Source organism: Massilia sp. DJPM01 (genome assembly GCF_030348125.1).
GTDB classification, from domain to species: Bacteria; Pseudomonadota; Gammaproteobacteria; order Burkholderiales; family Burkholderiaceae_D; genus Telluria_A; species Telluria_A frigida.
Map to the genome: position 1 here is coordinate 1 of NZ_JAQOZV010000037.1, position 55,778 is coordinate 55,778.

Annotated in this window: 57 protein-coding genes and 1 pseudogene (1 of these 58 running past the window's edge); 26 read left to right on the top strand and 32 right to left on the bottom strand. The window is 63.1% G+C overall.

Translation table 11 applies throughout. The features are described 5' to 3' along the window. The 8 genes and pseudogenes from PO883_RS21655 to PO883_RS21690 form a co-directional block, all read right to left on the bottom strand. Positions 1-190 (bottom strand): annotated as a pseudogene (locus tag PO883_RS21655) (hypothetical protein); the annotation flags it as partial. Positions 191-276: 86 nt separating this feature from the next. Beyond that, the gene (locus PO883_RS21660; RefSeq protein WP_289311584.1) at positions 277-603 is read right to left on the bottom strand and encodes a hypothetical protein; all 327 of its coding nucleotides are present in this window, start codon (positions 601-603) and stop codon (positions 277-279) included. A gap of 564 nt (positions 604-1,167) precedes the next feature. Further along, positions 1,168-1,590, bottom strand: coding sequence for an organic hydroperoxide resistance protein (locus PO883_RS21665; RefSeq protein ID WP_289311585.1), 423 nt, complete (start codon positions 1,588-1,590; stop codon positions 1,168-1,170). 131 nt (positions 1,591-1,721) lie between these two features. After that, a complete protein-coding gene (locus PO883_RS21670; protein ID WP_289311586.1) occupies positions 1,722-2,198 on the bottom strand; it encodes a MarR family winged helix-turn-helix transcriptional regulator in 477 nt (158 codons plus the stop codon). Next, positions 2,195-2,959 (bottom strand): SDR family NAD(P)-dependent oxidoreductase, encoded by a 765-nt coding sequence (locus PO883_RS21675; protein WP_289311587.1) that lies wholly within the window; start codon positions 2,957-2,959, stop codon positions 2,195-2,197. The genes PO883_RS21670 and PO883_RS21675 overlap by 4 nt, the downstream gene beginning before the upstream one ends. A gap of 77 nt (positions 2,960-3,036) precedes the next feature. Next, complete coding sequence (locus tag PO883_RS21680) at positions 3,037-3,564, bottom strand: TPM domain-containing protein (RefSeq protein ID WP_289311588.1); 528 nt, start codon at positions 3,562-3,564, stop codon at positions 3,037-3,039. After that, positions 3,564-4,340 carry a YgcG family protein gene (locus PO883_RS21685; RefSeq protein WP_289311589.1) on the bottom strand — a complete coding sequence of 259 codons (777 nt, stop codon included), beginning with the start codon at positions 4,338-4,340 and terminating at the stop codon, positions 3,564-3,566. The genes PO883_RS21680 and PO883_RS21685 overlap by 1 nt, the downstream gene beginning before the upstream one ends. 4 nt (positions 4,341-4,344) lie before the next feature. Next, positions 4,345-4,956, bottom strand: coding sequence for a LemA family protein (locus PO883_RS21690; protein ID WP_167092217.1), 612 nt, complete (start codon positions 4,954-4,956; stop codon positions 4,345-4,347). A 149-nt stretch (positions 4,957-5,105) separates the two neighbouring features. Here PO883_RS21690 and pyrF point away from each other — a divergent pair, with 149 nt between their 5' ends. Beyond that, positions 5,106-5,924, top strand: coding sequence for an orotidine-5'-phosphate decarboxylase (gene pyrF, locus PO883_RS21695; protein WP_289311590.1), 819 nt, complete (start codon positions 5,106-5,108; stop codon positions 5,922-5,924). Positions 5,925-5,997: 73 nt separating this feature from the next. Here pyrF and sbcB read toward each other — a convergent pair whose 3' ends face one another. Together sbcB and PO883_RS21705 are read right to left on the bottom strand one after the other, a co-directional pair. Next, positions 5,998-7,446 carry an exodeoxyribonuclease I gene (gene sbcB, locus PO883_RS21700; RefSeq protein WP_289311591.1) on the bottom strand — a complete coding sequence of 483 codons (1,449 nt, stop codon included), beginning with the start codon at positions 7,444-7,446 and terminating at the stop codon, positions 5,998-6,000. A 114-nt stretch (positions 7,447-7,560) separates the two neighbouring features. Beyond that, complete coding sequence (locus PO883_RS21705; protein WP_289311592.1) at positions 7,561-8,526, bottom strand: diguanylate cyclase; 966 nt, start codon at positions 8,524-8,526, stop codon at positions 7,561-7,563. Positions 8,527-8,622: 96 nt separating this feature from the next. Between PO883_RS21705 and PO883_RS21710 the strand changes: the two genes are divergently transcribed. Further along, positions 8,623-9,441 (top strand): helical backbone metal receptor, encoded by an 819-nt coding sequence (locus PO883_RS21710; RefSeq protein WP_289311593.1) that lies wholly within the window; start codon positions 8,623-8,625, stop codon positions 9,439-9,441. A gap of 98 nt (positions 9,442-9,539) precedes the next feature. Here the strand turns inward: PO883_RS21710 and PO883_RS21715 are convergent, their stop codons facing one another. The 3 genes from PO883_RS21715 to PO883_RS21725 all read right to left on the bottom strand — a co-directional run bounded on the left by PO883_RS21715 (position 9,540) and on the right by PO883_RS21725 (position 11,829). After that, positions 9,540-9,905 carry an HPF/RaiA family ribosome-associated protein gene (locus tag PO883_RS21715; RefSeq protein WP_289311594.1) on the bottom strand — a complete coding sequence of 122 codons (366 nt, stop codon included), beginning with the start codon at positions 9,903-9,905 and terminating at the stop codon, positions 9,540-9,542. A gap of 161 nt (positions 9,906-10,066) precedes the next feature. Beyond that, positions 10,067-10,561, bottom strand: a complete 495-nt coding sequence (locus PO883_RS21720; protein ID WP_289311595.1) for a GNAT family N-acetyltransferase — start codon at positions 10,559-10,561, stop codon at positions 10,067-10,069. Continuing rightward, a complete protein-coding gene (locus PO883_RS21725) occupies positions 10,558-11,829 on the bottom strand; it encodes an MFS transporter (protein ID WP_289311596.1) in 1,272 nt (423 codons plus the stop codon). The genes PO883_RS21720 and PO883_RS21725 overlap by 4 nt, the downstream gene beginning before the upstream one ends. A gap of 121 nt (positions 11,830-11,950) precedes the next feature. Between PO883_RS21725 and PO883_RS21730 the strand changes: the two genes are divergently transcribed. Further along, positions 11,951-12,562 (top strand): lysophospholipid acyltransferase family protein, encoded by a 612-nt coding sequence (locus tag PO883_RS21730; RefSeq protein ID WP_167092241.1) that lies wholly within the window; start codon positions 11,951-11,953, stop codon positions 12,560-12,562. A gap of 248 nt (positions 12,563-12,810) precedes the next feature. Here PO883_RS21730 and PO883_RS21735 read toward each other — a convergent pair whose 3' ends face one another. Then, positions 12,811-13,833 (bottom strand): CDP-6-deoxy-delta-3,4-glucoseen reductase, encoded by a 1,023-nt coding sequence (locus PO883_RS21735; protein ID WP_289311597.1) that lies wholly within the window; start codon positions 13,831-13,833, stop codon positions 12,811-12,813. A 203-nt stretch (positions 13,834-14,036) separates the two neighbouring features. Between PO883_RS21735 and PO883_RS21740 the strand changes: the two genes are divergently transcribed. The 3 genes from PO883_RS21740 (at position 14,037) to PO883_RS21750 (ending at position 16,000) form a co-directional block, all read left to right on the top strand. After that, on the top strand, positions 14,037-14,924 hold the full coding sequence (locus PO883_RS21740) for an SDR family oxidoreductase (RefSeq protein ID WP_289311598.1): 888 nt from the start codon (positions 14,037-14,039) through the stop codon (positions 14,922-14,924). Positions 14,925-14,946: 22 nt separating this feature from the next. Then, positions 14,947-15,150 (top strand): hypothetical protein, encoded by a 204-nt coding sequence (locus tag PO883_RS21745; protein ID WP_167092250.1) that lies wholly within the window; start codon positions 14,947-14,949, stop codon positions 15,148-15,150. Between the two features lie 583 nt (positions 15,151-15,733). Further along, positions 15,734-16,000 carry a hypothetical protein gene (locus PO883_RS21750; protein ID WP_289311599.1) on the top strand — a complete coding sequence of 89 codons (267 nt, stop codon included), beginning with the start codon at positions 15,734-15,736 and terminating at the stop codon, positions 15,998-16,000. 200 nt (positions 16,001-16,200) lie between these two features. On the opposite strand, the gene PO883_RS21755 is transcribed toward PO883_RS21750, so the two are convergent. From PO883_RS21755 to PO883_RS21765, 3 genes are all read right to left on the bottom strand, one after another. After that, positions 16,201-17,196 (bottom strand): hypothetical protein, encoded by a 996-nt coding sequence (locus tag PO883_RS21755; RefSeq protein WP_289311600.1) that lies wholly within the window; start codon positions 17,194-17,196, stop codon positions 16,201-16,203. 287 nt (positions 17,197-17,483) lie between these two features. After that, positions 17,484-19,298 carry a CHASE domain-containing protein gene (locus PO883_RS21760; RefSeq protein ID WP_289311601.1) on the bottom strand — a complete coding sequence of 605 codons (1,815 nt, stop codon included), beginning with the start codon at positions 19,296-19,298 and terminating at the stop codon, positions 17,484-17,486. Between the two features lie 231 nt (positions 19,299-19,529). Next, on the bottom strand, positions 19,530-21,287 hold the full coding sequence (locus PO883_RS21765) for a glutamine--tRNA ligase/YqeY domain fusion protein (RefSeq protein WP_289311602.1): 1,758 nt from the start codon (positions 21,285-21,287) through the stop codon (positions 19,530-19,532). A 206-nt stretch (positions 21,288-21,493) separates the two neighbouring features. Between PO883_RS21765 and PO883_RS21770 the strand changes: the two genes are divergently transcribed. The 4 genes from PO883_RS21770 (at position 21,494) to PO883_RS21785 (ending at position 24,037) form a co-directional block, all read left to right on the top strand. Continuing rightward, entirely contained in the window at positions 21,494-21,784 is a 291-nt protein-coding gene (locus tag PO883_RS21770) for a DnaJ domain-containing protein (RefSeq protein WP_289311603.1), read from the top strand. 77 nt (positions 21,785-21,861) lie between these two features. Continuing rightward, on the top strand, positions 21,862-22,365 hold the full coding sequence (locus PO883_RS21775; RefSeq protein WP_289311604.1) for a hypothetical protein: 504 nt from the start codon (positions 21,862-21,864) through the stop codon (positions 22,363-22,365). A 2-nt stretch (positions 22,366-22,367) separates the two neighbouring features. Further along, positions 22,368-23,147 carry a hypothetical protein gene (locus tag PO883_RS21780; protein ID WP_289311605.1) on the top strand — a complete coding sequence of 260 codons (780 nt, stop codon included), beginning with the start codon at positions 22,368-22,370 and terminating at the stop codon, positions 23,145-23,147. Continuing rightward, positions 23,147-24,037 (top strand): hypothetical protein, encoded by an 891-nt coding sequence (locus PO883_RS21785; RefSeq protein WP_289311647.1) that lies wholly within the window; start codon positions 23,147-23,149, stop codon positions 24,035-24,037. Before PO883_RS21780 ends, PO883_RS21785 begins: the two co-directional genes overlap by 1 nt. 57 nt (positions 24,038-24,094) lie before the next feature. Here the strand turns inward: PO883_RS21785 and PO883_RS21790 are convergent, their stop codons facing one another. After that, positions 24,095-24,985: a LysR family transcriptional regulator gene (locus tag PO883_RS21790; RefSeq protein WP_289311606.1), complete on the bottom strand. Its 891-nt coding sequence runs from the start codon at positions 24,983-24,985 to the stop codon at positions 24,095-24,097. 105 nt (positions 24,986-25,090) lie between these two features. Here PO883_RS21790 and PO883_RS21795 point away from each other — a divergent pair, with 105 nt between their 5' ends. Further along, entirely contained in the window at positions 25,091-26,305 is a 1,215-nt protein-coding gene (locus tag PO883_RS21795) for an MFS transporter (RefSeq protein ID WP_289311607.1), read from the top strand. 202 nt (positions 26,306-26,507) lie between these two features. Here PO883_RS21795 and PO883_RS21800 read toward each other — a convergent pair whose 3' ends face one another. Further along, entirely contained in the window at positions 26,508-27,134 is a 627-nt protein-coding gene (locus PO883_RS21800; RefSeq protein WP_289311648.1) for a pyridoxamine 5'-phosphate oxidase family protein, read from the bottom strand. Between the two features lie 441 nt (positions 27,135-27,575). Beyond that, positions 27,576-28,820, bottom strand: a complete 1,245-nt coding sequence (locus PO883_RS21805) for a CaiB/BaiF CoA-transferase family protein (protein WP_289311608.1) — start codon at positions 28,818-28,820, stop codon at positions 27,576-27,578. A gap of 237 nt (positions 28,821-29,057) precedes the next feature. On the opposite strand from PO883_RS21805, the gene garD reads away from it, so the two are divergent. Genes garD through PO883_RS21820 form a run of 3 tightly spaced genes read left to right on the top strand, consistent with a single transcriptional unit; the run spans position 29,058 to position 32,348 of the window. After that, positions 29,058-30,608 (top strand): galactarate dehydratase, encoded by a 1,551-nt coding sequence (gene garD / locus PO883_RS21810; protein WP_289311609.1) that lies wholly within the window; start codon positions 29,058-29,060, stop codon positions 30,606-30,608. Positions 30,609-30,610: 2 nt separating this feature from the next. Next, on the top strand, positions 30,611-31,417 hold the full coding sequence (locus PO883_RS21815; protein ID WP_289311610.1) for an NAD(P)-dependent oxidoreductase: 807 nt from the start codon (positions 30,611-30,613) through the stop codon (positions 31,415-31,417). A gap of 16 nt (positions 31,418-31,433) precedes the next feature. Beyond that, entirely contained in the window at positions 31,434-32,348 is a 915-nt protein-coding gene (locus PO883_RS21820) for an aldose 1-epimerase (RefSeq protein ID WP_289311611.1), read from the top strand. A 93-nt stretch (positions 32,349-32,441) separates the two neighbouring features. Here PO883_RS21820 and speD read toward each other — a convergent pair whose 3' ends face one another. The 5 genes from speD to PO883_RS21845 are packed head-to-tail and all read right to left on the bottom strand — an operon-like array spanning position 32,442 to position 35,927. Further along, the gene (gene speD / locus PO883_RS21825) at positions 32,442-32,813 is read right to left on the bottom strand and encodes an adenosylmethionine decarboxylase (protein WP_289311612.1); all 372 of its coding nucleotides are present in this window, start codon (positions 32,811-32,813) and stop codon (positions 32,442-32,444) included. Positions 32,814-32,815: 2 nt separating this feature from the next. Then, positions 32,816-32,989, bottom strand: a complete 174-nt coding sequence (locus tag PO883_RS21830) for a hypothetical protein (RefSeq protein WP_289311613.1) — start codon at positions 32,987-32,989, stop codon at positions 32,816-32,818. Beyond that, positions 32,986-34,446, bottom strand: coding sequence for a DUF4178 domain-containing protein (locus tag PO883_RS21835; RefSeq protein WP_289311614.1), 1,461 nt, complete (start codon positions 34,444-34,446; stop codon positions 32,986-32,988). Before PO883_RS21835 ends, PO883_RS21830 begins: the two co-directional genes overlap by 4 nt. Before the next feature lie 10 nt (positions 34,447-34,456). Continuing rightward, positions 34,457-35,503: an SPFH domain-containing protein gene (locus PO883_RS21840; protein ID WP_289311615.1), complete on the bottom strand. Its 1,047-nt coding sequence runs from the start codon at positions 35,501-35,503 to the stop codon at positions 34,457-34,459. Positions 35,504-35,540: 37 nt separating this feature from the next. Further along, positions 35,541-35,927: a DUF350 domain-containing protein gene (locus PO883_RS21845; RefSeq protein ID WP_289311616.1), complete on the bottom strand. Its 387-nt coding sequence runs from the start codon at positions 35,925-35,927 to the stop codon at positions 35,541-35,543. Between the two features lie 65 nt (positions 35,928-35,992). On the opposite strand from PO883_RS21845, the gene PO883_RS21850 reads away from it, so the two are divergent. After that, the gene (locus tag PO883_RS21850; protein ID WP_167094019.1) at positions 35,993-37,504 is read left to right on the top strand and encodes a polyamine aminopropyltransferase; all 1,512 of its coding nucleotides are present in this window, start codon (positions 35,993-35,995) and stop codon (positions 37,502-37,504) included. Further along, on the top strand, positions 37,504-39,111 hold the full coding sequence (locus PO883_RS21855) for an NAD(P)-binding protein (protein ID WP_289311617.1): 1,608 nt from the start codon (positions 37,504-37,506) through the stop codon (positions 39,109-39,111). The genes PO883_RS21850 and PO883_RS21855 overlap by 1 nt, the downstream gene beginning before the upstream one ends. A 1-nt stretch (position 39,112) precedes the next feature. Here the strand turns inward: PO883_RS21855 and PO883_RS21860 are convergent, their stop codons facing one another. Further along, complete coding sequence (locus tag PO883_RS21860) at positions 39,113-39,853, bottom strand: ABC transporter substrate-binding protein (RefSeq protein WP_289311618.1); 741 nt, start codon at positions 39,851-39,853, stop codon at positions 39,113-39,115. A gap of 22 nt (positions 39,854-39,875) precedes the next feature. After that, positions 39,876-41,633: a cation:proton antiporter gene (locus PO883_RS21865; RefSeq protein ID WP_289311619.1), complete on the bottom strand. Its 1,758-nt coding sequence runs from the start codon at positions 41,631-41,633 to the stop codon at positions 39,876-39,878. Positions 41,634-42,181: 548 nt separating this feature from the next. Between PO883_RS21865 and PO883_RS21870 the strand changes: the two genes are divergently transcribed. Continuing rightward, the gene (locus tag PO883_RS21870) at positions 42,182-42,664 is read left to right on the top strand and encodes a T6SS effector amidase Tae4 family protein (RefSeq protein ID WP_289311620.1); all 483 of its coding nucleotides are present in this window, start codon (positions 42,182-42,184) and stop codon (positions 42,662-42,664) included. Positions 42,665-42,697: 33 nt separating this feature from the next. Here PO883_RS21870 and PO883_RS21875 read toward each other — a convergent pair whose 3' ends face one another. Continuing rightward, positions 42,698-44,983 carry a family 1 glycosylhydrolase gene (locus tag PO883_RS21875; RefSeq protein WP_289311621.1) on the bottom strand — a complete coding sequence of 762 codons (2,286 nt, stop codon included), beginning with the start codon at positions 44,981-44,983 and terminating at the stop codon, positions 42,698-42,700. 227 nt (positions 44,984-45,210) lie between these two features. On the opposite strand from PO883_RS21875, the gene PO883_RS21880 reads away from it, so the two are divergent. Continuing rightward, positions 45,211-45,858 carry a DUF642 domain-containing protein gene (locus tag PO883_RS21880; protein ID WP_289311622.1) on the top strand — a complete coding sequence of 216 codons (648 nt, stop codon included), beginning with the start codon at positions 45,211-45,213 and terminating at the stop codon, positions 45,856-45,858. Between the two features lie 263 nt (positions 45,859-46,121). Continuing rightward, complete coding sequence (locus tag PO883_RS21885; protein ID WP_289311623.1) at positions 46,122-46,316, top strand: hypothetical protein; 195 nt, start codon at positions 46,122-46,124, stop codon at positions 46,314-46,316. A 95-nt stretch (positions 46,317-46,411) separates the two neighbouring features. Here the strand turns inward: PO883_RS21885 and PO883_RS21890 are convergent, their stop codons facing one another. Then, entirely contained in the window at positions 46,412-46,828 is a 417-nt protein-coding gene (locus tag PO883_RS21890) for a DUF3597 domain-containing protein (RefSeq protein ID WP_289311624.1), read from the bottom strand. Positions 46,829-46,876: 48 nt separating this feature from the next. Beyond that, positions 46,877-47,395, bottom strand: coding sequence for a hypothetical protein (locus PO883_RS21895; protein WP_289311625.1), 519 nt, complete (start codon positions 47,393-47,395; stop codon positions 46,877-46,879). Positions 47,396-47,608: 213 nt separating this feature from the next. On the opposite strand from PO883_RS21895, the gene PO883_RS21900 reads away from it, so the two are divergent. Then, entirely contained in the window at positions 47,609-47,959 is a 351-nt protein-coding gene (locus tag PO883_RS21900; protein ID WP_289311626.1) for a DUF1294 domain-containing protein, read from the top strand. A 208-nt stretch (positions 47,960-48,167) separates the two neighbouring features. Here the strand turns inward: PO883_RS21900 and PO883_RS21905 are convergent, their stop codons facing one another. Then, positions 48,168-49,004 (bottom strand): CPBP family intramembrane glutamic endopeptidase, encoded by an 837-nt coding sequence (locus PO883_RS21905; protein WP_289311627.1) that lies wholly within the window; start codon positions 49,002-49,004, stop codon positions 48,168-48,170. A 126-nt stretch (positions 49,005-49,130) separates the two neighbouring features. Continuing rightward, positions 49,131-49,388: a hypothetical protein gene (locus tag PO883_RS21910; protein ID WP_167094042.1), complete on the bottom strand. Its 258-nt coding sequence runs from the start codon at positions 49,386-49,388 to the stop codon at positions 49,131-49,133. A gap of 168 nt (positions 49,389-49,556) precedes the next feature. On the opposite strand from PO883_RS21910, the gene ugpQ reads away from it, so the two are divergent. The 6 genes from ugpQ to PO883_RS21940 all read left to right on the top strand — a co-directional run. Further along, entirely contained in the window at positions 49,557-50,309 is a 753-nt protein-coding gene (gene ugpQ / locus PO883_RS21915) for a glycerophosphodiester phosphodiesterase (protein WP_289311628.1), read from the top strand. Positions 50,310-50,403: 94 nt separating this feature from the next. Next, positions 50,404-53,013: an alanine--tRNA ligase gene (alaS, locus tag PO883_RS21920; RefSeq protein WP_289311629.1), complete on the top strand. Its 2,610-nt coding sequence runs from the start codon at positions 50,404-50,406 to the stop codon at positions 53,011-53,013. A 309-nt stretch (positions 53,014-53,322) separates the two neighbouring features. After that, positions 53,323-53,550, top strand: a complete 228-nt coding sequence (locus tag PO883_RS21925; protein ID WP_054268154.1) for a sulfurtransferase TusA family protein — start codon at positions 53,323-53,325, stop codon at positions 53,548-53,550. Positions 53,551-53,755: 205 nt separating this feature from the next. Then, positions 53,756-54,505 (top strand): electron transfer flavoprotein subunit beta/FixA family protein, encoded by a 750-nt coding sequence (locus PO883_RS21930; protein ID WP_289311630.1) that lies wholly within the window; start codon positions 53,756-53,758, stop codon positions 54,503-54,505. Positions 54,506-54,545: 40 nt separating this feature from the next. Then, a complete protein-coding gene (locus tag PO883_RS21935) occupies positions 54,546-55,478 on the top strand; it encodes an electron transfer flavoprotein subunit alpha/FixB family protein (protein WP_289311631.1) in 933 nt (310 codons plus the stop codon). A 108-nt stretch (positions 55,479-55,586) separates the two neighbouring features. Next, positions 55,587-55,778, top strand: the 5' portion of a protein-coding gene (locus tag PO883_RS21940; protein ID WP_289311632.1) for an acyl-CoA dehydrogenase. 1,599 nt of this gene lie beyond the right edge of the window; 192 of the gene's 1,791 nt are visible here — the first part of the coding sequence; it begins with the start codon at positions 55,587-55,589; its stop codon lies beyond the right edge, outside the window.

Genomic DNA, 55,778 nt, shown 5'->3' on the forward strand with positions numbered 1-55,778 from the left:
ATAAAAGAAAGGTGATGGCACCATAGGCGATCGTGTGCAGGACAATGCCTGACGCCACGGTGCCGATCTCGGCACGCGCGCCCGGTACGGAACCCATGATGAGAATGGCGGCGTACATCGCCAATGCGGTGCCGTAGCGCAATTTGCGCAGGCGTTCGTCAAGGACAAGGAGGGAAATCAGGGCGGGCATGGCAGGGTGCGTGGGGAAAAACCATCACCTTACCATGCCGGCCGTCGGACTTGCACGGCCAGCACGTTTCCTGCGTGGACGCCAGATCAGATCGTCAGCGCCGGCGCGCCATTGCTATAGCGCGCATCGAAACAGCCCTGGCACTCGGCGCAGAACAGATGGGCAACGCGCACGGCGCGCTGGCGCAAGACCAGCTTGAGGTGCGCATGGCCGCAATTAGGACAGGTTTCCCGGAGCGTGCCAAAGGTAGTCAGTTCGACCGGGACATCGTCGTCGTCGAGATGGTCGACGACGGCGCTGGAATGAAGTTCGCTCAGGACGAGCTTTTCGTCGGTGCTGTGGCGCTGGCGGCGGCTGGCGTGTGCCTGTTGAGAAAGTTCTTCTGATAATGCATCAAGGACATATTCACTCATTCTTATCGCTCCGCTTGGCTGGCCAATGGTTATGAAAAAGGCTCGAGGACCTTCATCATAGTTGAATGGGCGGCAGCTTCAAGCTTTTGTGTCATCTTTTTGTCAACCCTAGTCAAATGAGCAGGGAAAAGTGTTGCGCAAAAAAAAAGCCCGCTTGTGGGAGCGGGCTAAACCCAAGATCGGGCCAAGAGATCGTCAATTCGGAGTGGTGTGCCGCCCTCTGGGTCGGCACACCTGGCTGCCAGTCACGCATATCGGGTGCGTGTACAGCAGATGAAGCAAGTATAGGCAGGCAATGTGACCCAGCTATGACAATACGCAACAATTGCGCTGGCGCGATAAATAGCGGGAAAAACCAGGCAGGGCCGCACGGCGCAGACCCAAGGATGCATGGAGCCGCGTTTGGTGCAGGCAAAAAAAAGCCCGCTGATGAAAGCGGGCTTAAACTATTTTCTTGGAGGAAGATAGTGGAGACAGGTGCAATTATGCGGGGCCGTCACTTATATGTCTAATTGACATTTTGGATACCGGACATGCGCCTGACTTATATCTCTGCCGCGGCATTTACACTTCCACGCTCAGCGCGACCTCGATGTTGCCACGCGTGGCGTTCGAGTACGGGCAGACTTCATGCGCCTTGTTCACCGCTGCCTGGGCCGTTGCCTGGTCCATGCCCGGGGTTTTCACGACCAGCTTGACGGTCAGGCCGAAACCGCCCTTGTCGTTCGGACCCACGCCGACCGATGCGTCGATGCTGGTATCGGCCGGCACCGGGGTCTTGAGCGCGCCGCTGACCAGTTTCAGGGCCGACAGGAAACATGCCGCATAGCCCGCCGCGAACAGTTGCTCGGGATTGGTGCCGGCGCCGCCCGCGCCGCCCAGCGATTTCGGGGTCGACAGTTGGACGTCCAGGACGCTGTCATCGGAAACGGCGCGGCCATCGCGACCACCGGTTGCTGTTGCGTGTGCTGTGTAAAGAACTTGCATGGTGACTCCTTGCTTGGGTTGGGGCGGCAACGCTGTGCCGATGCATGAACTATATCGCGCAATTAAATTGTTCGCAACCTATTTATCGCTATTTTTTTCGACAAACAGCGGGGCCTGCCCCGCCGCCAAACTCAGTCGTGCTCGTCCATGGCCTTGAACAGGTCGTCGCGCACGCTCGACAGTTCGCTGCGCAGGCGTCCCAGCGCGGCCAGTTCCTGTCCGCTGGCGCACAGTACCTGCTCGGGAATCACCTCGGCCTGGGCGCGCAGCGCCCGGCCTTGCTCCGTGAGCACGATGCGCACCTGGCGCTCATCGTGCGGATCGCGGTTGCGCGAGAGCAGGCCGTTGCCTTCCAGCCGCTTGAGCAGCGGCGTGAGCGTGCCGGAATCGAGAAACAGGCGCGCGCCGATATCCTTGACGAGGATCGCGTCCTGTTCCCACAGCACCAGCATCACCAGGTATTGCGGGTAGGTCAGGCCAAGCCGGTCGAGCATCGGCTTGTAGGTCTTGGTCATCGCATGCGAGGCTGAATACAGCGCGAAGCAAAACTGGTTTTCCAGCGCCAGCATGTTGACCGACCCCGGCAGCGTCTGTTTGGTTTGGCTCATTCCTTCACCGGCACCGTGTAGTTGAGGGCGAGGCGGCCACCGTCGACATACATGGTCTGGCCGGTCATGTAGGAGGCGTCGTCGCTGGCCAGGAACACCACCACGGAGGCGATTTCGTCCGGTTCGCCGCAGCGTCCCAGCGGCGTGCGCGACAGGATCGTCTTGCGCGCGTCCGGGCTGCCCAGCACGGCTTTCTTGGCCAGCTCGGTCAGGATGGTGCCCGGGCCGATGCCGTTTACGCGGATGCCGTAGCCGGCCAGGTTCAGCGCCATCACCTTGGTCAGCTGGTTGATGCCGCCCTTGGACACCACGTACGGCACCTGGTTGGCGATCGCCACTTCGGCATTGACGCTCGACATATTGATGATGCAGCCTTGCTGCTGGCTCACCATGTGGCGCGCCGCGGCCTGGCCGCACAGGAACATCGACTTCAGGTTGATGCGCATCACGCGGTCGAAATCGTCCTCGGTCAAGTCGAGGAAATCGGCGGCGTGCGTCACACCGGCATTGTTGACCAGCACATCGATGCGGCCGAAGGCGGCCACGGTAGCGGCGATCATGGCATCGACATCGGCTTTCTGGCTGACGTCCGCTGCGAAGAAACGCGCATTCTCGCCGAGCGCGTCGGCCGCGGCGACGCCATCAGCCTTGATATCGACCAGCATCACGCGCGCGCCTTCCTTCACCAGGCGCTGGGCGCAGGCCAGGCCAATGCCTTGCGTGGCGCCGGTGACGATCGCTACTTTTTGCTCAAGTCTCATGTATTGCTTTCAGTATGGTGCGGGAATAGCGAATTTTAACCACACAGCGCGCCCGGCGTTGATATTTTTGCGCTGCATCAAAGCATGATGGGGCCGTCCGGCAACTCATTGGCGCGCGCACCCTGCGCCGGAAAGTGCTGTCCGAGCAAGGTGTTGACTTGTTCCAAGGCAGCGAGCGTGGCGCCGTGGAATTGTCCGCGCGCAAATCCCTGCGTCATGGCCGCGCACAAGCGGTTCCAGACGATATTGTCGATCTTGCGTCCGACATTCCGGTCGGTCACGATCTCGACCTTGCGTTCGGCCAGGTTCACATAGATCAGCACGCCGCAATTGTCTTCCGTATCCCAGATGCCGTATTCCGCGAACAGGGCAATGGCACGTTCGCGCATCCCCATGCCGGCCCACAAGGCATCGAACGGCATGCCGTGTTCGACGATCAGGCGCAGCTCGCTGCGGTGGGTTTGCTCGCCGGCCGTGATGGCCTTGCCGATCGCGTCCAGCGTTTCCGGCGGAAACGCGCGCCGGCCTTTGGCTGCCGTGCTGCGCCAGTGGCGCCAGATGCGCGCGATGCGTGCGCCCATCGATGGTGTGGCGGACTGACTCATTACCAATCTCCCGAGGCGCCGCCGCCGTCAAAACTGCCGCCGCCGCCGGAAAACCCGCCGCCGGAAGAACCACCGCCACCGCCACCGCCGCCGCCACCGAGCATGCTGCCGATGATGAAGCCGGTGGCGCCGCTGCTCCAGCCGCCCCGGCCAAGACGCCCGCGGCGCGGACGGAACAGGGAGAACACGAGAAATGCGCCAAACAGGAGGAGCGGGACCAGGATATTGTTCTCTTCCAATTCACCGGCTTGTTGCTGCTGTGGCGGCGCAGGAAACTTTTCCGCGTTCAGCAAGGTCGCGATCGCGCCCACGCCGGCCACCAGGCCATCATAAAACTGTTTTTGCTGGAAATGCGGCGCGATCACGTCTTGCAGGATGCGTTTCGATTGGGCATCGGTCAGCACGCCTTGCACCCCGCGTCCGGCTTCGATGCGCAGGCGCCGCAGGGCTGGCGGATTGTCGGGCGCCACCAGCAGCAGCACGCCGTCATCGACGCCCTTGCGCCCCAGTTTCCAGGCATCGCTGACGCGGATGCTGTATTGCTCGATCTGTTCCGGCGCCGTGCTCTTGACCAGCAAGACCGCGATCTGGCTGCCGGTCTTGCTTTCATAGTCGGTGAGCACGGTTTCCAGCTTGGCGCGTTGTTCCTCGCTCAGCATGCCGGCCTGGTCGGTGACATGGCGGCTCAGGGCCGGCACCGGCACCAACTGCGCGTGCGCCGTGCCGCCCAGGCCGAGCGCCAGGACCAGCATCCATACATATCGCAGCCAGCGCATGTGCTTACTTGCCAAAATTGACGGTCGGGGCGGTCGAAATCGCCTTTTCGTTCTCGACGGTGAACGAGGGCTTGGTCTGGTAGCCGAACATCATCGCGGTCAGGTTGGTCGGGAATTTGCGCACCTGTACGTTGTATTCCTGCACAGTGACGATGTAGCGCTGGCGCGCGACCGTGATGCGGTTCTCGGTGCCTTCGAGCTGCGACTGCAGGTCGCGGAAGCTGGCATCGGCCTTCAGGTCCGGATATTTCTCGGCCACCACCATCAGGCGCGACAAGGCGCCGGACAGCTCGCCCTGCACTTGCTGGAATTTCTTGAACGCTTCCGGATTGTTCAGGACCTCGGGCGTGATCTGGAAACTGGTGGCGGCGGCGCGTGCGCGCGTGACCGATTCCAGCGTTTCCTTTTCGTGGGTGGCGTAGCCCTTGACCGTGTTGACCAGATTCGGAATCAGATCGGCGCGGCGCTGGTACTGGTTGACCACTTCGCCCCAGGCTGCCTTGCTGGCCTCATCCTTGGTCTGGAAATCGTTGTAGCCGCAGCCGGACAGGAGCGTGCCTGTGAGTGCCAGGGTCAGCAGCACCCGGGCGCAGCGTGCGAATGCAGTGTTTGTCATGGTATTTCCGTCCGTAGCAAGTTGTCGAATGGTCAAAAATATACCCTAAATGCCAAGCCGATGACTTTTCAAACGTGCGTGGTAGGCGGCGGGGAGGGGCGGGGGACGCGCTACAATGACGGGTTTGTAACCGACTACGAGGCTGTCCTGTGAACTTTATCAACAAGCTGTCCGCCGCCTGGACCACCAACAACTCCCTGCTGTGCGTGGGCCTCGACCCCGACCTGGCCCGTTTTCCGGCGCAGCTGGCTGGCGAGCCCGATGCGATTTTCCTGTTCTGCAAGGAGATCATCGATGCCACGGCCGACCTGGCGTGTTCGTTCAAGCCGCAGATCGCCTACTTTGCCGCGCTCGGTGCCGAAGGCCAGCTCGAACGCATTTGCGCGTACGCACGCCAGCATTATCCGCATATTCCGCTGATTCTCGACGCCAAGCGCGGCGACATCGGCGCCACCGCGCGCCAGTACGCGCGCGAAGCGTTCGACCGCTACGGGGCCGACGCGGTGACGGTCAATCCGTACATGGGCTTCGACTCGGTTGAACCGTACATGGAGTGGACCGACCGCGGCGCCATCGTGCTGTGCCGCACCTCGAACCCGGGTGGATCGGATGTGCAGTTCCTGATGGCCGACGGCAAGCCCTTGTACCAGCACGTGGCGCGCTTGGTGGCTGACAAGTGGAACAAGAACGGACAGTGCGCGCTGGTGGTGGGCGCGACGTTTCCGGAGGAATTGGCGCAGGTGCGCGCGATCGTGGGCGAGATGCCGCTGCTGGTGCCGGGCGTCGGCGCGCAGGGCGGGGATGTGGAAGCGACCGTGAAGTCGGGACGCACGGCCAGCGGCGCCGGCATGATGATCAATTCCTCGCGCGCGATTCTGTATGCGCTGCCGCAGGGGAGCGAGGATTTTGCGGCAGCGGCGCGCAGGGTGGCGCTGGAGACGCGCGACGCGATTAATTTGTATCGCTAGATCGTCGTTCCTGCCACTAGCCGCTCGTCTCTGGCAATGCCAGAGACGACGCAGGGTTGCCGGCACGGCGGGCTTAATGCCTGCTCGGCGCAATCGCCTCGGCATAATCGTACAAGGTCCCCAAAATCTCCTCCGCGCGCTCGTCGGCATCTTCCGACAGCGCATCGATCTCGGCAAACAACTGTTCGATCGTCCTCGCCCCGCCTTGCCCGTCGAACAGCTTGGCGGCGCGCTGCTCTTCCCACTGCTGCGCTTCGGCTTCGCTGAGCAACTCCGGGAAATTGCGCGCGCGGTAGCGGAACACCAGTTCCACCAGCCTCTGGTCCTCGAACGATGGCCGGGCCTTGGCCAGCTTCTCGGGCGTCTCGGCCCGCAGCGATTCCAGTTTGCGGCGGTCGCCATTGCCGATGAATCCGTTATACAGATCCTCATCCACATCGACCGCTTCCTGCGCGCCCGGGCGCTGATACACCTGCGCCCACAAGGCGCCCATATCCGGCCCGGCCGCCGCCACGGCGGCGAACGCGCGTCCCTGCTCGATATCGATGCCCCACTTTTGCGCCATCGCCGCGCTCAGGGTCTTGAGGTTCCCCACCAGCATAGGCGACTTGTTCAGGTGAATGCTCTTGATCGGCAAGCGTGTCACGCCTTCCGGCAAATCGGCCGAGCGCGTGAACATGCGCAGGCGGATCGTTTCCGCATCGAGTCCGAACAGCTCGGACGGATCATGGCTGCAATCCCAGACCAGCACTTCATTCTTGTTGGTTGGATGGGTCGCCAGCGGCCACACCAGCCCGATGCAGCCGCGCTCGGTCGGGAACATGCCCGACACGTGCAGGAAGGGCTGGCGCTGTGCCGCCGCCAGGTGCATGCCCATTTCCGAGGCGACCTTGTCTTTCTTGTGCAGGGCCAGGCAAAAATCGAACAGCTTGGGCTGCTTGTCGCGGATCAGGCGCGCCAGCGCGATGGTCGCGCGCACGTCCGACAGCGCATCGTGCGCCGTTTCGTGCAGCAAGCCGTTGGCCTTGGCCAGGTGCTCCAGCTTGAAACTCGGCTTGCCATCGTCGCGCAGCGGCCATTCGATGCCTTCCGGGCGCAGCGCGTACGTCATGCGCACCACGTCGAGCAAGTCCCAGCGTCCGCAATTGTGCTGCCACTCGCGCGCGTACGGGTCGATCAGGTTGCGCCAGAACAGGAAACGCGTGATTTCATCGTCGAAGCGGATCGTGTTGTAGCCGACCCCGATCGTGCCGGCCTGGCTGAAGGCCGCCTCGATGGTGGCCGCGAACTGGTGCTCGGGTACGCCCAGTTCAAGGCATTGCTGCGGCGTGATGCCGGTGATCAGGCAGGACTGCGGGTCCGGCAGAAAATCCGGCGCCGGCTGGCAGTACAGCATGATCGGCGCGCCGATTTCATTGAGGTTGGCGTCGGTGCGGATCGCGGCGAACTGCGCCGGACGGTCGCGGCGCGGCTGGGCGCCGAAGGTTTCGTAGTCGTGCCAGAGAAAAGTGTGGGTGGTCATGGAGCGTCGATCAATAAGTGGCAGCCCCGTGGCCGTGTGCACGCCGGGGCGGACCCATATGGTACACAGATTGGCGCCGTGCTGGTGCCTGGATTGAGCGCGCGGCGCGGCAGGTCAGCGCGCGACGCGGTTGCGTCCGCCTTCCTTGGCGCGATACATGGCCGCGTCGGCTGCCGCGATCAGGGCGCTGTCATCCATGCCCGCTTCCAGCAAGGCGACCCCGAACGAGGCCGTGATGTGCGGCAGCGGAATGCGCATGTCGCGGAAGATCGGCGCCTCGCGCATGCGCGCGCACAAGCGCTCGGCCACCATCAGCGCCAGCGGTTCCGGGGTTTCGGGCAGGATCACCATCAATTCCTCGCCACCGTAGCGCAGCGCGAAATCGGACGGGCGCAGCGCCGTCGAAATCACGTCGGCGGCCGCGCGCAGGGCATCGTCGCCGGCCAGGTGGCCATGGGTATCGTTGAAGCGCTTGAAATGATCGAGGTCGAGCATCACCAGCGCCAGCGGGGTGCCGGCGCGGTGCGCGGTGGCGATCAGCTTGGGCAGCATGTCGTTCATCCAGGCGCGGTTGTACATGCCGGTCAAGCCATCGTTCATCGACAACTGGCGATAGAATTCGCCCAGTTTCTGGCGCCGCCGCAGCAGCGCATTGGCGGCCCGGATGCGGAACGACAGCAGGCGCAGCAGGTTGCGCGCCAGCCCGTTCGACTGGTCGATCAGCTTCCACATCAGTTCGCCTTCGATGAGCAGCAGTTCCGATTCCTCCAGCGCGCTGATCGAGGCCAGGTTGGCCGCTTCGTCCAGTACCGACTGCTCGCCCACGCTCTCCCCCGGCAAGATCTTGCTGACCGTGCCGTCGGCCATGCCGTTGCGGGTGTCGGCCTCGACCGCAAGCGCACCGCGCAGCAGGATATACAGGCGCGCACGGTTGCTATCCTCGACCCTGGCCCCGGGCGCGAGCCGCACCACGGCGCACCCGGCCAGCGCGCGCGCGATCTGCTCGTCGTCGATGTCGCGGAACAAATGCAAGTCGCGGATGGTGTAACTTGATGCAGCGAAGGTGCCGATCTGTTCCAAAATAGTCTCTCCGGTCAGGTGTGCGCCGCTATAACCATTGGCGTTCGCATCATATCAGTGTTCCAATAGCGTCATCCGAATCGAACCCGCCACCACATGCACTTCACCGACGCCCTTGGCACCCCACACCGGCCCGACCCGGCGGCACGCATCGTGTCGCTGGTGCCCTCGATTACCGAATTGCTGTGCGAGCTCGGCCTGGCCGGGCAACTGGTCGGGCGCACCGGCTTTTGCATCCACCCGGCCGACCAGGTCGCCGCCATTGCCAAGATCGGCGGCACCAAGGATGTCAACCTGGAAAAAATCCGCAAGCTCGCGCCCACCCATCTGGTAGTCAACATCGACGAGAATGAAAAGCCGACCGTCGAGGCGCTGGCGCAATTCGTGCCCAGCATCGTCGTCACGCACCCGCTGGCGCCGCGCGACAACCTGGCGCTGGCGCGCCTGATGGGCGGGATTTTTTGCGCCGATGACAAGGCCGCCGCCTGGTGCGCCGCCTTCGAGGAAGCATACGCGGCGCTGCGGGCGCTGCCCAAGGGCCGGCCGGCGACGCTGCTGTATTGCATCTGGAAAGACCCGTGGATGAGCGTCTCGGCGGACACCTACATCGCCCGCATGATGGCCGAGATCGGCTGGAGCGTGCCGCAACTGGACCACCCGGCGGGTAGCGCCGCGCGCTATGCGACGCGCTACCCGCTGGTCACCTGGTCCGATGAACTGGTGGCGCGCATCGACGGCGTGCTGCTGTCGACCGAACCCTACCGCTTCACGGACGTCCACGCGGACGCGCTGGGAAAACAGATCGGCAAGCCGGTGCATGTGATCGATGGTGAAATGATGTCGTGGTACGGCAGCCGCTCGCTGGCCGGATTGCGCTACTTGCGCGCATTGGCACAGTCGGCGTCGATGTTTTGATCCTGCGCCAGCAAGACAGGCTGGCTGTCTTGCTGGTGTTGCCGCAGGCCAGCCTGCCGTGGGGGCAGGGCGCTGGCCCTGGCCGTGTTACCTGGCGATTACTCGCTGACTTCGTCCGGCTCGGGCACCAGTTTCGGCGTGGCGTGCAGCTGCTTGTCGTGCAGGCGGCCCAGGGCGCTGTCGATCGCGCGCTTGAGTTTGTCCGCTGCGCCGGTGATGGCCTGGTGCAGATGCACCGAGTGGTCGCTCACGGCGATCGGCTGGTAGCCGGTCACGCGCGCTTCGAGCAGGCAGCGGTTGCCGCCGTCGGAGGATTTCTGGCTGTTCTCGTCGCTGAGGTGGACTTCAACACGGGTAATGTGTTCGCTAAAACGCGAAACGGCAGCGGTGACGACGGATTGCACATGATCGTCGAGGCCTTGATGACGTTCGATCGTTTTATCGGTATTGATGTTGATTTGCATAAGCTCACTCCCGGCTGTTCATAAAGGTACTGGCACAACCCTTGTTGACCTGCATGTGCTGCCTGGGCGCATTGCTGCGCCGCGCCAGGGTTGGCACATCGTTAAGCACACGGCCTATATTACACCTTTGTCGGATATTGCTCAGCGCAAATGAAATCGGGTCATGGCGCCTGCCAGCGCAGGGCGTCGGCGTGGGTGTCGGCGCGCTCGATCCGGAAGCCCAGCCCCAGGTACAGGCGGCGCGCGCGCGGGTTGGCGTGGTGGACAGACAAGGTCAGCGGCAGATCACGGTCGGCCGCAAAGCGCTGCAGCGCGCCCAGCAGCGTGCGGCCGGTGCCGCGCCCGCGTGCCTGCGGCAGCAGGACGATATCGACCAGGCGCAGCGCCGCGCAGCCATGCTCGACGACGATGCGCGCCACCGGCTCGCCAGCCTGGTGCAAGACCAGATACTCGGCATCCGGAAAGCGCGCGCGGTAATCGGCCGCCTGCAAGCGCTGCTGCATCGCGATCAGGGACGCCGCCAGGGCTGGGTCGGCGCGCCCTGTGCCGAGCAAATCCTGGCGCGTGGACGCGTACAGGCGCGCCAGGAAGGGCGCGTCGGCTTGCACCGGCGCACGCGCAGCGAAGGCCCGCAGATGGGCGGCCAGCGCGCTCACGCGCCGGCCTTGGCGTCGCGCGGCGCCGCCGCTTCCTTCGCGTGGTGGGGGAAACGGTCCATGCGCGACAGGACCGGGAATTTGAAGATCCAGATCGCCGTGACCGCCAGGGTGGCGGCCCCGCCGAACAGGATCGCGCGCGTCAGCCCGAACCAGCCGGCGGTCAGGCCCGACTCGAATTCGCCGAGTTCGTTGGAGGCGCCGATGAACACCGCATTGACCGCGCTCACGCGGCCGCGGATTTCATCGGGCGTTTCGAACTGCACCAGCAGATGGCGCACGTACACGCTCACCATGTCGCCGGCGCCGAGCAGGAACAGGGCGCCCAGGGCGACCGGGAAACTCGCGCTCCAGCCCAGCACCAGGGTCGCCACGCCGAACACGGCCACGCCGCCGAACATCCACGCGCCGACCCGGCGGCGGATCGGATAAAACGCCAGCGCCACCGAACACAGCGCGGCGCCGACGCCCGGCGCGGTGCGCAGCAAGCCCAGTCCCACCGCATCGACCTGCAGCACATCGTGCGCATAGGCCGGCAGCAGCGCCGTGGCGCCGCCGAACAGCACCGCGAACAGATCGAGCGACATGGCCCCCAGCATGATCGGGCGCGACCACACGAAGCGCAAGCCTTCCAGCACCGTGTGCCAGGTGGCGGGCTCCTTGTTGACGACCTGGGGCGCGCTGTGGGTCATCGACATCAGGATCACCGACAACACCAGCAGCGTCGCGGCCGCCAGATACACCGTGGCCGGCCCCGTGATGTACAGCAAGCCGCCGAGCACCGGACCGGCGATCACGGCCACGTGAAACGCCGACGAACTCAGGGCCACCGCCTGGCTGAAATGTTCATCCGGCACCATATTGCGCAGCACCGCCTGGGTGGCCGGCATCATGAATGCGCGCGCGCTGCCGAACAGCACCAGGATGGCAAACACCGGCCACACCAGCGCCACCCCGCTCGCCGTAAACGCCAGCAACATCAAGCCGCACAGCAACTGCGTGAGCAGGCACAGGATAATGATGCGGCGCCGGTCATAGCGGTCGGCCGTATGGCCGGCCAGCAGGATCAGCACCAGGAAAGGCGCGAACTGGGCCAGGCCGATCAGGCCCAGGTCGAACAGGCTGCCCGTCATTTGATACACCTGCCAGCCGATCGCCACGCTCTGCATCTGCACCGCCAGGGTCCCCAGCACGCGCGCGGCGAGGTAAAACGAGAAATTTCGGTGGCGCAAAACACTGAAACCGTTGGACGGCGACATCACAGACATAGGAACTTTCGGGACTGGCTACGCGGGTAGGGTAAAATGATTCTTTCTGGAATCAGCATGGCATTGTGCCCGATGTTTCCCGACCCTGCTGGCTGTGCCGCTTCCTTGCCGTTATCGTTTTATGCAGAACACCATATTTGAAACACCTGTCGTCAACACCTTGATGAGAGGATTCTCGCTCCTGACGCTGCGGCTGATGGGGTGGCGTACCGATGGGCTGACGCCGGAGCAGATTGCCGGCTATTCCCGGTACGTGCTCATCGCCGCGCCCCACACCAGCAACTGGGATTTCCCGATCACGCTGATGGTGTGTTTCGCCTTGCGTTTGCGGGTGTACTGGATGGCCAAGTCGAGCCTGTTTACCTGGCCGATCGGGTGGTTATCGCGCTGGCTGGGCGGCATTCCGATCGACCGCACGGCCTCCAACAACACGGTGCAGAACACGATCGATGCGTTTGCCAAGCGCGAGCGGCTGGCGGTGATTGTCGCGCCGGAAGGCACGCGCGGCAGGGTCACGCACTGGAAGACCGGTTTTTACCACATTGCGCACGGCGCCAACGTCCCGATCGCGCTTGCCTTCCTCGACTTCAAGCGCAAGACGGGCGGCATTGGCTGCATGTTCCACACCACGGGCGACATCACGGTCGACATGGTCGAGATCCAGCGTTTCTACAGCGGCGTGACGGGCAAAAACAGCGACCAATTCGACGCCTCCGCAGTCAAGCGTAAATAATCCTGCAACCGGGCTCAGAGCTCTAAATTGAAATCTTTCTAATTAGAGGTCAGACCCCGGTTAAGCCAGCGGCGCGTGCCTTCCTGGTCCCACAGCACCGCCATCACCAACTAGTGCGGATAGCTCAGGCGCAGCCCGGCCAGCAGCGGCTTGTAGCGCTGGGTCATCGTCAGCGAGGTCGAATACAGCTTGAAGCACAGTTGCTGGTCGAGGACGAGGGGGCGACCACGGCGGTTCCCGGCTATGCACTATGCCAGGTCGGCTTCGCTGGTGAAGGCGTCGGCGTAGAACTCCTCGGCCGGCAGCCCGCATTGCGCGACATACTCGCGCCGCGCAGCCTCGACCACCACCGGCGCGCCGCAGGCATACACCTGGTAGCCGGACAGGTCCGGCAGGTCGTGCATCACCGCCGCGTGCACGTAGCCGGTGCGCCCGCTCCAGTGGTCTTCCGGGAAGGCGTGCGAGACCACCGGCACGTAGCGCAAGTGGGGTAGGGTGGCGGCCCATTCTTCGCACAGGGCGTTCATGTACAGGTCGCCCGGGCGGCGTCCGCCCCAGTACAGGCTGACCGGACGGGTGGAGTCGAGGTGGATCAGGTGCTCGACCAGCGCCTTGACCGGCGCAAACCCGGTGCCCGAGGCCAGCAGCACGATCGGCTTGTCCGAGTCTTCGCGCAGGTAAAACGTGCCGAACGGGCCTTCGAAGCGCAGGATGTCGCGCTCCTTCATGGTGTTGAACACTTGCTCGGTGAACAGCCCGCCGGCCATGTAGCGGATGTGCAAGGTCAGCGGACCGGCCAGGCTGGGGGCGCTGGCCATGCTGTAGCTGCGCCGCTTGCCGTCGCGCAGCATGAATTCGATGTATTGCCCGGCGCGGTAAGCCAGTGCTTCATTGGCCGGCAGCTGCAGGGTGATGATGGCCACGTCCGGCGCGACTTTCTCGATGCTGGCCACGCGCGAGGGCATCTTGCGCACCGGATAATCGGAGCTGCCGCCCACTTCGCGCGCTTCGATCACCAGGTCGGCGGACGTGGTGGCGCAGCAGAACAGCGAGAAGCCGGCGGCTTTTTCTTCGTCGCTCAGGGCGCGCTGCTGGTGCGCCTTGTGCGCCACCGTGCCGGAAACGACCTTGCCTTTGCAGGAACCGCAGGCGCCATTCTTGCAGCCGTAGGGCAGGCCGATGCCGGCGCGGATCGCCGCCGCCAGCACGGTTTCGTCCGCTTCGCAGGCAAACTGGTGGCCGCTGGGCTGGACAGTAATCTGAAACGTCATAGTGTTATCGTCATCAAGAAGAACTACATGGTCGGGGTTGATCGCGCCGCTACGGTCGCGAGCAACGGGTGCGGGTATTTTACATGTTCCGCTGCGCTGGCCGGGTGCGCCAGGGCCGCCACCACGGCCAGCGGCGGACCCTGCCGACGCTGCGCTTATCTTGTATATTGTGTGGCTACGCCATCGACGACAAACAATTTCACATGACCACCACTTCCCCCTTCAAGCGGCCGCGCCTGCTCATTCTCGGCTGCGGCGATGTCGGCATGCGCCTCTTGCCGCTGGTGCGCGCGCGCTTTCGCGTGTTCGCCGTCACCAGCAACGCCGGGCGCTGCGCCGAACTGCGCGCGGCCGGCGCCATTCCCATCATCGCCGACCTCGACCAGCCCGCCAGCCTGCAACGCCTGGCCGGCCTGGCGGACTGGGTGGTGCACATGGCGCCGCCGCAGACCGACGGCACGCTCGACCGCCGCACCCGCCATCTGTGCGCGGTGCTGCCGGCCGGGGCGCGCATGGTGTACATCAGCACCACCGGCGTGTACGGCGATTGCGCCGGCGAGCTGATCGATGAAACGCGCACCGTGGCGCCGCGCAATGCCCGCGCGCTGCGCCGGGTCGACGCGGAACGGGTGCTGCGCGCCTGGGCCAGCCGCAGCGGGGCGCGCCTGGCGATCCTGCGCGTGCCCGGCATCTATGCGCGCGAGCGCTTGCCGCTGCGCCGCCTGGAACAGGGCACGCCGGCGCTGCTGGCGTCCGAGGATGTGTTCACCAATCACATCCACGCCGACGACCTGGCGCGCATCGTCGCGCTGGCCTTGTACAGGACATTGCCCGGCCGCATCTATCACGCGGTCGACGATACACATATGAAAATGGCCGATTATTTCGATACCGTGGCCGATGCCTTCGGCATGGCGCGCCCGCCTCGCGTTGCGCGATCGCAACTAGTTGCTTCGGTATCGCCCATGTTGCTGTCGTTCATGTCCGAGTCGCGGCGCATGAGCAATGCGCGCATCAAGTGCGAACTGGGGGTGCGCCTGCGGTATCCGCACCTTGCGCCTGCGGTGGCGGCGATGGCGCTGGTAAAATGACGGTCCCCACTAAGGAAGCACGATGACCTACGAAGAATACCTGGATGAAGTAACCACCCTGATCACGGAAAAATTCAATCTGAGCGATGCCGCCGCGATCAAGCTGGTCGTGAAAGCGCAGGACGCCGATTTTTTCGTCGAACATGACGAGAAGGAAGCCATGCGCACAGTCGACCGCGCGCATCAGGATGCCAAAACCCTGTATCTGGCAAGCCAGAAGAAATAGGGCGGAAAGCGGCTTGTCAATGGGTGCATACTTGCGCTCGTTTGACGGCCATCAAGTTCTGGTGTCGGCGTGGCCGTATCGTGTGCAGTGTCGTCCCTCAATTGCTGACTTGTGCCAACTGCCATGCCGCATCGAATCATTCAGCCAACCAAAGAACAAGTGCGCGCCTACATGGCGAGGCGCGAAAGCGCCCGCCGTCCGCCGCCCCCTCCCGACGAGATCCGCCGCCAGCTGGGCTGGCGCCTGGTGCCCACCGATAGTGAACGCTTGCTCGTTCAATTCTATCTGATTCCCACCAATTACAGCTGTTTGGCCACCCAATTGGCCCTGGACTGGCTGTTTGCGCCTGTTCGGCGCGCTGCCCGCCGGCGCAATTCTCACCAAATATTGCCTTAAATGCAAATTTAATTGAGTTAAAGTTCTACTGGTTGAGCGAATGTCAACACTTAGGTGTATGATGCACGCCTATGCAAGGGCAGCCGCATATTCGGGCTGTTTTTGCCAGTACCGCTTACTTAATCGACTGTAAAAACAGCGCACCGGCGAATATGCCACGGGTGCGAATTTGGAAAGATTCAATCACATGACCAATCGCAGATTTCCGGAAGATCCGACCTACGATCCGAATAAAGTGCTCGATGCCATCATTGAGCGCTTGCAGCTTAAAAACGACGCGGCCCTGTCGCGCGCACTGGAAGTGGCGCCGCCCGTGATCAGTAAAATCCGCCACCGCACCTTGCCAATTGGCGCGACGATCCTGTTGCGCATGCATGAAATCAGCGATTTCAGCATCCGGGAATTGCGCGCGATGATGGGCGTGCCCGCAGTAAGCATCACTATCAGCGCCTGAGACCGGGCAAAAGAAAAGGGGCACTGTGTGTGCCCCTCGACATTGCCACCGGATCGCCTCGGGAATTTGCGGGGCGTCCGCCGAGGTCATCGACCTGCCGCGCGGAACCGCCTCGCTATTCCTCTTTCTTGCCGCCCGCATTGACGTTGGTTCCAACGGCCCTGCGCGTGTTCCTGCCCGCCGTGCCTTCCAGCCCATGCTTACGCTGGCTGCGGATTGCCATGCGCGATAGACTGGATCAGTGCCGCGGTTGCCGCGCTCACGCGCATGGCGTCGGCTGGCGCGGGCGGTTCGACCGTGCTGGACGCCGCCGCGCCGACGCTCGATGCTCTCGTCTTGACGCACCAGGCCGACTTTTGCGCGGCTGAACTGCCCTTGACGCACCAGGCCGACTGTAGCGCGGCGGAAGTGCCCTTGACGCACCAGGCCGACTGTAGCGCAGCCGGTGCCGCCTTGTGTGCAGCGGCAGGCGCCTTGGCGCACCACGCCGCCTTGTGTGCAGCGGCAGGCGCCTTGGCGCACCACGCCGATTCGAGTGCGGCGGCAGGCGCCCTGGCGCACCATGCCGATTCGAGTGCGGCGGCAGGCGCCTTGGCGCACCACGCCGATTCGAGTGCGGCGGCAGGCGCCCTGGCGCACCACGCCGATTCGAGTGCGGCGGCAGGCGCCCTGGCGCACCATGCCGATTCGAGTGCGGCGGCAGGCGCCCTGGCACACCACGCCGATTCGAGTGCGGCGGCAGGCGCCCTGGCACACCACGCCGATTCGAGTGCGGTAGCAGGCGCCTTGGCGCACCAGGCTGCGGCGCGCTGGCCATACGGCTCGTCGAACACCTGTTCATACAGATCGCGCATGCGGTCGGCGCCCGCTTGCAGCACTTGCGCATCGTCGTGCGCGCCGCTCATGCCGACATACGGGTAGTGGTGCAGGAAGTAGCCAAACGCTTGCTCGCAGTCTTTCGCGTACTTCATCGTGTCCAGGATATGGTAGTGCCAGAAAATATCGACTTCCACCAGTGGCGAGGTTTCTTCTTCAGGGAACGCTTTCATCAGATACAGGAAACGGCGATATTCCACTTCAACGGCCTCGGCTTTTTCCAGGGACCAGCCTTCGCCGGATTCCACGTGCATGAGCTTCATTTTGATCGGTTCCAGATCGAGTTCCGAGATTGCTTTGATTGCGTCGTTGGTCATCATGATTAAGCCTCTTTTTTTGAGTTGTGATTGATTTATGTACTACATCCCTGTTTGATCCTGCGGGTGCTACGGCTGTTGTAAAGCAATCGCCTCCTTCCTTTCCGCTGGTAAATCAATTGCCCGATTACATTGATTTCCGTTACTGTTTGAGGATGTTGCGCCGCTCCAAACGCCGCTTCTTGACTTAGCTCAATCATTAATTGAGGTAATTCCTAGCGGATAGCGGATGCTCCGACTGTGCCGCAGGTCATTCAAGAGGATTCTGTTTAGGACAATGCCTGGCGTCATCAGACAAACGCGGCATGCGACTCGTTTTTGCCGGATGCGGTGTCGGCCGGGCCGCCACGCGAAGGTTCGTTGTACAGGGGCACGCTGACGCACACCGTGGTGCCGTCGCCGCCGTGGCTGGAGATGGAAAACGAGCCGCCGAGGATGCTGATCCGTTCTTCGATGCCAACCAGGCCGAAGGAGCCGACCTTGCCCTGTTCGCCGGCCTGCAGGCCGATGCCGTTATCGGTCACCGTCATCGACAGGCGATTCCCGGTGAGCTTGAGCTCGACGCGGACCCTGGTCGCTTGCGCATGACGCACGATATTGCTCAGCGACTCTTGCAAGATGCGGAAAAAGGCCGTGGCGGCGTGGTCGTTGAGCGCGACTTCCTTCGGTTCATCGATCAGTTCGCAGGCGATGCCGGTGCGGCGCTTGAATTCGGCGATCTGCCACTCGACCGCCGCCGACAAGCCCAGGTCGAGCACGTTCGGACGCAAGTCGTTGATGATCTGGCGCACGCTCTTGATGGTGGCGTCGATCTGCTGCAAGGTCGAGCGCGCGCGTGCGTGCAGGCGCGGATGGCGCTCGCGCGTGCGCGAACTGAGCATGTCCGCTTCGATGCGCAGCGCCAGCAGGTTTTGCCCGAGGTCGTCGTGGATTTCGCGCGCGATGCGCTTGCGTTCTCCTTCCTTGATCTGGTCGGCGTGGGCCGCCAGGCGGCGCAGGTTCTGGTGCGACAGTTGCAGCTTGGCCTGGCTATCGCGCAGTTCGCGCGTCATGCCCTTGGCCATCTTGATGGCGCGCCGGCGCGACGAGGTCAGCGCATGGAACAGCGCGTACAGCAGCATCGAGCTGACCGAGCCGGCCATCAACGCCAGCCAGGGCGCGAATTCCTCGAAGGCGGTGTACATGTCGGTGGTGTCGACGCTGAAGGTCGCATCCCACGGACGGCCGTTGAAGTCGATCGGCAGGGTGGCGCTGAAGCGGCTTGGCGCCAGCAGGAACGGTGCCAGCGTATTCTCGTCGGCCGGATGGCTGTCGAACAGCACGCGTCCGCGCCGCCGGTCGACCCCGATTGCGTTATCGACCAGGGTCATGCGCACATTCTTGATGGGAATTTCATCGATCACGCCCTGCACCAGCTTTTGCACGCTGAAGGCGATCCCGACCGTGCCGATGTAGGCTGCGCGGCGCTGCTCGGTAGTGATGGTGGGAGCGTGCGGCTTGTACACCGGCAGCCGCATCGCCAGTCCGGTGTGCTTCGGTCCCGAGATAAACGAGACTGGCATGCCCGAGGGGATCAGCTTGCCGGTATCGCGCATGTTGGCCAGCGTGTCGTGCACCAGGGGATTGGCGAGCAAGTCGTAGCCGAGCGTGGCGGCCCAGGGTTCTTCCGGCTCGGTAAAGGTGACCACGGTGTAGGTCGGACGGTGCCCGGGTGGCTTGATCGTAAACGCTTGCGGCGCCAAACCGTCGGCCACGCGCTCGTCGCGCATGCGCTGCAGGAAGGCGTCACGATCGGCATCATGCACCAGCTGGGCGTAATTGATGTTTTCGATGGCGGGGAAGTTGCGCGTCACGTCCAATCCCTTCACATAGCCATGGAATTGATGGCGCGTGAGTGGCTCGCTGATCTGGAACAGGCTGACCGTGCCGCGCAAGACGTGGGTGTACGACTTGATGCGGGCGCTGATGGTATTGCGGGCGTTTTGCGCCAGGCCGGCGAAACGGGTGCGCGAATCGGCTTCGATAGAATTGGCGGTCGCAAAGTAAAGCACCATGCCGACCGCCAGCGAGAAGGGCAGGCCAACCCAGAGGGCAGGACGCGCCATAGAGAATGTTTTTATAGTTGTCTTTAAAGTAAGCATTGCGCGTTGCATTCCTTTCGGTAGCCGCAAATGGCGATGCATTGTTTGATGTACATTAACCGGAAGTTAGTTGTCAGAATACCTATTCGAGCTGATAGGTATGGAGATCGGAAAAGTCTGAATATCGCTTAAATCCCGCCACAGCAGTCACAGGGGCGGGATTCGGGGAACAAAAATGTCGTGTTTTGGCAACGTTTATTTAACCCAGCTATCTTTCAGCGTGGTAACTCTGTTAAATACCGGCTTGCCTGGCGTGGAATCGACGCGGTCGGCGACGAAGTAGCCGTGGCGCTCGAACTGGAAGCGCTGGTCCGGTTCGGCCGCGCTCATGCCCGGTTCCAGGTAGGCGGTGACCACTTCCAGTGCGTTCGGGTTGAGGAAGGGTTTCCAGTCGCGTCCGCCAGTATCCGGCTGCGCCTCGGTGAACAGGCGGTCGTACAGGCGCACTTCGGCTTCCAGGGCGGTCGCGGCGCTGACCCAGTGAATGTTACCTTTGACCTTGTAGGTGTTCGAACCTTCGGTGCCCGATTTGCTGTCTTCAAAATACTTCACATGCACGGCGGTAATGTTCCCGTCGGCATCTTTGTCATAGCCGGTGCACTCGGTCACGTAGCCGTGGCGCAAGCGGACCCGGCTGCCAGGCGCGTCGCCGATCGGCGGGAAGTACCGGAAGTATCCCTTGCTCGGCACTTCCATGAAGTCATCCTGCTCGATCCACAATTCGCGCGTGATCGGGAAGGTACGCAGGCCGCGCTCCGGGAAGTGCGGGTGCACGGGCGAGCTGCATTCGACCGATTCGCCTTCCGGGAAATTGTCGATGATCAATTTCAGCGGACGCAGCACGGCGGTGGCGCGCGGCGCCTTCGGGTCGAGGTCGTCGCGCAGGCAGCCTTCCAGCGTGCTCATGTCGATCCAGCCATCGGCCTTGGACACGCCGATGCGCTCGCAGAACAGCTGGATCGCTTGCGGCGTGTAGCCGCGCCGGCGCAGGCCGACGATGGTCGGCATGCGCGGATCGTCCCAGCCGCTGACGATGCCTTCGTCGACCATCTCGCGCAGCTTGCGCTTGCTGGTGACGACGTAGGTCAGGTTCAGGCGCGCGAATTCGTACTGGCGCGGCACCGGCAGCGTGAAGAAGCCGCCTTCGGCCAGGGTGGCCAGCAGCCAGTCGTAGAACGGGCGGTGGTCCTGGAATTCGAGCGTGCACACCGAATGGGTGATGTTTTCCAGCGCGTCCGAAATCGGGTGCGTGAAGTCGTACATCGGATAGATGCACCAGGCGTCGCCCGTGCGGTGATGGTGCGCATGGCGGATCCGGTAGATGGCCGGGTCGCGGTTGGTCATATTGGGCGAGGCCATCGAATCGGCGGCCATCTTGATGCGCAGGATGTGTTCGCCGTCCTTGTACTTGCCCGCTTTCATGTCGCGGAACATGGCCAGCGATTCTTCCGGCGTGCGGCTGCGGAAGGGCGAATTGACGCCCGGCGTGCCGAAGTTGCCGCGGTTTTTCTTGATGTCGTCGGCGCTCTGGCTGTCCACGTAGGCGTAGCCGGCCGTGATCAGGTATTCGGCCATCAGGTACAGGCGCTCGAAATAGTCGCTCGCGTAGTACAGGTGGCTCTCGCCCTGCTGTTCCCAGCTGAAACCGAGCCACTTGACGCTGTCGATGATGGTGTCGACGTATTCCTGTTCTTCCTTGGCCGGATTGGTATCGTCGAAGCGCAGGTTGCAGCGGCCCTGGTAGTCGCGCGCCAGGCCGAAGTTCACGCAGATCGATTTGGCGTGGCCGATGTGCAGGTAGCCGTTCGGCTCCGGTGGAAAGCGGGTAATTACTGGCGGCAAGCCCTCGCGCACGTGGGTGCCGGCGGCCAGGTCGTTCTCGACGATGGCGCGCAGGAAGTTTGGCGACGGGGCATTCGCAGCCGGCGCCGCAGGGTTTTTTTCGTTGCTCATGGAGAAATGCTTTGCGAATGATAAGGTTGTGTCATTTTAGCGCAATTAGGTGTGTATATAATTAGATAGGTGTGTATCTAATTCGGAATAGGCTTGTGTCAGCGCTTCGAGCGTGGCATGGATTGGTGCCGGCACCCGCGTTCCGCCCGGCCGACGCCGTTCTATAGGATAATCTCGCTTTATAGTTTCGGCAGCAGGAGTTTCCCGTGGACAATTTATACACCATCCTCGGCGTGGCGCCGAATGCGACCGACGACGAGATCAAGAAGGTTTACCGCTCGCTGGCGATGCGTTTCCATCCGGACCGCAACGACGCCCCCGGTGCGGAAGTGCGTTTCAAGAGCATCACCAAGGCTTACGACATCCTGTCCGACCCGGCCAAGCGCGAGGAATACAACCAGAGCGTCAACCACCGCATCATCATCGATGCGGAAGAAGAGGCATTTGCCTTGTGGCGTTCGCTGTTCAGCCTGAACGGCGTGAGCTTGCCGGCGTAAGCGCCGCCCCGTATCCGCGCCAACATTCACGCGCAGTGTATCAGCGCAGTCATACGCACTACCAACAGGACCAGAAAATGAGAAAAGTACATCCCGAATTTGCCTACCAGTCGCGCGAACTCGGCGGCCAGATCGACGGCATTTTGGGCGACCCGCCGAACCGCAAGAACTACGACATGATGCTCAATGCGCTGGTGGGCGAATACGCCGGCGGCGGCGGCATCGAAGACGTCAACATGATGAGTTTCGCGCTGGTCGATCACATCACCTTCAGCGATCCCAAGGGTTTGCTGGTGGAAGCGGGCGACTACGAAGGCGGCAGCCCGGAAAAAGTGTTCGCCATGGCCGCCTGCGAAGGCGACGCCGAAGCCATGTACAGCGCCATGACCGGCAAGCACCCGGAACTGGCGCGCCAGGCCATCATCACCGCTTTCCTGTTCAAGCACCCGCGCCTGTGGGACGAAGACGACGAATCGCTCGAACAGCTCTCGCGCGACGATGACGGCGACGACCGCTACGACGACGAAGACGACGGCGTCACCGACGACTTCGCCCAGATGTTCGACAAGGAAGGAGATTGAGCATGAGCGAAAACAGCAATCTGCCCGCGTTATCGAAACAGATCAGCGAACTGGTACTGGCCGGTTCGCTCTCGCATGCCGAACATGCGTTTTCCGAGGCGGTCGAGCAGTATGGCGACCTGGCCGTGGTCGAGGTGCTGGCGACGCTGGCGCCGCAGGTCACGGCCTTGCACCTGTCCGGTTTCGACGGCGGCAAGACCTCGCTGGCCACCTTGCTGGTGCCGCCCAAGGCCTGGGCCGACAGCCTGGCGTTCTTTGCCGCGACCTGGTCGGACGACATGATCGAAGACGACCCTGAACGCGTCGCCGAAACCCTGTTCGCGCACGTGCACGGCATCGTGTTTTCGGCCGACGAACCGGAACGCCGCCAGGAGCTGCTGGCTGAAGCCTCGGCCACCGACCACGGCGCGACCGTGTTCGCGATCCTGTTCTCGATGGCGCCGAAGGAAATGCTGGAACTGGCCGGCGAAGTGCTGGCCAAGGGCCCGTACATCACCAGCCAGACCTCGTCCGACAGCGACGTCGCGCCGCTGGCGATCGAACTGGCCAAGGCCAGCGAAGATGGCTGGGACCGTGCCCTGTTCGAGCTGTTCCCCGACTTCCGCCACAGCGGCGACATCGCCGACGCCGAGTACAACGACGACCCGGACGAAGAGCAGAAATTCCTGCAGCGTTCGACCAAGGAATTGCTGTACCGCTTGCGCAAGCAGGTGCCATCGTCGCGCAGCAATGTGCCCAAGCGCGGCGTGCGCAAGAGCATCGGCACGGGAATCTTCTCGTGATGGAGGCGGCGCAAAACACGCTGCCGGCCATCGTCGTCGAACGCCTGCCGCGGCTGGTGCGGGCGATCCGCTGCCTGTCCGCGCGCGCGATCGGCGACGAAACGGTGATCCTGGCCGACGAACTGGCCGGCATCACCGCCATGGTGGCCGAAAAGTTCACCAACGACCGCACCGCCGACGGCATCCAGAAAGCCTTGCTGCTGACGGTGGGCTGCGTGTCGCTGGGGCTGGAACATGAGCTGATGCACGAAGGTGACGAAGCGGCGCTCGATTTCCTGATCGAGCATGGGGCCGAGCATGCGTTCCAGGCGGGCTTTCGCATGGTGCGCGACCTGGCCGCCTTGCCCGAGGATTCGCTGGTGGGCGAGTACGACCAGGACCCGGTGTACGCGCAGCGGCGCCTGAAGGATTTGTTCGTCGACATCTGCAGCGCCGATCCGCATCAGAACTGGGCCGGCTACGAGAAGTTCGAGGTGCAGTACAAGCAGCGCAAGGCGGTGCAGGCGATCGTGCGCGCGGCCGGCTGGCTGCGGCGCCATCATTACGCGGGTCCGATCAACGACGCCGACCTGAACGCGGAAGGGGTGATTGCGGTAGCGATCATTTTCGCGATCGAGGGAGCAGGGCGGATCGTGGCGCGCACCGGGCAGGCCGATTTCGAGCGTCTGGTGAAATCGGTACGCAAGAACAAGCCCGATTATGAAGAGGGCTGGGCGGCGCTGATGAAGCAGGTGCCGGCGCAGCACCAGCCGGTGATCGCGGAGCGGATCGCGTCGTACCGCACCAACTGCACCGTCATCCAGAAAATCCGCACGCGCACGGCGATGAAGACCTTGTTCGCCGAGTTCGAGAACTATGCGGGGTCGGAATTGGATGCGGATTACGGCTAAGGCCACCGTCCTCAAAACCGTCGTTCCTGGCACTGTCAGGAACGACGCTTAGGCGGATCAACCAGCCGCCTCTGCCGCCAACGCCAAAAACGCCTGCACCAGCGGCGCATGCTCGCCCTTCCTCTGCGCCAGCAGCAAGGTCGTCGTCGCCGCCGGATCGAGCAGCGGCCGATAACACACCCCATCCATCCTGATTCGCTCGAACGACCCTGGCAGCACCGACACCCCGCACCCTGCCGCCACCAGTCCGATAATCGTCGACGCCTCCCCCGCCGTCTGCTCCACCCTCGGCACGAACCCCGCATCCCGGCACAGCCTGAAAATCTGCGGATAAATCCCCGTCCCCGCGCTATGCGGATACATCACGAATGGCAGTTCCGCCATCTCGCTGAGCGCGATCGCCTTCTTGCGCGCCAGGGCCAGGCCGGTCGGCAGCACCGCCACCAGCGGGTCCTCGCGCAGCGCGGTCAGGCCGATGTTCTCGGGCAGCCCGGCCTCGGGCGGGCGCACGAATCCCAGATCGAGCTCGCGCCGGGCCAGCGCGTCGAGCTGCGGCACGGTGGCCATCTCGTGCAGGGTCAGCGTCACCGCCGGATACTGCTGGCGGTAGCGGTTGATCACGTTCGCAAACAAGGGCGTGAGCGGCGTCGAGAACGTGAACCCGATGCGCAGTTCGCCCGCCTCGCCGCGCTCGGCCCGGCGCGCGGTGGCCGTGGCTTGCTCGGACAAGGCGACGATGCGGCGCGCATCGGCCAGGAACAAGCGGCCGGCTTCGGTCAGCCTGACCCAGCGCTTGGTGCGCTCGAACAGCTGCGCGCCGATGTCCGCTTCCAGCATCTGGATGGCGTGGCTGAGTGGCGGCTGGCCGATGTGCAGGCGCTCGGCCGCGCGCGTGAAGTGCAGCTCCTCGGCCACGGCGATGAAGTAGCGAAGCTGGCGAAATTCCATGGCTGTAATCGATTTGATGTATTAGAAACGACTTAAATATATATTGGACGGTATAAAAGCGCAAACCTAAGATGACTCCAGTTTATTCACTTCGGGTCGCCCATCATGTCTTCCAGTGCCGTCACCGCCGCTTCGCCCGCCTTCAAACGGATCAACCGCGCCATGCTGTGCGGCGGCTTTTCCGCCTTCGCGCTGTTGTATTCGGTGCAGCCGCTGATGCCCCTGCTGGCGCACCAGTTTGCGCTCACGCCCGCCCAGAGCAGCTGGTCGCTGTCGATTGCCACGCTGGCGCTGGCGGTGTCGCTGGTGATCAGTGGCGCGCTGTCGGACCGCATCGGTCGCAAGAAGCTGATGACATTTGCGCTGGTGGGCGCCGCCGGTTTCACGGTGCTGACCGCCATCGCCCAGAACTACGCCCAGTTGCTGGTGCTGCGCGCCTTGCTCGGGTTTTCGCTGGGCGGCATGCCTGCCGTCGCCATGGCTTACCTGAGCGAGGAGATCGAAGGACCGTCGCTCGGCTTGTCCATGGGGCTCTACATCAGCGGCACCGCGCTGGGCGGCATGGCGGGGAGGGTGATCGCCTCGGTGGCGAGCGACCATTACTCGTGGCGCCTGGCGCTGGGGCTGATGGGCGCGGCCGGTTTGTACGCGGCTTGGGAGTTTGCGCGCAGCCTGCCGGAGTCAAGCAATTTCAGGGGCGGCAAGCCTGGCCTGCGCGGTTTGCTGGAAGGCGCCCGCACCCACCTGCGCGACGATGGCATGCCGTGGCTGTTCGGGCTCGGCTTTCTGGTGATGGGCGTGTTCGTGAGCCTGTATAACTACATCGGCTACCGCATGCTGGCCGCGCCGTTTAACCTCAGCCAGAGCGCGGTGGGGGCGCTGTCGGTGCTGTATCTGATCGGGATGTTCAGTTCCGTGTGGGCCGGCCGCCTGGCGGACCGGATCGGACGGCGCAATGTGCTGTGGATGGTGATGATGATCATGCTGGCCGGCCTGGTTCTCACGCTGTCCAGCCATCTGCTGCTGATTTTGGCGGGTATGAGCTTGTTCACGTTCGGTTTTTTTGGCACCCATTCGGTGACCAGCAGCTGGGTGGGGCGGCGGGCGAGGGCGCCGCAAGCGCTGGCGTCGGCCATGTACCTGTTCTTTTACTATATCGGGTCGAGCGTGATCGGGTCGGTGTCGGGGCTGGTGTGGAGCGCTGCGGGGTGGAATGGGGTGGTTGGGCTGCTGGCGCTGGCGCTCGGTCTGGCGCTGGCGATTGCACTGCGTTTGCGCGGGCTGGCGCCGATTGAGGCGGTCAACCTGAAGGTCGCGTAAGCGCGTCGTTCCCCGCGCCGGATCGACGGTTGAGGTAATTTTTGTGCTACCTCACACGCAATCCGACACGGGGCATATGGTGATCGACAGCTCGCTCCAACGCTGCCTGTCAAGCCCGCGGGTCGATCCAGACGATCATGCTGCCATCGGCACGCCGGATCGCGGCCATTTGGTGGCGATGAAATCTCGTAGACCAAAATCGTCAGTACATAGTGGATTTTAGGCGCTCGGGCAAGTCGGCATCGTACTTTAGACCATCAATTGCCCCATCACTGACCTCCGCAAGAATCTTCCCTAGACTCGGCAGATCATCCCGGGCGATGTGCATAGAATGATCCCAAAGGCGCGACCGCAGCACTGCACGGGAGCACTGGAAGAAAACAGCTTCAACCTTTATCACCAACACGGACCGAGGGGGCTTCCCATCAACACAAAACGTCGTAAGCAAGTCTGGGTCGAGGTGGATCGATGCTTTGCCCACAACCCGAAGTGTTTCCCCAATCCCAGGTATCACGAACAGGAGAGCAACGCGCGGGTCATGAACAATATTGCGCAAGCTATCTATCCGGTTGTTTCCCCGCCGGTCCGGTAGGAGCAAGGTGTTCGCATCGTGAATGCGGACGAATCCGGCCGAGTCGCCTCGCGGCGACAGATCCATTCCCTCTGATCCACTTGTTGCGAGGAGTACAAAGGGCGCAGCCTCGATAAATTTCCGATACCGTGGATGCACGTAGGCGACTTCCTTCTTGACCGATGCAGCAGCAGGCGCACCATAAAGTCTTTCAAGCGTATCGATATCCGAGACGGCATAATTAGGGTTAAGCTGGATCACGTTGGTCTACCTCCTCACTATAAAAAACCGGAACGCTGACTTAGCAGTGCTTTGGCGCTGCGAACACCGCTCGAACGACCGCTCCTGGCCGGTCCCTGCCGATTGTACTCGACGCTAGCGGTGCTGCTGTCGATGTGGGCAGGATGCCTTCCCGTTGCGGACGCGCAGACTTCCGCTCAGATGCCCGGTTCGACGACAGCACGTGAAAGATGTTTAGTTCGGTGCAAGTGCTCTCGCTACATCCTGGACGAGTTGTAGATATTGGGCCAGATCTTCTCCGGTCGCATCAGGATTCTTAAGCACCATTTCAAGTAACCCAGTTTCTGGACATCCCCAATCCGTCGCCAACAGAATAGCGTCTGTGATCTCCTTCAAGCGGCGACGGCACTAACGCATCTGACTGCTTCTGTCAGCTCAAGTCTGCACTACGACAGGTGATTAAATCGCGCCTTTCGCCCTCAGTGCCGCAATCTCTTCATCGCTGCGCCCCAGCAGATCGCGCAGCACTTCATCGGTATGCTGCCCCAGCATCGGCGGCGGCAAATCGGCCTGCGCTGGCGTGAGCGACATCCTCATCGGGCTGCGCACCAGCTTCACCTTGCCCGCCGCCGGATGATCCATCTCGATCGCCACGCCGCGTGCCTTCACCTGCTCGTTCTCGAACACTTCACCGACATCGTTGATCGGCCCGCACGGCACGCCGACTGCTTCGAGCTGCGCAATCCACTCGTCGCGCGTGCGCGTCTTGACCATCTCCGCCAGCAGCGGCACCAGCACGTCGCGGTGCTGCACGCGCAGCGGATTGGTGGCGAAGCGCGGGTCCGCCCCCAGGTCGGGCCGTGCACCGGTTTCGACGAACTTCTGATACTGCCCATCGTTCCCGGTCGCGACGATGATATGCCCATCGGCGCACGCAAACGTCTGATACGGCACGATGTTGGCATGCGCATTGCCCCAGCGCTTGGGCGCCTTGCCGCTGTTAAGGTAATTGCTGCCCACATTGGCCAGCATCGCCACCTGGGTGTCGAGCAGCGCCATGTCGATGTACTGGCCCTGCCCCGTGCGGTCGCGGTGCGTGAGCGCGGCCAGCACCGCCACGGTGGCGTACATGCCGGTCATCAGATCGGTCAGCGCCACGCCAGCCTTTTGCGGGCCGCCGCCGGGCAGGTCGTCGCGCTCGCCGGTCACCGACATCAGCCCGCCCATGCCCTGGATCAGGAAGTCGTAGCCGGCCCGGTGCGCATACGGCCCGTCCTGGCCAAACCCGGTCACCGAGCAGTACACCAGGTCCGGCTTGATCTCTTTCAGGCTGGCGTAATCGAGGCCATAGCGTTTCAGCTGCCCGACCTTGTAGTTTTCCAGCACCACGTCAGCCTCGCGCGCGAGATCGCGGATCAGCGCCTGGCCCTCGGGCGTGGCAATATCGACCGTGACGGAACGCTTGCCGCGGTTCGCGGTCAGGAAGTAGGCCGCCTCGCTGGTGTTGTTGCCGTCGGCGTCGCGCGCGTACGGCGGGCCCCAGGCGCGGGTGTCGTCGCCCACGCCGGGACGTTCGATCTTGATTACATCGGCGCCGAGATCGGCCAGGTTCTGGGAGCACCAGGGTCCGGCCAGCACGCGCGACAAATCGAGTACGCGGATGTGGCCGAGCGCCTTGGGCATGCCCGAAAATGCTTGAGTCATTGTGTCTGCCTTGTTGCAAATCAGGCAGCAATTATATCGGCTCAAGCCCCTCTGCGGCCAAGCGCGCAACGCGGCCGGACCGCCCTGACCATTTTTTGATGAAAAGTTAAATTGGTCAGACCAATAACGTGAATTGGACTAGCCGATTTTAAAGTTTGCTGGCATACTTGGCAAAACCGACCGCAAGGCGTCCGCATTTCCCGGGCTCATGCGGGTGCGGGCAGACAAGGCTACCAAATGACGACACCGGAAAAAACACCGCTCCATATCCGCATGCACGCGGGCGACAATGTCGCCATCGTGGTCAACGATGGCGGCTTGCCGGTGGGGGCCGTGTTTCCCGACGGGCTGGTGCTGGTCGACGCCGTGCCGCAGGGGCATAAAGTGGCCTTGGCCGACCTCGCCGAAGGCGATGCGGTGATCCGCTACAACGTCACCATCGGTTTCGCCGCCCGCGCACTGCCCAAGGGCAGCTGGATTTCGGAAGCGGTGCTGCGCATGCCGGCCGCGCGCGAGCTCGAAGGCTTGCCGATCGCCACCCGCGCCGCACCGGTCATGGAAGCGCTGGAAGGCTATACCTTCCAGGGCTTCAAGAACGCCGACGGCTCGGTCGGCACGCGCAACATCCTGGCCATCACCACCACCGTGCAATGCGTCTCCGGCGTGGTCGACCATGCGGTCAAGCGCATCAAGAGCGAACTGCTGCCGCGCTACCCGAACGTGGACGACGTGATCGGCCTCGAACACAGCTACGGCTGCGGCGTGGCGATCGATGCGCCGGGCGCCGAGATCCCGATCCGCACGCTGCGCAACATCACCCAGAACCCGAATTTCGGCGGCCAGGCCATGGTGGTCAGCCTGGGCTGCGAAAAGCTGCAGCCGGCGCGCCTGTTCCCGCAAGGCTCGATCCCGATCCTGAACGGCGCCGATCCCGCGCACGTGTGCCTGCAGGACGAGGGCCACGTGGGCTTCCAGTCGATGATCGACTCGATCATGCGCACCGCCGAGGTCCAACTGCAGGTGCTCAATGCGCGCCAGCGCGAAACCTGCCCCGCGTCGGACCTGGTGGTCGGCGTGCAGTGCGGCGGCAGCGATGCGTTTTCCGGCGTGACGGCCAATCCGGCAGTGGGCTACGCGACCGACCTGCTGGTGCGCGCCGGTGCCACCGTGATGTTCTCGGAAGTGACGGAAGTGCGCGACGGGATCGATCAACTGACTTCGCGCGCCGTCAACGCGGAAGTGGCCGAAGCGATGATCCGCGAAATGGCCTGGTACGACGCCTACCTGACGCGCGGCGGCGTCGACCGCAGCGCCAACACCACGCCGGGTAACAAGAAGGGCGGGCTGTCGAACATCGTCGAAAAGGCGATGGGATCGATCGTCAAGTCAGGATCGTGCGCGATCACCGGCGTGCTCTCGCCCGGCGAGAAACTCAAACAGAGAGGGCTGATCTACGCAGCCACCCCCGCCAGTGACTTCATCTGCGGTACATTGCAGCTGGCGGCGGGGATGAATATCCACGTGTTCACCACGGGCCGCGGCACGCCGTACGGCCTGGCCGAATGCCCGGTGATCAAGGTCGCCACCCGCAACGACCTGGCGCGCCGCTGGCATGACCTGATGGACGTGAACGCGGGCCGCATCGCCAGTGGCGAAGCGAGCATCGAAGACGTCGGCTGGGAGTTGTTCAAGCTGATGCTCGATGTCGCCAGCGGCAGCAAGACCTGGGCCGAACACTGGAAGCTGCACAATGCCCTGACCCTTTTCAATCCTGCACCGGTAACCTGATTATGAGCAAACCATTCAAACGCATTCTGCTGACCGGCGCCGCCGGCGGCCTCGGACGCCTGCTGCGCGAGCGCATCAAACCATGGGCCGATATCATCCGCCTGTCCGACATGGCCGATGTCGGCCCGGCCGGCGAAGGCGAAGAAGTGGTCCAGTGCGACCTGGCCGACAAGGCCGCCGTGATGGCGCTGATGGAAGGCGTGGACGCGGTACTGCACTTCGGCGGCATTTCGACCGAAGCGCCGTTCGACGCGATCATGCAAGCCAATATTCTCGGCATGGCCAATCTGTACGAAGCGATTCACAAGGCCGGCGTCAAGCGCGTGGTGTTCGCCAGCTCGAACCACACGATGGGCTTCTACAAGACCACCGACCTGGTCGACGCCGACATGCCGACGCGGCCTGACGGCATGTATGGCGTCAGCAAGGTGTTTGGCGAATCGCTGTCGCGCTACTACTACGACCGCTTCGGTATCGAAACCGTGTGCCTGCGCATCGGTTCGTGCTTTCCGGAGCCGCTCAATCCGCGCATGATGATTACGTACCTGAGCGCCGACGACCTGGTCGAAGCGCTGCGCTGCTCGCTGTTTGCCGCGCGCGTGGGCCACACCATCGCCTTCGGCGTGTCGGACAACAAGGCCAAATGGTGGGACGACCGCAAATCGCGCCACCTCGGTTTTGTGGCCAAGGACAGCTCGACCCGGTTCGAGCACATGTTCCCGGACAACGGCAACTACGCGCCGGCCGACGACATCAGCATCACCTTCCAGGGTGGCAGTTTTCTTTTGACGGGGCCTCAATATAACTAGCCTGCCGTCGCTGGTTTTGCGTAACGCGCAGCTCTGCGCCGACATCCTTCCGGGTGTCGGCGGCGCTTTGTCGCGTCTGGACTGGATCGGCGGTGCGGCGCCGGTCCCGGTGCTGCGCCCGTACGCCGGCGGCGATGCGGCGCCGCGTCCTGATCAATTGGCGTGCTTTCCGCTGGTGCCGTGGTCGAACCGGATGGCCGGGGGCTTTTCGTATGGCGGTGAGCATTACGGCATCGCCCCGAACCGCGACGGCGATCCGTTTCCGATTCATGGCGAGGGTTGGCAGCGGCCATGGACAGTGGCGTTCCAATCGGCCAGCCAGGTGCTGCTGATGCTGGAGCGCCGCGATGGCGTGCCGTTCTCGTACCGCGCTTCGCTCGACTACGCCTTGCGCGGCAATACGCTGGCGGTGACGCTGGAGGTAACCAATACGGGGGCGCTGGCGCTGCCGTTCGGCCTGGGTTTGCATCCGTGGATGCCGCGCAGCGCCGGCACGACTTTGCAGGCGGCGGCGCGTAGCGTGTGGATGGCGGGGGCGGACAAGCTGCCGTCGCATGCGCAAGCGATTCCGGATGCGTGGTCGTTCGGGCGTGAACGCGTTCTGCCCGATGGCTTGATCGACAATGTGTTTGAAGGCTGGGATGGGCAAGCGCGCATTCACTGGCCCGAGAGTGGTTTGAAGCTGGAGATTGCGGCCGATGCTGGCTATTACATTGTGTATGCGCCGGCTGGTGGGGATTTTTTCTGCTTCGAGCCGGTGGACCACCTGATCAACGCGCACAATATGGCCGGTGGGCCGGCAAGGCATGGCTTGACGATGCTGGCGCCGGGACAAAGGCTGCGGCGGACGTTCAGTTTTGCGGTCTCCAACGCGTCATCCACTATCCTGGCACCCGTCGTCCCCGCGCAGGCGGGGACCCAAGGTCGTTGATCAGCCTATCGCTACAGCACCAACTTGAGTCCCCGTTTGCGCGGGGAGTCGGTTCTGGCAATGCCAGAGACGACGGTCTTGAAGCGGGCGGAATTAACGGTCGCCGGCCTGCGCCGCACCCCGCTCAATGGTCTGCACCACGCGCGACGTCGGCTTGAGCGCCAGCTCAATCACCTGCAAGGCCAGCTGCGGCTGCGCATCCCCGCACATGAAAATATCGGCCGCCGCGAACCCGTACTCCGGCCATGTATGAATCGAGATATGCGACTCGGCCAGCAGCAGCACGCCGGTCACTCCCATCGCATCGCCAAAACTATGAAAATGGCTATGCAGGATGCGCGCCCCGGCCGCCTCGGCGCCGGCGCGCAGCAGCGCGTCGATCTCCGCGCTCACCGTCAGCAGGCGCGCATCGACCCCATAGAAATCGGCCAGCAGATGCACCCCGGCCGGACGATGTGCGCCCATGTTCACTTATGACCTCCGCCCGAGCTGCCGCCATAGCTGCCGCTGCCGGAACTCCAGCTGCTGCCACCGCCGCTTCGGCCGCCCCAATTCGAGGAGGATTCAAACATATTGCCCCAACTAGCGAAGGTCGCAACTACCGTCAGGCAGATTGCCCAGATAAACTGTTTGGTTTTCATTGCTTATCCTCGCCGCTCACCGCCATGCCGCAGATGAACACCATGGCGACAATCAGGGTGAGCGCGGTCTCTCCGAAGTTAAATATCAGCGGAATAAAATTCAATCCCAGCAGCCACCAGAAGAATTTTTGCAGGGTGCCCGCCATTTTCGGCGCGGGCTCGGACTCGGGGATTCCCTTGACCGTTTTTGGCCCCACGTTGAACCAGGTCTTGATCTGGTCGAATGCCAGCCGGGTCGAGCGCGACCAGGTCATCTCTTCGCGCGTCGTTTCGGCCGCCAGCGTCCCGGAGGTGTTTTCGTATTCGGTCACAAAAACCCGGTCGCCCACGCTTACGCGCCAGTTGAACGCGCCCGCCGCCGCGACCACGGTCGTCAGATAGCTGTCGCTTTTTTCGTAATCCTGGTTTTCGGCCCGGGCTGTGTCGCCGGCAGCCGGATCCCACAACGGCCAGCGGTGCATGACCTTGGCCTGGAACCAGCCGGCATTGCTTTCGATGAGCCAGAAAAAGCCACCGCGCGCCGAAAACAGCAGGTACTCGGTCCATTTTTCGGCACCGGTGCCGCTGGTGGCGCGCACCATGGCGCCGATGACGGTGTGCTCGCTGCCGCGGATGTTCGCGGTGGCGCCAAGTTCGATGGTGGTGTTCATGGTCGCCATCTTGGCGCCCGCCGCCAGCACGCTCGCTTGGGGGCCGGAGGCATCGAGCTGCGCCTTGCAGGCCGGGCAGATCAGGGTCGTGGTAATGCCGGGCAGGTACTTGATCGCGCTGCCGCACGACGGGCAGTCGAGCGCATCGACCTTGCCGCGAAAGCGCCCCGCGCCGGCCTTGACCTGGTCGTCGTCGCGCAGCAGCTGGCAGCGCATCTCGTCGAGCGTGACGGCCACGCCGGAGTACACCACCGGCACTTCGCCGTCGGTGTAGTCGAGCGTCACGAAGGCCTCGCCGTTGCGCAAGTCCGCGACCCGGATGCGCCAGCCTTCCCCCACACGGAACGGCAGCTCGCCCTGGCCGGCAATGCACTTGGCGCTGCGAATTTCGGCCGGCAGAAATCGCTCGCCGTTGATGTGGACCGGCTGCGCGATCCTGAGTTTTTCGAAAGCGGGCAGCGTCTCCTGCACCTTGCGCTCGGCGCTCATGGTGAACTGGCCGGACGAGTCGCCCAGCCAGCCGTTGCCGCCGTCGCCGTACAGCACATACCATTCGTTCCACATGCCCTGCGTGTAACGTAGCTGGATGCGTCCGACTACGGTGAAATTGCGTCCGCCGAGCATGCCGCAGGTGCCGATCTGGATCGGCGAATAGTCTTCCAGCACCGACGACATGGTGCCCAGGTTCTTGACCGATTCGGCATCCTTGAGCAGGGTGGCGCGACAAAACTCGCACACCGCCATGACAGCGGCGTGCGACTTGAAACGGACCTCGGCGCCACAGCTTGGGCAGGAAACGATTTGCATGTGCAGCGGCTTAGCCGATCAGTTTTTTGAGCAGCTCCGTCTTGGTGCTGTTGTAGTCGTCTTCCGAGATCAGGCCCTTGTCGAGCAGTCCCTTGAGTTTGAGCAGGCGCTCCTCGATCGGGTCGACCTCCGGCACGGGCGGCTGCAAGGGCGCGGTCGGCGCCGGCGGCACCTGCGGGATCATCGAGCCGCTCATGCCTTGCGCCATGGCGTGGCCCAGCATCGCGCCAGCCCCCAGGCCCGCGCCGATGCCGGCCAGGCCGCCTTCGTTCTGGGCCGCCAGCGGGATGCTGCTGGCAACCTGGAACTGGGTGAAGCCGCTCATCTTCTCGCCCGACAGGCCGCCTTTCATGCCGGCCGAAATGCGTTCGTCGAGCGCGGCCTGCAGTTCTTCCGGCAGGCTGACGCTGGCGACGTTGAATTCATCGAGCCCCACGCCGTAGCGCGCAAAGGTGGCGTACAGGTCGCCCTTGACCTGCTGCGCCATCAGCGCCTGGTTGGCGGCCATGTCGAGGAAGGCGACTTTGGCGCTGCCCAGCGAGGTGGCCATGGTGGCCAGCAGGATGCCGCGCAGTTGGTCTTCGACGTCGTCGCGGGTGTAGATGTCGCGCGTGCCGCTGATTTCGGTGAAGAACAGGCGCGGGTCGGCCACGCGGTAGGAGTACATGCCGAAGGCGCGCACGCGGATCATGTCGAAGTCGGCGTCGCGGATCGTGATCGGCTGCGGCGTGCCCCATTTGCGGCCGGTCTGCACGCGCGTGCTGAAGAAGTACACGTCCGACTTGAACGGCGAATCGAACAGCTTGTCCCAGTTTTTCAGGTTGGTCAGCACCGGCAGGGTGTTGGTGGCGAGCTTGTGGGTGCCGGGGCCGAAGACGTCGGCGATCTTGCCTTCGTTGACGAACAGGGCCATCTGCGACTCGCGCACATTGAGGATGGCGCCGTTCTGGATTTCGAAGTCCTGCATGGGAAAGCGCCACGCCAGCACGCCGTCGTTCTCTTCGTTCCATTGAAGGACGTCGATAAACTGCTTCTTGATGAATGAGCCAAGGGACATGTCGGTCTCCGGTAGGAATGCGTTGAATGAGGGCGGGTCAGGACAGGGCGCCGGCGTTGACCAGGCCAATCGACACCGAAATGGCGCCGAGCAGGCCGCCGAAGGCCGCGTTGTCGGCCTCGATCTGGTCCTTCGACATTTTCAGCAGCCGCGTGGCGATGTTATACGCCAGCACCTGGACCAGCATCGCGCCGGCCGCCCATTCGAGGAACTGGTAGTAGTCGCGGGTATGCAGCAGGGCCGAGGCGATCGTCAGCGAAAAGCCGATCAGCGCGCCGCCGAGCGATAATGCCGCCGCGTGGTTGCCACCGCGGATCAGCGCCACTTCGTTGAAGGGCGTCAGGCGCGTATAGATGACAAAAAACGCCATCACCATGGCAACCGCTGTTGCAAGGTGGAGCAGATAGTTTAGGATGGCGGGCACGAGGTTTCCCCAAGAAAGATGGTCAGAATGATAGTGCACGACGATCTTAGAGCATAAAACACGACATGACCAAACGAATTTTGATACTTTCCGTGTTTGTGGTGGCCTCCTGCGGGCTGGCCTACGAACTCATTGCCGGCGCTTTGTCCAGCTATTTGCTGGGCGATTCGATCCTTCAGTTCTCCACCATTATCGGCTGCTACCTGTTCGCCATGGGTGTCGGCGCCCACTTTTCCAAGTATGTCGCCGAAGAGGATGTGCTGTCGCGCTTCATCGACATCGAGCTGGCCGTGGGCCTGATCGGCGGGGTGTCGGCGGCGCTGCTGTTCATGTCGTTTTCGTGGATGACGGCCCCGTTTCGCACTCTGTTGTACGTGCTGGTGTTCATGATCGGCGCGCTGGTCGGCATGGAAGTGCCGCTCGTGATGCGCGCGCTGAACGCGCGCGATACCGCGTTCAATGACCTGGTGAGCCGCGTGCTGACCTTCGATTACCTGGGCGCGCTGGCCGTGTCGCTGCTGTTCCCGCTGGTGCTGGCGCCCTACGTGGGGCTGGTGCGCACCGGCTTTTTGTTCGGGATGCTCAACGTCGGCGTGGGTTTCTGGACCCTGTACGTGTTCCGCGCCGAACTGACCAACGTCGGCGGGCGCGTGCTGCGCGCCAGCTCGGTGATGTTTTTCCTGGTGGCGGGCTTCGCCCTGTCGGACCGCATGGTGCAGTGGGGCGAACATGGCCTGTTCGGCGATGAAATCGTGTACTCCACCAGCACCCCGTACCAGCGCCTGGTGATCACGCGCTGGAAGGATGACATGCGCCTGTACATCAACGGCAACCTGCAGTTTTCCTCGCGCGACGAGTACCGCTATCACGAAGCGCTGGTCCATCCGGCCCTGCAAGCCTTGCCATGGGCGCGCAGCGTGCTGGTACTGGGCGGCGGCGACGGCCTGGCGCTGCGCGAAATCCTGCGCTACCCGAACATCAAGCAAGTGACCGTGGTCGACCTGGACCCGGCCATGACGCGGGCCTTCACCACCCGCCCGGAGCTGGTCAAGCTCAATGGCGGATCGTTCTCCGACCCGCGCGTGAAAGTCGTCAACGCCGACGCCGCGATCTGGCTGCAAGGCACGCGCGATATGTTCGACGCGGCCATCATCGACTTTCCCGACCCGTCCAGCTTCGCGCTCGGCAAACTGTATTCGGTGCCGTTCTACGGCATGGTGAAAAAGCACGTGGCGGCCAAGGGGCTGGTGGTGGTGCAATCGACCTCGCCCTTTTTTGCGCCGCACGCCTACTGGACCATCGACGCCACCTTGCGCGACGTCGGCATGCGCACCTGGCCGTACCATGCCTATGTGCCGTCGTTCGGCGAGTGGGGCTTCATCATGGCATCGCCCGAGCAGGAGTATGTGCCGCCCACCAGCTACCGGCTGGCGATGCGCTACCTGAACGAAGCGACCACGCGCGAAATGTTCGCCTTCCCGCCCGATATGCAGCGGCTGGAGATGGCGCCGAACCGGCTCAATACGCAGTCGCTGGTGCACGAGTTCGAGCAGGACTGGCGCAGGGTGATCCGCTGATGGACCGGCGCTCATTCCTGGCACTGGCCGGCGGCGCGGGGGCGGCGGCGGTAAGCGCGGCCGGGTTCCAGCGCTGGCTGGAGATCACGCCCACCGTGCATTATCCGGGCCGCGCCGAAGGTCATTATCTGCGCGAGCGCGGCAAGCTGCCGGCGCCTGGCGAGGTAATCGAGACCGATATCGTGATCCTCGGTTCCGGCATTGCCGGCCTCACGGCGGCCTGGAAGCTGGAGCGCGAAGGGCAGCGCAAGGTGCTGATGATCGATGGACCGCAGCCGTTCGGGAATGCCGCCGGCGGCCATTTTGGCGAGCTGGCCTATCCGACCGGCGGCCACTATCTGCCGCTGCCGTCGCCGGAGTCGGTGCATGTGCGCGAGATCCTGTTCGACCTGGGCATCATCGAGCGCGACCCGTACGGCGAAAAACCGTACTACGACGAGCGTTATATCCTGCACGGGCCGGAGGAGCGCCTGCTGTTCAACGGGCGCTGGCAGGAAGGCTTCATTCCGACCGACGGCGTGAGCGCGGACGAACTGGCCGAGCACAAACGCTTTTTCGCCGAGGTCGAACGCCTGCGCAAGCTGCGCGGGGCGGACGGCAAGCGCGTGTTTGTCTTCCCCACCGTGACCTCGTCCCTCGACCCGGCCTTCGATGCGCTCGACCGCATCACGCTCAAGGATTGGCTGGACCAGCAGGGCTACCGCTCGCCGACCCTGCACTGGTACCTGAACTACTGCTGCCGCGACGACTACGGCACCCGCTACGACAAGGTCTCGGCGTGGGCCGGGCTGCATTATTATTGCAGCCGCTGGGGCCAGGCGGCCAACGCCGGCAACGGGGCCTGGCTCACCTGGCCGGGCGGGATGCAGGTGGTGGCCGACAAACTGGCCGCCGCGTCAGGCGTGCGGCGCCACGCCGGCACCGCGGTGTCGCTCAAGCGCAGCGGGGCTGGCGTGGAAGCGCTGTGCTTCACGCTGGAGGGCGGCGTGGCGCGCAGTGTGCTGGTGCGGGCGCGCAAGGCGATCTGCGCGATGCCGCTGTACGTGGCCGCGCGCGTGGTCGAGGATATCGCCGCCCTGGGCTTCGATGCGAAGCGCCACACGCCATCGTACGCGCCGTGGATGGTGGCCAATTTCCTCATGAAGGATTTTCCGCGCGAGCTGCCCCACGCGCCGCTGGCGTGGGATAACGTGGTGTACCAGGAGCCGGGGCTGGGCTACGTGGTCTCGACCCACCAGGATATCCGCGTGGCGCCGCCGGCCAGGACCGTATTTTCCGCCTACGTGGCGCTGTCGGACCGCACGCCCGACGCGGCGCGCAAGTGGATGATGACGGCCAGCGCCGACGACCTGGTGGCGCTGGCCAGCGCCGACCTGAAAAGCGCCTACGGCTGGAAATTCGCGGCCTGCGTGGAGCGGGTCGACATCACCCTGCGCGGCCACGCGATGGCGGCGCCGCTGCCGGGCTTTCGCAGCAATGCGGGCCTGAAGGCCTTGCGCGAAGCCGATGGGCCGATCGTGTTCGCGCACGCCGACCTGTCGGGTTTTTCGGTGTTCGAGGAAGCCGCGTGGTGGGGCGTGCAGGCCGCGCTCAAGGTACTCCGGTAAATTACTGGTAGGTGGCGACGATGCGCTGCCAGGCCGGATCGTCCTTGAGTTTTTTGAGCACCGGCGCGATCCGGCCGAAGGCGGCGGCGTAGTTGTGCGGCGCCAGCATGCGCCGCTCGGTGGGCGGGCTGGCCAGGATGGCCACGTGCAGCCTGGACGACATGCCGTGCGCGCGGATGAAGTAGCGGGCCATCGATTCGGCCACGATCACGCACTCGAGGCGCCCGAGCAGCAGCTTTTCCAGGTTTTTCTCGTCGCTTGCGCCTTCGCTGCGCAACATGCGCGAGCTGGCCAGCCAGCCGTCGATGCCGGGATAGTGGTAGCCGAGGGTGACGCCGACCGAGGCCCCTACCAGGCCGGCCGGTGCGTCCGGGCTGACCGGTTTTGCCGCCAGCGACACCAGCGCGTAACGGTCGGAGGCGAACGACGCCGACCACAGGTACTTTTTCCGGTCCACGTCGTCGAACCATTCGGGCATCATGCCGATGACCATGCCGTCGATGCTGCCGTCTTCGAGCTTGACCTGCAAGCGCTTGCGCGGCATGTATTGCAGCTTGAACGTGAGCTTGCCCAGCTTGCGCTGGTTCAGGTAGCCGATCAGGTCCGGGTACATGCCGCGCCCGTCGCCGAGCATCAGCGGCGCGAAACCGGCGCTGGTGTAGACAGTGACCACTTCGGCCACCGTGGGCTTGGCAAGCAGCAGCGCGCACAGGATCGACAGGCGCAAGACCAGGTTTTTCATGAGCCGATTATCGCACCCCGTTTCATGGATGAGTACGGATTTCGGCGTCCAGCGTTGCCAGGAACAGGTCGCGTTCACCGTCGACGATGCGGTCGACCCGTTCCTCGTCCATGCCCAGGGCTTCGAGCACGAAGGCGGACAGCTGCAAGCTCGCTTCCAGCGTTTCGGGCACCACGATGGTGGCGCCGGCGCGTTTCAGCGCGCGCGCGTGCTGTTCGTCGCGCGAGCGCACCAGCAGCGGCACGTCGGGAAATTCGCGCCGGATACCGCGCACCGCGTGCAGGGCCGAGGCGGGATGGTCCATCGTCAGCACGATCGCCGGCGCCTCGCCCGCGTTCACGTGGCGCAGCAGTTCGGCGCGCGCGGCATTGCCGAAGTAGACCGGCAAGCCTTCGCCATGCATTTTGGTGGCCAGGCGCGCATCGTTTTCAAAGGCGATGTAGCCGATGCCTTCTGCCGTGAGCAGCTTGGCCAGTTGCTGGCCCACGCGTCCGAAGCCGGCGATGATGATGTGGCCGCGCGCTGCCTTGAGGGCGGCCTGGTCGGGCGTGGCTGCCTGTTCGTCGTCGCGCGGCTCCCAGCGCGTGCCGATGTCGCGCCCCAGGCGTGCCAGCAGGGGCGTGACGAACAGGGACAGGCCCACGGCCAGCATGACGCGCGCGCCCAGGTCGGCGTCGACCAGTTTGCTGGCGGTGGCGTAGCCGATCACGATAAAGGCGAACTCGCCGCCCTGGCCGAGCAGCAGGCCGCCTTCGACGGCACGGCCCCAGCTCAAGCCGCCGATGCGGAACAGCACGGCGATGACAGCCGCCTTGATCGCGATCAGGCCGAACACGGCGCCGGCCAGCCACAGGGGCGCATCGATGATCTGGCGCGCATCCATGCCCATGCCGACCGTCATGAAGAACAAACCCATCAGCAAGCCCTTGAAGGGCTCGACCATGAGTTCGACCTCGTGCTTGAATTCGGTTTCGGCCAGCAGCAGGCCTGCGATCAGGGCGCCGAGCGCCATCGACAGGCCCGCCGCCGCGCTCAGGCCGGCGATACCCAGGGTGGTGAGCAGCACCAGCGCCATGAAGACGTCGGGCTGGCGGTGGCGCGTGAAAATGCGGAACAGGGGGTGGATCAGGCGCCCGCCGACCAGGTAGATCAGGGCGATGGCGGCCGCGGCCTTGAGCATGGTGATGGCCACCAGCGAGACGATGCCGTCGCTTTCGCCCTTGGCCATGACGCCGATCAGGATCAGCAGCGGAACCACCGCCAGATCCTGCAGCATCAGGATCGAAAAGCCGGCCTGGCCGAGCGGGGTGTTGGTGCTGTGCTGTTCGTTCATCAACTGCATGACCACGGCGGTGGACGAGAGCGAGAGCACCATGCCGAGGATGACGGCGCTTTCCGCGCGGTAGCCCAGCAGGTAGATGACGGTGCCGAGCAGGGCGGCGCTGATGCAGACCTGGGCCGTGCCGGCGCCGAATACCCAGCGCCGCAGCGCCCACAGGCGGGCGGCCGACAGTTCCAGACCGATCATGAACATCAGGAACATGACGCCCAGTTCGGCCAGGGCGACCACGCCTTCGGCGCGCGGAAAGGTGAGGTAGGCCAGCCAGGGGTGGGTGTCCGCGAACAGGCCCAGGCCGAACGGGCCGAGCAGGGCACCCACGGCCAGGAAACCGAGCACCTGGTTGATGCGTAGCCGTTGCAGGGTGGGAATCAGGATGCCTGCGAGCGAGAGGAACAGGAGGATTTCCCTCAGGAAGGGGAAGGCGTGTTGCTCTTGCACGGGTGGGGGCCTGTCGGGTAGTTGATCGCTCTTGCCATTCTATAACAGTGGGAGGGGCGGCGCGGTGTGGTGCTGCCGCCTGGGGGGTGTGTTTGATGTGGATGGCTGAGCTGGGAACCTGGGCACCCGCCCGCCTGCGCGGGTGCGACGGAAGTGTGCGCGGGTGCGACGGAAGCGTGCGTGGGTGCGACGGAAGCGAGGGTGGGTGCGACGGAAGCGTGCGTGGGTGCGGCGGGAGAGGGGGGCCTGTAAATAACAACGGGGAAGGGCGGCCAGGTGTGGTGGTGCTGCCGGGACGGTGTGTTTGATATCGGTGGCTGAGCTGGGAACTTGGGCACCCGCCTGCGGGGGGGGGCGACGAAAGGGGGCGCGGGTGTGACGAAAGGGTGGGCCGGTATGACGGGAGGGTGGGCGGGTGCGGCGGGAGTGTGCGCCGGTGAGGCTTGAGTGCGTACGGGTGGGGAGGTAATGAAACTTGCGGCAGCGCAAACGGTAGGTTATATCCGCGAGGCAATATGACTGACCTGCCGCCTCATCGGAGTTCCAGCATGAAGCCCTCGTTTTTCACCGTGCGCGACAACTACCCCGCCCGCGCGAGCGTCGACCGCGCCACGCTGTACAAGGCGATCGGCTGGGATGCCCTGATCGAGGTGTCCGCCTATCACGATACCTGCGCCACCCGCGTCAGCCTGGCGCTGGTGCGTTCCGGCATGCGCATCCCCGGCCGGTTGGCCATCCTCAAGGGGGAGCACAAGGGCAGCCTGATCGAACCCGGCCACGCGCGCCTGTCGATCCTGCTGCAACGCCGTAATCTGCTGGGATTGCCGGAAGTGTACCGCGGCGGCCAGGCGCGCGAGGCCATCGGCACGCGCAGCGGCATTGTCTCGTTCTGGCGCATCGACGGCGAGGGCGGGCCGGATCAAGGGCACATCGATATCATCTTCCCCGCCCCGCACAACGCCGGGCTGCTTAGCTGCGGCACCGAATGCTACTGGCAAGCCACGGAAGTGTGGTTCTGGCCGCTCGTTTAAGCAAGTCCGCTCAGGTGCTCTGATCAAAGGCCATCAATTGGCCTGGTGGCGCCTCCCCGTCTTGGCTTGCTGGCGTGTCTCGGTGCAGTGGATCGCCTGTTCCCGTTCGACGCTCTCGCCGCGCATCTGCAAAAAACGGCCGATTGCACTGTCCAGCCCCGGCAGCAGGATGCCGCGCTCGGTGTGCAGCGCGCTGTAGGCCGGGCGCGCGGCAATGTAGCCGCAGCCGGCACGCGATTGCGCTTCGAGCCGGCTGGCATCCACCCCGGCTTGCCGGGCCGCCATGCTGGCCAGTTCCAGCCAGGTGAGCGGATGGCCGTTGGTCAGGTGCCAGACCCCGCATTCCTTGTCGATGGCCAGGTCAAGGCAGGCGTGGACCAGGTCGGGCACGTAGGTCGGCGTGACCGTGATGTCGGCGGCGGCCGCGAATGGAGAGCCGCTTTCGAGGCTGGCCAAGGCCTGGGTCACGAAGTTGTAGCCGTCCCAGGGGCCGAAAAAGGAACTGCTGCGAACCACCAGCGCCGCCGGGTGCAGGTCGAGCACGGTGCGCTCGGCGGCTGCCTTGCTCTTGCCATACACGTTGATCGGCGCGACGTCGTCACTTTCCACATACGGACACTGCTGTTGTCCGTCGAATACCAGGTCGCTGGAAAAGGTAGTCAGGTGCACCTGATGGCGCGCGCAGGCGGCGGCCAGGACCGCCGGGCCGGCGACGTTGTCGCGAAAGCAGCGCGCCACGTCGTTTTCGGCCTCGTCCACCCGCACGTAGCCGCTGGCGTTGATGACGGCCCAGGGATGGTGGCGCTGCATGGCTTGCTCCACGGAGACCGGGTCGGCGATGTCCATGTCCTGGCGGCTGAGCAGGCGGTACGCCAGGTTGCGGCGCGCGCAGATGCGGGCGAAGGCGCGTCCCAGGGTGCCGGTGGCGCCGGTGATCAGGATCGGCGCCGAGGCCGTGCCGACCAGGCTGTGGCCGTCGGCCGTGATCGAGGTCGGCGCTTCGGGCGTGGCCACGGGCGGGCACAGGCAGCGCCCGGCGCGCCGCCACCAGCCCTGGCCGCGCAGCACCGGGTGCGAGGGCGCCTGGCCGCTGCCCAGTTCGCGCATCATGGCCGCCAGCGCGGTGGGGCGCGGCAGCGGCGAGCGCACGTCGAACGGACCCGGCTCGTAGTAGCCGCGGCTTTGCGTGACCAGGCTGTTCCAGTCGAACGCGCCGAGCAGTGCCCAGACGGTGACGGCGCGCAGGTCGATGCCGTTGCGCCGGGCTTGCTGGCCCGCTTCCCACACCTCGAGCAGCCAGCGCAACTGGTCTTCGCGGTTGGCGTCGATGTGCGCTTCGGTGACCGCCAGCGGGATGCGGTAGCGGTCCCATGCTTCTTGCAGCAGCGGGCCGATGCCGGGCGTGGGCGTGGCCAGGGCGCGCGCGGTTTCGATATCGGCGCAGGGCATCCCATCGGCATGGCCGCGAAAGTGCGCCGGGTAGCGCTCGGCCCGGTGGTCGAGCCAGCGTTCGCTGGTCACGTAGTAATTGACGCCGATGAGGTCGGGCGGACTGGGATGGTCGCGCAGCCAGAGCAGCTCGGCCGGCTGGGCGCCGTGGCCCGTCAGGTAGTTCCACAGTGGATGCTCCGGGCCGACCTTGCCGCAGAGTAAGTCCCAGGCCAGCCAGCGTCGCTCGTTGTAGAACGCGGCGCAGCGCGCCATGGCGGGCGTGCTGTAGGTTTTGCCCAGGTCGTCGGTCTGCACCAGGCGCGCGCCTGGGTTGACGCGCCGGATCGCGCGCATGGCCAGCACGGTGGCGCGGCACTGGATCAGCAGCGCTTGCACGAAGATGCGGTCGGCGCGCCCGTGTGGATACCAGAGGCCGTACAAGCCGCTGAAACGCGCGGTGGTCAGGGGTTCGTTGACGGGCGTGTAGGCGTCGATCCAGGGGTAGCGCGCGGCCACGGCGCCGGCGTATCCGGCCAGGCGGGTTGCGAACGAGGGATCGGTCAGGCAAGTGTCGCGCGGGCCGCTGCCGTGGTGGACCAGCCCGGCAATGGGGACGATGCCGGCGTCGCGCAGGGCGTTCAGGCGCGCGTCGGCCCAGGACCAGTCGGCGCTGGCCAGGCCGCTTGGCGCCAGGCGCTCCCACAGCAGGGGGTAGCGGATGGCGCTGATTCCCAGTGAACTGAAGCGCGCCACATCGTCGGCGCGGCCGTGATGGCCGTTTCTTTCTATCTGGCTGAAGTAGTTGTCTCCCACGCGATTGACCGTACATTCGAGCCCGCCCCAGAGGGCAAGCGCTTGGTGTGCTGCGTCGATGTCGATTGATGGCATAAGCTCACTCATAACATTTAGGCAATTTTGGAAATTAGATACCGGGCGGCGCGGAAAAGTTCAGTTTGTCGTTGGATGTGCGCATTCGATGGCAAAAAACAAGGAGAAATTGCTAGCAAACAGGAAATTTTTGTTAACGGGCTATAAAGATGATATGGATCAATGATATGATTCGCTATCAATTACGTAACAATACTTTCGTTTTAGTAATCACTTTTAGGATGTACATGAAATCATCAGTTTTCCTGAGCGGTTTGTTTGCCGCCGCCATGTTCGCCAGTGGCGCAGCGCGCGCCGACCTCGTGGTCAATGGCAGCTTTGAAGTCAACAAGACCGCCAGTTCGTGGCAGAATTTCAATGCCGTGACCGGCTGGAATTCCAGCAACGGCATGTTTGAAATCCAAAAGGGTGCCAAGCAGGGCGGCGCCGCCGGTTTCAATCCGTACGCAGCCAATGGCCGCCAGTACCTGGAACTGAACAGCACCGGCCTGAGCTCGGTATGGCAGATGATCGACACCTCGGTAGCCGGCACCTATTCGGTATCGTTCGCTTACTCGGGCCGTCCGGACACCGCCGGTCACGCCAACAGCGCGATGAATGTGTACTGGGGCGACACCAAGCTGAACGATTCGCTGCTGATGGGCGGCACCAGCGGCCAGTGGAACCTGTTCAGCATCACCGACCTGGTTGCCACCAGCCCGCTGACCAAGCTGCGCTTTGAATCGGTCGGCCCGACCTCGTCGCCAACCTACGGTTCCTACCTCGACGCCGTGTCGGTCGACGTGACCCCGGTTCCTGAGCCGGAAACCTACGCCCTGTTCCTGCTGGGCCTGGCAATCGTCGGCGCCACCGTTCGCCGCAACAAGAAAGCCTAAAGTCTCCGTGCCGCGCCGGTCCTGGACCGGCGTCGCGTTTCCGGGGCCAAGTGTTGCTTAACCGGGGTCTGACCTCTGATTAGAAAGATTTCTAATCAGAGGTCAGACCCTAATGCCGTAATCAGAGGTCAGACCCAGGTCAGACCCCGGCTTTGCGATGTTTGGTCCCGGTTGTCGTTTTTGTTGCTGTAGCATGCGTTCCGCTTCCTCCGGCCAAGGACCTGGCGCCGGGTCGCCGTCTGGTGTAGCGCTGCATCGAAAGCATGCGCAATGTGGAAGACGTGAAGAATTGCCGCCGTTCGATGGTCTTGCTGTACGGCGAAGAGACGGTGCGCCTGGCCGAGGTCTTGCTCGACCGCAGCGAACGCATCGTCGGGCTGGAAACGCTCGGCACCGACATGCAGGGCAGCGCCATGCACCAGACCTTGCTGGCCGCGTACGACAAGCTGTTCGTATAAGCATTCAGCGCCAACGAAAAACGCCGCCGGCTTGATCGCCCGGCGGCGTTTTTTTCGTCTGGCTGGCGGCGGGACCGCAGTCCCGCCAGCGCGGATCAGTCCTTCAGGTCGGCCGGTACTTTGCCGCCGTTGGCCGCCAGCTTGTTCATCACCTGGCGGTGCAGCCAGATATTCATCGATGCCGAATCGCTGGTGTCGCCCGTGTAGTCGAGCTCGTGGGCCAGTTCCTTGCGTGATTGCAGGCTGCTGTCCAGGTTCAGCAACTTGAGCAGGTCGACGATGGAGGTACGCCAGTTCAGGCTCTGGCTTTGCGGCATGCCGCTGAGGATGGCTTCGACATCGACCTGTTCCATCGGCGCTGCCGGTGGCGCAACCGCTGCCTGGGCAGGCGCGCCCGGCGCTACGCCAGCCGATTGCATCGATGCCGGCGGTACGGCCTGGGTCGACGTTGGCTGCACGGCAGGGTGCGACGACGGGAAGATTTTGTGGAAAATATTGCTGAGAATGCCCATGTGTAACCTCTTTTTGTGTGTGGGTGAAGAATTGAATCTGAAAATTGCTTAGTGGCGCATGCCTTCGGCCACGCGGCCGAGCACGATGGCCAGCGCCGCGCCGCCGATGGTCTTGACCAGGGTCGGGTGTTCGGCGTAAAAGTCGCCCATGCGATCGACGATGCCCGGGTTGTTGCGTTCGGCGTCTTCCGCGATTTGCTGGACTTGCGCCGGCGTGAGCTGGGCCGCTTGTTCAGGCGTGATCGCGGCCGGCGTCTCGCCGCCACGGAACAGGTTGCCCAAGGCGCCGCCCGCGATCGAGCTGAGCAGGCCGGGGCCGACGTTGCTGATCAGCTGGTTGAGCATGCCGGCGCGCTGGTTGGCGTCGCTATGGCCGAACAGCTGGCCGATCATCTGCGGGAATGGCGGGGTCTGGTCGGACCGCAAAGCTTCCGACACGCCCTGGGCCATCGTGCCGCGCGGCGCGTTCTGCGCCACCTGGTCGAAGTCGTCGAGTGCGCGCGCGCCATTGCTGTTGGCCGCGCCGCCCAGGTATTGCTGAAGTAGATTACCTAAATCGAAAGCCATACACCCTCCACGTGAATTAGAAAAGCATCGCTGCGCTGGTTTGCGCGAGGCCGATGCCGGAGCTTAGGCTGCAGCGTGGTTGCCATCTGTACGCTAGCGCACCGTGGTGTCGTTAAAGCTGATAATAAGGCAATTTTCCTCGATTCAGTGGAAATGATTGCGCGGCGATCCCGTGCACTCTAAGCTGGCGTTTTTTTACTGACGGCCACCCTGATGCCTTATCTGTCGATCCTGATGTTTGCCGCCGTGTTCGGGGGCGCCGTGCTGGCCTGGGACATTCCGCTGTCGTTGGGCGTGCTGTATCTGGTGGCGAGCTGCGCCTGTTTTGCGCTGTACGCGATGGACAAGGCGGCGGCGCGCAGCGGCGGCTACCGCACACCCGAACGCACCTTGCTGTTGCTCGGCCTGGGCTGCGGCTGGCCGGGCGCCGTGCTGGCGCAGCAGTGGCTGCGGCACAAGTCGTCCAAGCGGCCGTTTCAAGTCGCCTTCTGGGTCACGGTGGCATGCAATGCCGCTGCCTTCGTGTACCTCTGTTCGCCGCTGTCGTTCATGCGCATGCCGTAAGAGGCGCCGCGTGCAGCCGCGGCGTAGAGTGATCCGTCTGATGCGGCCTGCAACAGTGATTAAGTATGTGCATCTGGACATGTCCACAAATCGGGCACGCGTCTTTCAGGCGGCCGAGTTCGGGGTGATATTGCGCAGTAGTTTGTGCAGTATCGGGGCAGTCCGCTTGTGCTATCGGGATGACGACGGTTTTGGGCGCCGCGCAACGCTATGTTGTTGAGGGTAGTTGTGGAAGAGCAGCCTGTTTGATTGCGTCTTTAAACCAGAGGACGAGCAAGCTAAACGCAATCAGGGAGAATCCGAGCATGGCAAACTGAGGAATCCAATCGTGTAAGTGACTTATCTGGCTAACGTCTCTGATTCGATGGAAATCGAAATAATGTTGATTGATAAACGCTAAAAAATTGAAGGTGGCATGCGCGATCATACAGCTTGGCAAAGAACGTGTGGCCGCATAGAGGTAGGAAAGTACAAGTGAAAATAGAAATGTACTTATATAGACAGGCTTCAGGAAATGTACAGATGTGAAGAAAACAGCGGTCCATACTGCGCTTTTAAAAAAGGAATGTTCTTTGTACAGTGAGCGAAAAACTAATCCTCGGAAAAATATTTCCTCAAATATTGCGGGAAGAATTACGCTCGAAAAAATGAAGACCAAGATCGGCGGCGAGAAAAACGAATGCGAGTCGTATGTCTCGGCGTGAAATTTGCCTAAGTCGTATGCATTTTGGATATTATATTGCGCGAGTGACAATGTAAAAGCTGCACTTTCGCCAAAAGTTAACATGAGTAATAGAACTGCCACGGTGATTGATAGAAGGATGTGGGACGGTGTTGTCACCTTGCCCAAGATGATGGCGAGCTTTTTTTTGTTGAGTCCGAATTGAATAACGCTTGTCACGGTCATGGCAACAAACATGGCTATGATAGCTACGTGTTCCGCGTAATACGTCGAGTCGCGCCAGTATGTGCTAAGTACGTTAAATAATGTGGTTCGTACAATCATGCTGAAGGTTAGTATCAGAAACAGGATCTTAAATTTCATGCAATTGCCTCGCTCATCTTGTCGATGATAATGTTATTGCATATGTAATGTTGTAATTTCTGTGAGATATCGCGCCACATGCTGTGGCGCGATATCTGTCGCCGATACGGTCCCTCGAAGGCGATATTAATGGAGGAGATCGTATAAACCTATTCCGATGGATGAGCCCAGTTCCCCGAGACCGTTAAAGACGTCATTCGCTACCCTTCCCCACTCCGACTGCGCTTGCGGGATCATATCGAACCTGCGAGGGCTCGCCTTGCCGCCCGATACCATCATAATCTCTTCGACATTTAATACCTGCATGGTGTTTCTCCTGTCGCAGCCAATATTGGCTACAGGAATGTTACGAGAAGAAAAATTGGCGATGCTGAGATTTCTCAAGCGTGATTCGATTGGTATTATTAAAGGATGGCTCCTGCCGCTAAGGATCAGATGTTGGGGGCGTCGTATTTGTAAGCCGTTCGTTTTGCACTGATTCGGTGCCGCATTCGGGCTCGGCGTCAAATACCCGAACCCGGCGTGGCTCCGGAGCATGTTACGATTGTGCTTATGTGGATTTACCCTACCTCTCTCGCGCACCGCGGCGGCGGCAAACTCGCGCCCGAAAACACCATCGCCGGCCTGCGCTGCGGCCTGGCGCACGGCTTTCGCGCCGTCGAATTCGATGTCATGCTGGCGCGCGACGGCGTGCCGGTCGTGATGCACGACCCCTATCTCGGACGCACCATCGCCGGTTCGGGCAATGTGTTCGACTATGACGCCGCCGAACTGGTCACCATGGACGCCGGCAACTGGTTCAGCGCCCAGTACCGGGGCGAAACGGTGCCCCTGTTCACCCAGTTCGTCCAGTTTTGCAAGGACAATGGCATCTGGATGAATATCGAGATCAAGCCCGCCCCCGGATTCGAGGAGGAAACGGGCAGGGTGGTCGCCAGCCTCACGCGCGCCTTGTTCGGGCTCGAAATTGCCCAGGACGCCCCGCGCCAGATACCGCTGCTGTCGTCCTTCAGCCCGGTGGCGCTGGCCGCTGCCCAAGAGGCGGCGCCCGAGCTGCCGCGCGCCTTGCTGCTCGATCGCATGGACGAGGGCTGGCAAGCCCAGGCCCGCGAACTGGCCGTGGTGGCGATCCATACCAACCACAAGCACCTCGACGAGGCGCTGGCGCATCGGATCAAGGACGCCGGCTATGGGCTGTTTTGCTACACCGTCAATGATCCTGCGCGCGCCCGCGAGATCCTGGGCTGGGGCGTGGACGCCTTCTGCACCGACCGCATCGACCTGATCGGGCCGGATTTCGCTTGAGCGGCGGCCCCCGCTGCCTCGCCGGGTGTTGACTCCAGTTCCATACGCTATAATCGTTTTTTTATAGCATGCTGCCTTCTTACGCCCATACGACATGAAATCATCCGAAATCCGCGACAAATTCCTGAAGTTCTTCGAATCCAAAGGCCACACGATTGTCCGTTCGAGTTCACTCGTACCGGGCAACGATCCCACCCTGATGCTGACCAATAGCGGCATGGTGCAGTTCAAGGACGTGTTTACCGGCACCGACAGCCGTCCGTACACGCGCGCCACCTCCGTGCAGCGCTGCGTGCGCGCCGGCGGCAAGCACAATGACCTGGAAAACGTCGGCTACACCGCGCGTCACCACACCTTCTTCGAAATGCTGGGTAACTTCAGCTTCGGCGACTACTTCAAGCGCGACGCCATCAACTACGCTTGGGAGCTGCTGACCAAGGTATACGGCCTGCCGTCCGAGAAGCTGACCGTCACCGTCTACATGGAAGATGACGAAGCGTACGATATCTGGGCCAACGAAGTGGGCGTGCCGAAAGAGCGCATCATCCGCATCGGCGACAACAAGGGCGCGCGCTACGCGTCGGACAACTTCTGGCAGATGGCCGACACCGGCCCATGCGGCCCGTGCACCGAGATCTTCTACGACCACGGCGCCGACATTCCCGGCGGCCCGCCAGGCTCGCCCGATGAAGACGGCGACCGCTTCATCGAAATCTGGAACCTGGTGTTCATGCAGTTCAACCGCGACGAAGCGGGCGTCATGCACAAGCTGCCCAAGCCGTGCGTCGATACCGGCATGGGCATGGAGCGCCTGGCCGCCGTGCTGCAGCACGTCCACTCGAACTACGAGATCGACCTGTTCCAGGCGTTGATCAAGGCCGCCGCGCGCGAAACCGGCACCACCGACCTCGAAAACAAATCGCTGCGCGTGATCGCCGACCATATCCGCGCATCGGCCTTCATGATCGTCGACGGCGTCATTCCTGGCAGTGAAGGGCGTGCTTACGTCCTGCGCCGCATCATCCGCCGCGCGCTGCGCCACGGCCACAAGCTCGGCCAGACCAAGCCGTTCTTCTTCAAGCTGGTGGAAGACCTCAATACCGAGATGGGCGCGGCCTATCCGGAACTGGCCGCAGTGAAGACGCGTGTCGCCAGCATGATCGAAGGCGAAGAAGTCAATTTCGGAAAAACGCTTGAAAACGGCATGAAAGTGCTGGAAGCCCAGTTGGCCAAGAACGCCGGCAAGCTCGATGGCGCCACCGCTTTCCTGCTGTACGACACCTACGGCTTCCCGCTCGACCTGACCGCCGACATCTGCCGCGAGCGCAATATCGAATTCGACGAAGCGGGCTTCCACGTCGCCATGACGCGTCAGAAGGAACTGGCCGGCGCGGGCGCTGGAGGGGCCAAGCAGAAAAACGTCGAATACAGCGGCGAGAAAAACAAATTCGTCGGCTACGACAGCCTGGCGCACGCCAGCCGCGTGGTGGCCCTGTACGCCGACGGCAGCGCGGTGCGGGAACTGGCGGCCGGCCAGAGCGGCATCGTGGTGCTCGATACCACGCCGTTCTATGCCGAATCGGGCGGCCAGGTGGGCGACCAGGGCGTGCTCACGTCCGCTAGCGCTACATTCACCGTGGCCGACACCCTCAAGGTGCAGGCCGACGTGTTCGGCCACCACGGCGTGCTGACCTCTGGTGTGCTCAAAGTGGGCGACACGGTCAACGCCAACGTCGACGAAGCCAAGCGCGCGCGCACCATCCGCAATCACTCGGCAACGCACCTGATGCACAAGGCGCTGCGCGAAGTGCTGGGCGAGCATGTGGCGCAAAAAGGTTCGGTGGTCGATCCGGACCGCACCCGTTTCGACTTCTCGCATAACGCGCCGCTGACGGCCGACCAGATCGCCCAGGTCGAAGTGATCGTCAACCGCGAAATCCTGGAAAACCAGGCGACGCAGGCGCATAACATGACGTTCGACGACGCCGTCAAGCATGGCGCCATGGCGCTGTTCGGCGAGAAGTACGGCGACGAAGTGCGCGTGCTCGATATCGGTTCGTCCAAAGAGCTGTGCGGTGGCGTTCACGTGGGCCGCACCGGCGACATCGGTCTCTTCAAGATCATCGGCGAAGGCGGCGTCGCAGCGGGTATCCGCCGCGTCGAAGCCGTCACCGGCGAAGGCGCGCTGGCGCTGGTGCAGTCGCTCAATCGCCGCGTGCAGGAAGCCGCTGGCGCACTGAAAACCACCCCGGACGAACTGAGCAACCGCATCGCGCAGGTGCAGGATCACGTCAAGTCGCTGGAAAAGGAATTGGCCGCACTGAAGTCGAAACTGGCGGCAGGGCAGGGCGATGAACTGGTGACCCAGGCGGTGGACGTGAATGGCATCAAGGTCGTTGCGGCGATCCTGGAAGGCGCCGATTCGGCGCGCCTGGGCGAAACCATGGACAAGCTCAAGGACAAGCTGAAAACGGCCGCCATCGTGCTCGCCAGCGTCGCTGACGGCAAGGTGAACCTGATCGCGGGCGTGACGGCGGATGCCACGTCCAAGGTCAAGGCAGGCGAGCTGGTCAACTTCGTGGCCCAGCAAGTGGGCGGCAAGGGCGGCGGACGTCCGGACATGGCGCGTGCCGGCGGCACCGATCCGAGCGGGCTGGATGCGGCGCTGGCTGGTGTGACGGCGTGGGTGGCTGAGCGCGCCTAAGTCACCCTCCGTCGTTCCCGCCAATGGCGGGAACGACGGAGCTTGCGTTGCGTGGCGCAACCGGAGAGCTTGGTTAACCATACGTCATAGTACGGCGCATACCGATTGGCAACTCCACTTCAGACATTTCTTACGCGCAGCTTACAACTTCCGTTGCAGAGCTGTTATTGTCGTTGTGACCATGCAACAAGCAATTTATATATTGGTGCGGTGCGTCAAATTTGCGGATTTGGAGTATATTTGTTGGGTGAGTAATTCAATCCACCCTAAGAGCAAGCGATGAGCGATACAACTTTCGACAGCGAGATCATGGAATACCAGAAGGAACTCGACGCACGGGGACTCAATTGCCCATTGCCGATCCTCAAGGCCAAGAAGGCGCTTGCGGAAATGGAAACCGGGGAAGTGCTGCGCATTGTCGCTACCGACACCGGCTCCGTACGCGACTTCCAGGCGTTTGCCAAGCAGACCGGCAATGCCCTCGTTTCCCATACCCAAAACGGCCGCGAATTCATCTTTTTGATGCGCCGCAAATAAGATTCCGGACGGGGCAAGGCAGCAGCACGCCCCGCGGGTTTTCTCCAACAATTTCCCGACATCATGACAAAGCCCGACGATTAGGTGTTTTCCTCTAGCTAAAAATCGCACGATCGTGCTTTAATTTGGCGTGAAAACGGTTTTTCTCTTATAATCTAGGCCACTTTAGTCAAGTCACCTTATTTATTCTTCCAAAGGCACCCCTATGAAAGTCCTGGTTCCCGTCAAACGCGTGGTCGACTACAACGTCAAAGTGCGTGTGAAATCCGACGGCAGCGGCGTCGATATCGCCAATGTCAAAATGTCGATGAATCCTTTCGACGAGATCGCGCTGGAAGAAGCGATGCGTCTGAAGGAAGCCGGCAAGGTCACCGAAGTGGTGGCCGTGTCCTGCGGCGTAACCCAGTGCCAGGAAACCCTGCGCACCGGCATGGCCATTGGCGCCGACCGCGGCATCCTGGTCGAAACGAGCGCCGACCTCGAACCGCTGGCCGTGGCCAAGCTGCTCAAGGCGCTGGCCGACAAGGAGCAGCCGCAGCTGATCATCCTGGGCAAGCAAGCCATCGATGACGACTCGAACCAGACCGGCCAGATGCTGGCCGCCCTGCTGGGCTGGCCGCAAGCCACGTTCGCCTCGAAAGTCGTGCTGGAAGACGGCAAAGTCACCGTCACCCGCGAAGTCGACGGCGGCCTGGAAACCCTGGCGCTCACGCTGCCGGCGATCATCACGACCGACCTGCGCCTGAACGAGCCGCGCTACGTGACCCTGCCGAACATCATGAAGGCCAAGAAAAAGCCGCTGGACGTGGTCAAGCCGGAAGAGCTGGGCGTCGACGTTGCGCCGCGCCTGAAGACCCTCAAAGTCGTCGAGCCAGCCAAGCGTTCGGCCGGCATCAAGGTGCCGGATGCGGCCACCCTGGTCGCCAAGCTGCGCACCGAAGCCAAAGTTATCTGATCGCGGCCTGGCCGTCTCACCTAAAAATACAGGAAAAATCATGGTCGCATTAGTTATTGCTGAACACGACAACGCCTCCCTCAAGGGAAGCACCCACCACACCGTCACCGCCGCGATCGCCTGCGGCGGCGACGTGCACATCCTCGTTGCTGGCAGCAACTGCGGCGCCGCCGCCGCGCAAGCAGCCGCCATCGCCGGCGTGACCAAAGTGCTGGTCGCCGACGCGCCGCACCACGCTGACGGCCTGGCCGAAAACGTGGCCGAGCAGATCCTGGGCCTGGCTGCGTCGTACTCGCACATCCTCGCTCCGGCAACCGCTTACGGCAAAAACATTCTGCCGCGCGTGGCCGCCAAGCTGGACGTGGCGCAGATCTCCGAGATCACCAAGGTCGATTCGCCGGACACCTTCGAGCGTCCTATCTACGCCGGTAACGCCATCGCCACCGTGCAGTCGTCGGACAAGATCAAGGTCATCACCGTGCGCACCACCGGTTTCGATTCGGCTGCGGCCGAAGGCGGCTCGGCTGCCACGGAAGCCATCGGCGCGGTTGCCGATTCGGGCAAGTCGACTTTCGTCGGCCGTGAACTGGCCAAGTCGGATCGTCCTGAACTGACCGCCGCCAAGATCATCGTTTCCGGTGGCCGCGGCATGGGCTCGGGCGACAACTTCAAGATCCTCGAACCGCTGGCCGACAAGCTCAATGCCGCCATGGGCGCGTCGCGCGCCGCGGTTGATGCGGGCTTCGTGCCGAACGACTGGCAAGTTGGCCAGACCGGCAAGATTGTCGCGCCAATGCTGTACATCGCGGTCGGCATCTCCGGCGCCATCCAGCATTTGGCCGGCATGAAGGACTCGAAGACCATCGTTGCGATCAACAAGGATCCGGAAGCGCCGATCTTCTCGGTGGCCGACTACGGCATCGTGGGCGACCTGTTCGAGGTAGTGCCTGACCTGGTCAAGCAACTCGGCTAAGCCGCGCCGGCTACCGTACAGTATCTGCAGCAAACACCTGTAGGGTGGGCACGGGAACCCTGTGCCCACCCTACACGTCCATTGGAAGCGCAATTTTAGGAGATCAAGGTGACTTACAAAGCCCCGCTGAAAGACATGCTGTTCGTGATGAACGAACTGGCCGGACTGTCCACCGTCAACACGCTGCCCGGTTGCGAAGACGCCACCGCCGACACGGTTGAAGCAGTCCTCGAAGAAAACGCGAAATTCTGCGCCAACGTCGTCGCGCCATTGAACCACTCCAGCGACAAGGAGCCGAGC

Coding starts and splice junctions, on each gene's coding strand:
- PO883_RS21735 (WP_289311597.1), bottom strand. CDS start 13,833: ATGACGTTTCAGATTACTGTCCAGCCCAGCGGCCACCAGTTTGCCTGC.
- PO883_RS21670 (WP_289311586.1), bottom strand. CDS start 2,198: ATGAGCCAAACCAAACAGACGCTGCCGGGGTCGGTCAACATGCTGGCG.
- PO883_RS21830 (WP_289311613.1), bottom strand. CDS start 32,989: ATGAAAACCAAACAGTTTATCTGGGCAATCTGCCTGACGGTAGTTGCG.
- PO883_RS21835 (WP_289311614.1), bottom strand. CDS start 34,446: ATGCAAATCGTTTCCTGCCCAAGCTGTGGCGCCGAGGTCCGTTTCAAG.
- PO883_RS21885 (WP_289311623.1), top strand. CDS start 46,122: ATGCGCAATGTGGAAGACGTGAAGAATTGCCGCCGTTCGATGGTCTTG.
- PO883_RS21815 (WP_289311610.1), top strand. CDS start 30,611: ATGAGCAAACCATTCAAACGCATTCTGCTGACCGGCGCCGCCGGCGGC.
- PO883_RS21765 (WP_289311602.1), bottom strand. CDS start 21,287: ATGAGCAACGAAAAAAACCCTGCGGCGCCGGCTGCGAATGCCCCGTCG.
- PO883_RS21805 (WP_289311608.1), bottom strand. CDS start 28,820: ATGACTCAAGCATTTTCGGGCATGCCCAAGGCGCTCGGCCACATCCGC.
- PO883_RS21925 (WP_054268154.1), top strand. CDS start 53,323: ATGGAATACCAGAAGGAACTCGACGCACGGGGACTCAATTGCCCATTG.
- PO883_RS21680 (WP_289311588.1), bottom strand. CDS start 3,564: ATGAGTCAGTCCGCCACACCATCGATGGGCGCACGCATCGCGCGCATC.
- PO883_RS21725 (WP_289311596.1), bottom strand. CDS start 11,829: ATGTCTGTGATGTCGCCGTCCAACGGTTTCAGTGTTTTGCGCCACCGA.
- PO883_RS21855 (WP_289311617.1), top strand. CDS start 37,504: ATGGACCGGCGCTCATTCCTGGCACTGGCCGGCGGCGCGGGGGCGGCG.
- PO883_RS21745 (WP_167092250.1), top strand. CDS start 14,947: ATGACCTACGAAGAATACCTGGATGAAGTAACCACCCTGATCACGGAA.
- PO883_RS21850 (WP_167094019.1), top strand. CDS start 35,993: ATGACCAAACGAATTTTGATACTTTCCGTGTTTGTGGTGGCCTCCTGC.
- PO883_RS21905 (WP_289311627.1), bottom strand. CDS start 49,004: ATGAAATTTAAGATCCTGTTTCTGATACTAACCTTCAGCATGATTGTA.
- ugpQ (WP_289311628.1), top strand. CDS start 49,557: ATGTGGATTTACCCTACCTCTCTCGCGCACCGCGGCGGCGGCAAACTC.
- PO883_RS21665 (WP_289311585.1), bottom strand. CDS start 1,590: ATGCAAGTTCTTTACACAGCACACGCAACAGCAACCGGTGGTCGCGAT.
- PO883_RS21935 (WP_289311631.1), top strand. CDS start 54,546: ATGGTCGCATTAGTTATTGCTGAACACGACAACGCCTCCCTCAAGGGA.
- PO883_RS21760 (WP_289311601.1), bottom strand. CDS start 19,298: ATGGCGCGTCCTGCCCTCTGGGTTGGCCTGCCCTTCTCGCTGGCGGTC.
- PO883_RS21795 (WP_289311607.1), top strand. CDS start 25,091: ATGTCTTCCAGTGCCGTCACCGCCGCTTCGCCCGCCTTCAAACGGATC.
- PO883_RS21675 (WP_289311587.1), bottom strand. CDS start 2,959: ATGAGACTTGAGCAAAAAGTAGCGATCGTCACCGGCGCCACGCAAGGC.
- speD (WP_289311612.1), bottom strand. CDS start 32,813: ATGGGCGCACATCGTCCGGCCGGGGTGCATCTGCTGGCCGATTTCTAT.
- sbcB (WP_289311591.1), bottom strand. CDS start 7,446: ATGACCACCCACACTTTTCTCTGGCACGACTACGAAACCTTCGGCGCC.
- PO883_RS21840 (WP_289311615.1), bottom strand. CDS start 35,503: ATGTCCCTTGGCTCATTCATCAAGAAGCAGTTTATCGACGTCCTTCAA.
- PO883_RS21860 (WP_289311618.1), bottom strand. CDS start 39,853: ATGAAAAACCTGGTCTTGCGCCTGTCGATCCTGTGCGCGCTGCTGCTT.
- PO883_RS21880 (WP_289311622.1), top strand. CDS start 45,211: ATGAAATCATCAGTTTTCCTGAGCGGTTTGTTTGCCGCCGCCATGTTC.
- PO883_RS21870 (WP_289311620.1), top strand. CDS start 42,182: ATGAAGCCCTCGTTTTTCACCGTGCGCGACAACTACCCCGCCCGCGCG.
- PO883_RS21715 (WP_289311594.1), bottom strand. CDS start 9,905: ATGCAAATCAACATCAATACCGATAAAACGATCGAACGTCATCAAGGC.
- PO883_RS21790 (WP_289311606.1), bottom strand. CDS start 24,985: ATGGAATTTCGCCAGCTTCGCTACTTCATCGCCGTGGCCGAGGAGCTG.
- garD (WP_289311609.1), top strand. CDS start 29,058: ATGACGACACCGGAAAAAACACCGCTCCATATCCGCATGCACGCGGGC.
- alaS (WP_289311629.1), top strand. CDS start 50,404: ATGAAATCATCCGAAATCCGCGACAAATTCCTGAAGTTCTTCGAATCC.
- PO883_RS21660 (WP_289311584.1), bottom strand. CDS start 603: ATGAGTGAATATGTCCTTGATGCATTATCAGAAGAACTTTCTCAACAG.
- PO883_RS21890 (WP_289311624.1), bottom strand. CDS start 46,828: ATGGGCATTCTCAGCAATATTTTCCACAAAATCTTCCCGTCGTCGCAC.
- PO883_RS21740 (WP_289311598.1), top strand. CDS start 14,037: ATGACCACCACTTCCCCCTTCAAGCGGCCGCGCCTGCTCATTCTCGGC.
- PO883_RS21875 (WP_289311621.1), bottom strand. CDS start 44,983: ATGCCATCAATCGACATCGACGCAGCACACCAAGCGCTTGCCCTCTGG.
- PO883_RS21755 (WP_289311600.1), bottom strand. CDS start 17,196: ATGATGACCAACGACGCAATCAAAGCAATCTCGGAACTCGATCTGGAA.
- PO883_RS21750 (WP_289311599.1), top strand. CDS start 15,734: ATGACCAATCGCAGATTTCCGGAAGATCCGACCTACGATCCGAATAAA.
- PO883_RS21710 (WP_289311593.1), top strand. CDS start 8,623: ATGCACTTCACCGACGCCCTTGGCACCCCACACCGGCCCGACCCGGCG.
- PO883_RS21900 (WP_289311626.1), top strand. CDS start 47,609: ATGCCTTATCTGTCGATCCTGATGTTTGCCGCCGTGTTCGGGGGCGCC.
- PO883_RS21685 (WP_289311589.1), bottom strand. CDS start 4,340: ATGCGCTGGCTGCGATATGTATGGATGCTGGTCCTGGCGCTCGGCCTG.
- PO883_RS21780 (WP_289311605.1), top strand. CDS start 22,368: ATGAGCGAAAACAGCAATCTGCCCGCGTTATCGAAACAGATCAGCGAA.
- PO883_RS21785 (WP_289311647.1), top strand. CDS start 23,147: ATGGAGGCGGCGCAAAACACGCTGCCGGCCATCGTCGTCGAACGCCTG.
- PO883_RS21730 (WP_167092241.1), top strand. CDS start 11,951: ATGCAGAACACCATATTTGAAACACCTGTCGTCAACACCTTGATGAGA.
- PO883_RS21895 (WP_289311625.1), bottom strand. CDS start 47,395: ATGGCTTTCGATTTAGGTAATCTACTTCAGCAATACCTGGGCGGCGCG.
- PO883_RS21775 (WP_289311604.1), top strand. CDS start 21,862: ATGAGAAAAGTACATCCCGAATTTGCCTACCAGTCGCGCGAACTCGGC.
- PO883_RS21930 (WP_289311630.1), top strand. CDS start 53,756: ATGAAAGTCCTGGTTCCCGTCAAACGCGTGGTCGACTACAACGTCAAA.
- PO883_RS21690 (WP_167092217.1), bottom strand. CDS start 4,956: ATGACAAACACTGCATTCGCACGCTGCGCCCGGGTGCTGCTGACCCTG.